This window comes from Pseudomonas sp. NPDC090201, assembly GCF_044746825.1.
Lineage (GTDB): Bacteria > Pseudomonadota > Gammaproteobacteria > Pseudomonadales > Pseudomonadaceae > Aquipseudomonas > Aquipseudomonas putida_AD.
This window is the reverse complement of record NZ_JBIVCX010000007.1, coordinates 1-49,768: the sequence shown is the minus strand read 5'-3', so window position 1 is coordinate 49,768 and position 49,768 is coordinate 1. Positions and strand designations below refer to the sequence as shown.

43 protein-coding genes and 3 pseudogenes are annotated in these 49,768 nt (G+C 59.3%); 18 read left to right on the top strand and 28 right to left on the bottom strand.

Features of this window, described 5'->3' with window-relative positions:
* The first annotated feature begins 218 nt into the window (after positions 1-218).
* Together dxs and ACIPOO_RS19065 are read left to right on the top strand one after the other, a co-directional pair.
* Positions 219-2,111: a 1-deoxy-D-xylulose-5-phosphate synthase gene (gene dxs / locus ACIPOO_RS19070; RefSeq protein WP_400609005.1), complete on the top strand. Its 1,893-nt coding sequence runs from the start codon at positions 219-221 to the stop codon at positions 2,109-2,111.
* A gap of 114 nt (positions 2,112-2,225) precedes the next feature.
* Positions 2,226-4,109: a TonB-dependent receptor domain-containing protein gene (locus tag ACIPOO_RS19065; RefSeq protein WP_400609003.1), complete on the top strand. Its 1,884-nt coding sequence runs from the start codon at positions 2,226-2,228 to the stop codon at positions 4,107-4,109.
* Positions 4,110-4,217: 108 nt separating this feature from the next.
* Here ACIPOO_RS19065 and ACIPOO_RS19060 read toward each other — a convergent pair whose 3' ends face one another.
* The 12 genes from ACIPOO_RS19060 to nrdR form a co-directional block, all read right to left on the bottom strand.
* Positions 4,218-5,003: a cobalamin-binding protein gene (locus tag ACIPOO_RS19060; protein WP_400609001.1), complete on the bottom strand. Its 786-nt coding sequence runs from the start codon at positions 5,001-5,003 to the stop codon at positions 4,218-4,220.
* A complete protein-coding gene (locus tag ACIPOO_RS19055; RefSeq protein ID WP_400608999.1) occupies positions 5,003-5,428 on the bottom strand; it encodes an MFS transporter in 426 nt (141 codons plus the stop codon). Before ACIPOO_RS19055 ends, ACIPOO_RS19060 begins: the two co-directional genes overlap by 1 nt.
* A complete protein-coding gene (gene ribA / locus ACIPOO_RS19050) occupies positions 5,425-6,042 on the bottom strand; it encodes a GTP cyclohydrolase II (RefSeq protein ID WP_274135997.1) in 618 nt (205 codons plus the stop codon). Before ribA ends, ACIPOO_RS19055 begins: the two co-directional genes overlap by 4 nt.
* Positions 6,043-6,153: 111 nt before the next feature.
* Complete coding sequence (locus ACIPOO_RS19045; RefSeq protein ID WP_400608997.1) at positions 6,154-6,945, bottom strand: substrate-binding periplasmic protein; 792 nt, start codon at positions 6,943-6,945, stop codon at positions 6,154-6,156.
* 10 nt (positions 6,946-6,955) lie between these two features.
* Positions 6,956-7,465: a phosphatidylglycerophosphatase A gene (locus tag ACIPOO_RS19040; RefSeq protein ID WP_108239527.1), complete on the bottom strand. Its 510-nt coding sequence runs from the start codon at positions 7,463-7,465 to the stop codon at positions 6,956-6,958.
* On the bottom strand, positions 7,462-8,427 hold the full coding sequence (thiL, locus tag ACIPOO_RS19035) for a thiamine-phosphate kinase (RefSeq protein WP_400609221.1): 966 nt from the start codon (positions 8,425-8,427) through the stop codon (positions 7,462-7,464). Before thiL ends, ACIPOO_RS19040 begins: the two co-directional genes overlap by 4 nt.
* 39 nt (positions 8,428-8,466) lie before the next feature.
* Complete coding sequence (gene nusB, locus ACIPOO_RS19030; RefSeq protein WP_400608994.1) at positions 8,467-8,967, bottom strand: transcription antitermination factor NusB; 501 nt, start codon at positions 8,965-8,967, stop codon at positions 8,467-8,469.
* A complete protein-coding gene (gene ribE / locus ACIPOO_RS19025; protein WP_074756916.1) occupies positions 8,964-9,440 on the bottom strand; it encodes a 6,7-dimethyl-8-ribityllumazine synthase in 477 nt (158 codons plus the stop codon). The genes nusB and ribE overlap by 4 nt, the downstream gene beginning before the upstream one ends.
* Positions 9,441-9,575: 135 nt before the next feature.
* Positions 9,576-10,667 carry a bifunctional 3,4-dihydroxy-2-butanone-4-phosphate synthase/GTP cyclohydrolase II gene (gene ribBA, locus ACIPOO_RS19020; RefSeq protein WP_400608992.1) on the bottom strand — a complete coding sequence of 364 codons (1,092 nt, stop codon included), beginning with the start codon at positions 10,665-10,667 and terminating at the stop codon, positions 9,576-9,578.
* A gap of 16 nt (positions 10,668-10,683) precedes the next feature.
* Complete coding sequence (locus tag ACIPOO_RS19015; RefSeq protein ID WP_274135986.1) at positions 10,684-11,355, bottom strand: riboflavin synthase; 672 nt, start codon at positions 11,353-11,355, stop codon at positions 10,684-10,686.
* A 190-nt stretch (positions 11,356-11,545) separates the two neighbouring features.
* Positions 11,546-12,679 (bottom strand): bifunctional diaminohydroxyphosphoribosylaminopyrimidine deaminase/5-amino-6-(5-phosphoribosylamino)uracil reductase RibD, encoded by a 1,134-nt coding sequence (gene ribD, locus ACIPOO_RS19010; protein ID WP_400608990.1) that lies wholly within the window; start codon positions 12,677-12,679, stop codon positions 11,546-11,548.
* A 2-nt stretch (positions 12,680-12,681) separates the two neighbouring features.
* Positions 12,682-13,146: a transcriptional regulator NrdR gene (gene nrdR / locus ACIPOO_RS19005; protein WP_274135983.1), complete on the bottom strand. Its 465-nt coding sequence runs from the start codon at positions 13,144-13,146 to the stop codon at positions 12,682-12,684.
* Between the two features lie 175 nt (positions 13,147-13,321).
* Here nrdR and ACIPOO_RS19000 point away from each other — a divergent pair, with 175 nt between their 5' ends.
* The 3 genes from ACIPOO_RS19000 (at position 13,322) to trxA (ending at position 15,459) form a co-directional block, all read left to right on the top strand.
* On the top strand, positions 13,322-13,774 hold the full coding sequence (locus ACIPOO_RS19000; RefSeq protein ID WP_274135982.1) for a YbaY family lipoprotein: 453 nt from the start codon (positions 13,322-13,324) through the stop codon (positions 13,772-13,774).
* Positions 13,771-14,424, top strand: coding sequence for a class I SAM-dependent methyltransferase (locus ACIPOO_RS18995; RefSeq protein WP_400608988.1), 654 nt, complete (start codon positions 13,771-13,773; stop codon positions 14,422-14,424). Before ACIPOO_RS19000 ends, ACIPOO_RS18995 begins: the two co-directional genes overlap by 4 nt.
* A 162-nt stretch (positions 14,425-14,586) precedes the next feature.
* Positions 14,587-15,459, top strand: a complete 873-nt coding sequence (trxA, locus tag ACIPOO_RS18990) for a thioredoxin (protein WP_400608986.1) — start codon at positions 14,587-14,589, stop codon at positions 15,457-15,459.
* A gap of 163 nt (positions 15,460-15,622) precedes the next feature.
* Here trxA and ACIPOO_RS18985 read toward each other — a convergent pair whose 3' ends face one another.
* Positions 15,623-15,976 (bottom strand): hypothetical protein, encoded by a 354-nt coding sequence (locus ACIPOO_RS18985; protein WP_400608984.1) that lies wholly within the window; start codon positions 15,974-15,976, stop codon positions 15,623-15,625.
* A 238-nt stretch (positions 15,977-16,214) separates the two neighbouring features.
* Between ACIPOO_RS18985 and ACIPOO_RS18980 the strand changes: the two genes are divergently transcribed.
* The 5 genes and pseudogenes from ACIPOO_RS18980 to ACIPOO_RS18960 all read left to right on the top strand — a co-directional run bounded on the left by ACIPOO_RS18980 (position 16,215) and on the right by ACIPOO_RS18960 (position 20,095).
* A complete protein-coding gene (locus ACIPOO_RS18980) occupies positions 16,215-16,781 on the top strand; it encodes a DUF2796 domain-containing protein (RefSeq protein WP_400608982.1) in 567 nt (188 codons plus the stop codon).
* A 2-nt stretch (positions 16,782-16,783) separates the two neighbouring features.
* Positions 16,784-17,493 (top strand): annotated as a pseudogene (locus ACIPOO_RS18975) (ABC transporter ATP-binding protein); the annotation flags it as partial.
* Positions 17,494-17,495: 2 nt separating this feature from the next.
* Positions 17,496-18,761 (top strand): ABC transporter permease, encoded by a 1,266-nt coding sequence (locus ACIPOO_RS18970; RefSeq protein ID WP_274134892.1) that lies wholly within the window; start codon positions 17,496-17,498, stop codon positions 18,759-18,761.
* A 10-nt stretch (positions 18,762-18,771) separates the two neighbouring features.
* A complete protein-coding gene (locus ACIPOO_RS18965) occupies positions 18,772-19,305 on the top strand; it encodes a DUF3299 domain-containing protein (protein ID WP_400608980.1) in 534 nt (177 codons plus the stop codon).
* 106 nt (positions 19,306-19,411) lie between these two features.
* Positions 19,412-20,095 carry an OmpW family protein gene (locus ACIPOO_RS18960; protein ID WP_400608978.1) on the top strand — a complete coding sequence of 228 codons (684 nt, stop codon included), beginning with the start codon at positions 19,412-19,414 and terminating at the stop codon, positions 20,093-20,095.
* Positions 20,096-20,213: 118 nt separating this feature from the next.
* Here the strand turns inward: ACIPOO_RS18960 and ACIPOO_RS18955 are convergent, their stop codons facing one another.
* Both ACIPOO_RS18955 and ACIPOO_RS18950 read right to left on the bottom strand, forming a co-directional pair.
* A complete protein-coding gene (locus tag ACIPOO_RS18955) occupies positions 20,214-21,143 on the bottom strand; it encodes an NAD-dependent epimerase/dehydratase family protein (RefSeq protein WP_400608976.1) in 930 nt (309 codons plus the stop codon).
* Positions 21,136-22,020 carry a sugar nucleotide-binding protein gene (locus ACIPOO_RS18950; RefSeq protein WP_274134899.1) on the bottom strand — a complete coding sequence of 295 codons (885 nt, stop codon included), beginning with the start codon at positions 22,018-22,020 and terminating at the stop codon, positions 21,136-21,138. The genes ACIPOO_RS18955 and ACIPOO_RS18950 overlap by 8 nt, the downstream gene beginning before the upstream one ends.
* Positions 22,021-22,283: 263 nt before the next feature.
* On the opposite strand from ACIPOO_RS18950, the gene ACIPOO_RS18945 reads away from it, so the two are divergent.
* A complete protein-coding gene (locus ACIPOO_RS18945; RefSeq protein ID WP_400608974.1) occupies positions 22,284-26,591 on the top strand; it encodes a DEAD/DEAH box helicase in 4,308 nt (1,435 codons plus the stop codon).
* A gap of 110 nt (positions 26,592-26,701) precedes the next feature.
* Here the strand turns inward: ACIPOO_RS18945 and ACIPOO_RS18940 are convergent, their stop codons facing one another.
* Positions 26,702-28,825 carry a mechanosensitive ion channel family protein gene (locus tag ACIPOO_RS18940; RefSeq protein ID WP_400609219.1) on the bottom strand — a complete coding sequence of 708 codons (2,124 nt, stop codon included), beginning with the start codon at positions 28,823-28,825 and terminating at the stop codon, positions 26,702-26,704.
* 237 nt (positions 28,826-29,062) lie between these two features.
* Between ACIPOO_RS18940 and ACIPOO_RS18935 the strand changes: the two genes are divergently transcribed.
* The 5 genes from ACIPOO_RS18935 to ACIPOO_RS18915 all read left to right on the top strand — a co-directional run bounded on the left by ACIPOO_RS18935 (position 29,063) and on the right by ACIPOO_RS18915 (position 33,037).
* Positions 29,063-29,641, top strand: coding sequence for a TetR/AcrR family transcriptional regulator (locus tag ACIPOO_RS18935; protein WP_274134902.1), 579 nt, complete (start codon positions 29,063-29,065; stop codon positions 29,639-29,641).
* A gap of 63 nt (positions 29,642-29,704) precedes the next feature.
* Positions 29,705-30,181: a DUF1348 family protein gene (locus tag ACIPOO_RS18930; protein WP_400608972.1), complete on the top strand. Its 477-nt coding sequence runs from the start codon at positions 29,705-29,707 to the stop codon at positions 30,179-30,181.
* A gap of 208 nt (positions 30,182-30,389) precedes the next feature.
* Positions 30,390-31,064 (top strand): glutathione S-transferase family protein, encoded by a 675-nt coding sequence (locus ACIPOO_RS18925; RefSeq protein ID WP_274134905.1) that lies wholly within the window; start codon positions 30,390-30,392, stop codon positions 31,062-31,064.
* A gap of 65 nt (positions 31,065-31,129) precedes the next feature.
* Positions 31,130-32,062, top strand: a complete 933-nt coding sequence (locus tag ACIPOO_RS18920) for an alpha/beta fold hydrolase (protein ID WP_400608970.1) — start codon at positions 31,130-31,132, stop codon at positions 32,060-32,062.
* Between the two features lie 60 nt (positions 32,063-32,122).
* Positions 32,123-33,037 (top strand): LysR family transcriptional regulator, encoded by a 915-nt coding sequence (locus tag ACIPOO_RS18915; protein WP_274134908.1) that lies wholly within the window; start codon positions 32,123-32,125, stop codon positions 33,035-33,037.
* A 346-nt stretch (positions 33,038-33,383) separates the two neighbouring features.
* Here the strand turns inward: ACIPOO_RS18915 and ACIPOO_RS18910 are convergent.
* The 6 genes and pseudogenes from ACIPOO_RS18910 to ACIPOO_RS18885 form a co-directional block, all read right to left on the bottom strand.
* A pseudogene (locus ACIPOO_RS18910) lies at positions 33,384-33,625 on the bottom strand (IS30 family transposase); the annotation flags it as partial.
* A gap of 311 nt (positions 33,626-33,936) precedes the next feature.
* Entirely contained in the window at positions 33,937-35,559 is a 1,623-nt protein-coding gene (locus ACIPOO_RS18905; protein ID WP_400608968.1) for a type I restriction-modification system subunit M, read from the bottom strand.
* Positions 35,560-35,574: 15 nt separating this feature from the next.
* Positions 35,575-36,708 carry an anticodon nuclease gene (locus ACIPOO_RS18900; RefSeq protein WP_400608966.1) on the bottom strand — a complete coding sequence of 378 codons (1,134 nt, stop codon included), beginning with the start codon at positions 36,706-36,708 and terminating at the stop codon, positions 35,575-35,577.
* Positions 36,698-37,963: a restriction endonuclease subunit S gene (locus ACIPOO_RS18895; RefSeq protein ID WP_400608964.1), complete on the bottom strand. Its 1,266-nt coding sequence runs from the start codon at positions 37,961-37,963 to the stop codon at positions 36,698-36,700. Before ACIPOO_RS18895 ends, ACIPOO_RS18900 begins: the two co-directional genes overlap by 11 nt.
* Positions 37,956-41,006 carry a type I restriction endonuclease subunit R gene (locus tag ACIPOO_RS18890; protein WP_400608962.1) on the bottom strand — a complete coding sequence of 1,017 codons (3,051 nt, stop codon included), beginning with the start codon at positions 41,004-41,006 and terminating at the stop codon, positions 37,956-37,958. The genes ACIPOO_RS18895 and ACIPOO_RS18890 overlap by 8 nt, the downstream gene beginning before the upstream one ends.
* Positions 40,999-41,229: a helix-turn-helix domain-containing protein gene (locus tag ACIPOO_RS18885; protein ID WP_400608960.1), complete on the bottom strand. Its 231-nt coding sequence runs from the start codon at positions 41,227-41,229 to the stop codon at positions 40,999-41,001. The genes ACIPOO_RS18890 and ACIPOO_RS18885 overlap by 8 nt, the downstream gene beginning before the upstream one ends.
* Positions 41,230-41,410: 181 nt before the next feature.
* Between ACIPOO_RS18885 and ACIPOO_RS18880 the strand changes: the two are divergent.
* Positions 41,411-41,793 (top strand): annotated as a pseudogene (locus tag ACIPOO_RS18880) (IS21 family transposase); the annotation flags it as partial.
* 118 nt (positions 41,794-41,911) lie between these two features.
* Here the strand turns inward: ACIPOO_RS18880 and ACIPOO_RS18875 are convergent.
* Together ACIPOO_RS18875 and ACIPOO_RS18870 are read right to left on the bottom strand one after the other, a co-directional pair.
* Complete coding sequence (locus ACIPOO_RS18875) at positions 41,912-42,433, bottom strand: single-stranded DNA-binding protein (protein WP_274134910.1); 522 nt, start codon at positions 42,431-42,433, stop codon at positions 41,912-41,914.
* A 9-nt stretch (positions 42,434-42,442) separates the two neighbouring features.
* Positions 42,443-43,837: an MFS transporter gene (locus ACIPOO_RS18870; protein ID WP_400608958.1), complete on the bottom strand. Its 1,395-nt coding sequence runs from the start codon at positions 43,835-43,837 to the stop codon at positions 42,443-42,445.
* 187 nt (positions 43,838-44,024) lie between these two features.
* Between ACIPOO_RS18870 and uvrA the strand changes: the two genes are divergently transcribed.
* Entirely contained in the window at positions 44,025-46,859 is a 2,835-nt protein-coding gene (gene uvrA, locus ACIPOO_RS18865) for an excinuclease ABC subunit UvrA (protein WP_400608956.1), read from the top strand.
* 74 nt (positions 46,860-46,933) lie between these two features.
* On the opposite strand, the gene bfr is transcribed toward uvrA, so the two are convergent.
* From bfr to rpsD, 4 genes are all read right to left on the bottom strand, one after another.
* Positions 46,934-47,398, bottom strand: a complete 465-nt coding sequence (bfr, locus tag ACIPOO_RS18860; RefSeq protein ID WP_274134915.1) for a bacterioferritin — start codon at positions 47,396-47,398, stop codon at positions 46,934-46,936.
* A 262-nt stretch (positions 47,399-47,660) separates the two neighbouring features.
* Positions 47,661-48,047, bottom strand: coding sequence for a 50S ribosomal protein L17 (gene rplQ / locus ACIPOO_RS18855; protein WP_062384499.1), 387 nt, complete (start codon positions 48,045-48,047; stop codon positions 47,661-47,663).
* Between the two features lie 42 nt (positions 48,048-48,089).
* Positions 48,090-49,091: a DNA-directed RNA polymerase subunit alpha gene (locus ACIPOO_RS18850; protein ID WP_007970428.1), complete on the bottom strand. Its 1,002-nt coding sequence runs from the start codon at positions 49,089-49,091 to the stop codon at positions 48,090-48,092.
* Positions 49,092-49,113: 22 nt separating this feature from the next.
* Positions 49,114-49,734 (bottom strand): 30S ribosomal protein S4, encoded by a 621-nt coding sequence (gene rpsD / locus ACIPOO_RS18845; RefSeq protein ID WP_274134916.1) that lies wholly within the window; start codon positions 49,732-49,734, stop codon positions 49,114-49,116.
* Between the last annotated feature and the right edge of the window lie 34 nt (positions 49,735-49,768).

Below are 49,768 nucleotides of genomic sequence, written 5' to 3'. Positions count from 1 at the left end.
ACTGAGCTGCGCCCCCGGACTCTATCTGTAGGAGCGCGCTTGCCCGCGATGGCGTTGGGCCTGTCACACATGTGCCGCCTGACTCCACGCAATCGCGGGCAAGCGCGCTCCTACAAGGTCAAACCTGACCAGCCTGAACATCGTATTGCTGTCTCGCGTGGGCAGCTTGCGATGCATCAGGTAAACTGCCGCGTCTTTTACTTATAACGATTCGCCTGATGCCCACGACGTTCAAAGAGATTCCCCGCGAGCGCCCGTCCACGCCACTGCTCGACAAGGCAGCGACGCCGGACGGCCTGCGCCGGTTAGGTGAAGCCGAGCTCGAAGCCCTGGCTGACGAACTGCGCCTGGAGCTGCTCTATACCGTTGGCCAGACCGGCGGACATTTCGGTGCCGGCCTTGGCGTCATCGAACTGACCGTTGCCCTGCACTACGTCTTCGACACCCCCGATGACCGGCTGGTCTGGGACGTCGGCCATCAGGCGTATCCGCACAAGATCCTCACGGGCCGCCGCGAGCAGATGGCGACCCTGCGGCAGAAAGGCGGCGTGGCAGCGTTTCCGCGCCGCAGCGAGAGCGAGTACGACACCTTTGGCGTCGGCCACTCCAGCACCTCGATCAGCGCCGCCCTGGGCATGGCCATCGCCAATCGCCTGCAGGGCAAGGACCGCAAGGCCATCGCCGTGATCGGTGACGGCGCGCTGACTGCCGGCATGGCGTTCGAGGCGTTGAACCACGCCCCTGAAGTCAATGCCGACATGCTGGTGATCCTCAACGACAACGACATGTCGATCTCGCGTAACGTCGGCGGGCTGTCGAATTATCTGGCGAAGATTCTTTCCAGCCGCACCTACGCCAGCATGCGCGAAGGCAGCAAGAAAGTGCTGTCGCGTCTGCCGGGCGCGTGGGAAATCGCCCGTCGTACCGAAGAATACGCCAAGGGCATGCTGGTCCCCGGTACCCTGTTCGAAGAGCTGGGCTGGAACTACATCGGCCCCATCGACGGCCACGACCTGCCAACCCTGATCGCCACCCTGCGCAACATGCGTGACCTCAAGGGCCCGCAGTTCCTGCACGTGGTGACCAAGAAGGGCAAGGGCTTCGCGCCGGCGGAGGTCGATCCGATCGGCTACCACGCCATCACCAAGCTCGACCCGCTCAACGCGCCCGCCGCCGCGCCGAAAAAGGCCAGCGGCCCGAAATATTCCGGCGTGTTCGGCCAGTGGCTGTGCGACATGGCACAAGCCGACGAACGGTTGGTGGGTATCACCCCGGCGATGAAAGAAGGCTCGGATCTGGTCGCGTTCAGCGAACGCTTCCCGGACCGTTACTTCGACGTCGCCATTGCCGAGCAGCACGCGGTCACGCTGGCCGCCGGCATGGCCTGCGAAGGCAGCAAGCCGGTGGTCGCGATCTACTCGACCTTCCTGCAGCGCGGCTACGACCAATTGATCCATGACGTCGCGGTGCAGAACCTCGACGTGCTGTTCGCCATCGACCGCGCAGGCCTGGTGGGCGAAGACGGCCCGACTCACGCCGGCAGCTTCGACCTGTCGTACCTGCGTTGCATCCCCGGCATGCTGGTGATGACGCCGAGCGACGAGAACGAACTGCGCAAGATGCTCAGCACCGGTCACCTGTTCAACGGCCCTGCTGCTGTGCGTTACCCGCGCGGCACCGGCCCGAACGCTGTGATCGACAGCAGCCTTGAGCCGCTGGAAATCGGCAAGGGCATCGTTCGTCGCCAGGGCAGCAAGGTTGCGATGCTGGTGTTCGGCGTGCAATTGGCCGATGCGCTGAAGGTGGCCGAGAAGATCGACGCTACTGTGGTCGACATGCGTTTCGTCAAGCCACTGGACGAAGCACTGGTCCGCGAAATGGCCGCCGGCCACGACCTGCTGGTGACCATCGAAGAAAACGCCATCATGGGTGGCGCGGGCGCGGCGGTCAGCGAGTTCCTGGCGCGGGAGAACATTCTCAAGTCCGTGCTGCACCTGGGCTTGCCGGATGTCTACGTCGAACACGCCAAACCTGCGCAGATGCTGGCCGAGTGCGGGCTGGATGCGGACGGGATTGAAGCGTCGATCAACGCGCGCCTGGCCCGAATCTGAAGTTGTACCCTTGTAGGAGCGCGCTTGCCCGCGATTGCATTCCGTCAGTTGACATGAATGCCACAGACATTTTGCCGTCGCGGGCAAGCGCGCTCCTACAGTCTTGCTGACCCTATGACCTTCTCCCGCCTTGCCCTCGCTCTATCCCTGCTGCCGTCCGCCCAAGCCTTCGCCGACCTGCCCGACCGCGAAAACGCCCTGAAGCTGCCTGACGTCCTGATCAGCGCCAACCGCCAGGTCGAGCAACGGGACGCCAGCACCGCCGCCAACACCGTTTTCATCCGAGCAGACATCGAACGCCTGCAACCCACCAGCGTCACCGACCTGCTCAACCGCGTGCCTGGCGTGCAGGTGGCGCCAAGTGGCGGGCGCGGCAGCCTGCCGGGAATCTATATCCGCGGGACCAAGGCCGCCCAGAGCCTGGTGTTGGTCGACGGCCAGCGGATCGCCAACGCCACCTCGGCCGACAGCGCCCTGCAATACCTCAACGTCGATCAGGTGGAGCGCGTCGAAGTGCTGCGCGGTTCGCGCTCAGTCGTTTACGGTGCGGACGCCATCGGCGGGGTGATCCAGATCTTCACCCGCCGAGGCGCCGAACAGGGCCTGCAAGCCCGGCTGCACACCGGTTTCGGCAATCGCGGCACCACACAGAACAGCCTTGGCCTGTCGGGGGGCGACGCCCGGACCCATTTCAACCTGAGCACCAGCCTGGAACAAACCGATGGCATCGACCGAACCGGTCCGTCCTTCGCCAGCGACGCCGATCACGACGCCTATCGAAACAAGTCGTACAGCCTGAACCTGAGCCACTGGTTGAGCGATGACGTGGAAATCGGCTTCAACGCGCTCGACAACAAGGGCAAGACCGAACTCGACAACCCGTTTGGCCTGTTCGACCCGGTCACGTTCAACACCGTCGGCCAGCAGCAATACAGCGACTTCGAGCTGAGCAGCCTGGGCACCTACCTGGACGCGCGAATCAACGAGCGCTGGAAAACCCGCCTGGAACTGGGCCACAGCGAGAACCGCGAAAAGACCGCCGACAAGCTCAGTGACGACCGCTACGTGTTCAACACCTACCGTGACTCGGTGAACTGGCAGAACGACCTGACGCTGGACGACCGCAACAGCCTGATGCTCGGCGCGGACGGGTACGAAGACCGGGTCAACAGCAGCACAACCTTCGACGAAGACAGCCGCTGGAACCGCGCAGCCTTCGTTCAGCATCGCTACAAGGGTGATGGCTTCTCGACGGAACTGGGCCTGCGCCACGATCAGAACCAGCAGTTCGGCAGCCAGAACACCTGGAGCGGCACGCTGACCGTCCCCCTCGACGACGCCAACGACGTGCTGCTTTCCTACAGTGAAGGCTTCCGTGCGCCGACATTCAACGATCTGTATTACCCAGGCTTCAGCAACCCGAATCTCAAACCCGAGCACTCGAAAAGCTACGAGGTGCAATGGCGCAGCCGTTTGAGCGAAACCAGCAAACTGGAGGCGTCGCTGTACCGAACCGACCTTGAAGACGCCATTGCGCTGGATGCCGATTTCAGCCCGCAGAACATCGGCTCCGCGCGGATCAACGGTTTTGAAGCATCGCTGGAACAGCAACTGTTCGGCTGGACCGGCAAACTCGGCGCCTCGATCATCGACCCGCGCGACCGCGACACCGGCCACACGCTGAATCGCCGTGCACGCCGGACCGTGAACCTGGACCTGGACCGCCAGTTCGACCGCCTCGGCGTCGGCGCCAGCTGGCAGGCGGTGAGCGACAGCTACAACGACGAGGCCAACACCCAGCACATCGGCGGCTATGGGCTGTTTGGCCTGCGCAGCAGCTGGAAGGCCAGCGACGAGCTGAGGCTGGAGTTCAAGCTGGATAACGCCTTGGACCAGCGTTACAGCCGCGCGCTGTACAGTTTCGATGGCAGCAACTACGGGTACCGCGAAGAGGGGCGGACGTGGATGTTTGGGGTGACCTGGACGCCGGAGTTGTAGGCTCCCCCCCTGTAGGAGCGCGCTTGCCCGCGACGGCGGTATCCCTGTGCCATCTGATGTGTCTGACCCACCGCAATCGCGGGCAAGCGCGCTCCTACAATCGTTCGTTCAGCGCTCGGGAGAGAGGGTTTCACACAACTTCGCCACCGCCCCCAGCATCTGCCCGCTTGGCCGCTCAATGCCTTTATCCGGTACCACCAGCAGCCGGGCCTTGAGCGACGGCCAGGCTTTCCAGATATCCAGCTGGGACGCCGAGCCGGCCACCACCACTTCGGGATTACGCTGCAGCACCGCTTCCAGACTGACCTGCGGCGCGGGCTGGGCGAGGTCGGAAAACAGGTTGCGCGCCCCGCACACCTTCAGCGCATCGCTGATGATCTGCCCGCCGCCCACGGTGTACAACGGCTGATCCCACACCTGATAGAACACACTGGTCGGCGTCTGCCGTCGATAGCGTGTTCTCAGATCAGCAAGCCGTTGACGAAAATCTCCTGCCACCTGCTGCCCCTGCTCGGCCCTGCCAAGGCGCTCGCCGATCCGCCCGATCTGCTCGGCCAGTTGATCCAGCGTATGCGGCTCGGCGGTAAAGGTGGGGATGTTCAGGCGCTGCAACTGGTCGCGCTGGGCCGCACTGACACTGCCCGGCCACAGCAGCAACAAATCGGGGCGCAGGGCGAGCAACTGTTCCATGTTCAACTGGCCGTAACGCCCCACCGAAGGCACACCCGCAACCTGGGCGGGGCGTTCGCCACCATCGAGCACGCCGACCAACCGATCGGCAGCGCCCAGTTCGATCACGATTTCCGTCAGAGAAGGCGCGAGGCTGACCACGCGCTCGGCGGCGTTGACCTGCCAGGCAGTCACCAGCAGCAGACAGCCAAGAACGCGGCGCATCAGGCCAACAGGCGAGGAATGCGGTACAGGGAAAGCAGAATGACGCTGGACAGCGCCAGGAGGGCCAGGGGAACGGCCTCAAGGTCCGCGAACACCGCCAGCGCGGCGATCCACGCAGGCAACCCGGCAAACAGGAACGCCATGCGTCGATCCGCCGCCAGCCGCAGCCAGGCGGCTGGCTCGTCCGGGGTGTCGAGGGCTTTCTGGGTTCTGATCAAGGCGCGCTTGTAGACACCAAACGGCTTGATGCTGAGGAACATCGAGGCCACGCCTGCGATGAACAGCGGCATGGCGAACACCGACGGGCTGACCGGCCCTTCATCGCTGCTCAGGAACAGGCACACCACCAGCAACGGCGCCAGCGTCAGCGCCAGTTGCCGCCACCACGCCAGCGCCAGACGACGGCGCACATTGCCCCGTGTCACGCGGGATCGACCTCGCTCTGATGCTCGTTGCCCATCATATGGCCGAGCTTGCCGGCCTTGGTGGCCAGGTACAGCTTGTTGTGCGGGTTGTGGCCGGTGTGCAGCGGAACGCGCTCGGCAACGTTGATGCCCATGTCGGTCAAGGCTTTGACCTTGCGCGGGTTGTTGGTCATCAGGCGCAGGGACTTCACGCCCAGATGCTCGAGCATCGGCAGGCAGATGGCGTAGTCGCGCTGATCGGCGGCGAAGCCCAGGCGTTCGTTCGCTTCGACGGTGTCGGCACCGCCGTCCTGCAATTCATAGGCACGGATCTTGTTCATCAGACCGATACCGCGCCCTTCCTGGCGCAGATACAACAGAACGCCGCGACCTTCGGCGGCAATGGCGCGCAAGGCGGCTTCAAGTTGCGAGCCGCAGTCGCAACGCTGGCTGAACAAGGCATCGCCTGTCAGGCATTCGGAATGCACGCGCCCCAGGACTGGAGCGCCATCCGATACATCACCCAGGCTGAGAACGACGTGTTCGCGACCGGTTTCCTCTTCGAGGAAGCCGTTCATTTTGAAAGTGGCAAAAGGGGTAGGCAGCTTGGAAGCCGCGACAAATACGACGGGCACCGTGTGCTCCTGATCAGTATGAGGACTGGAAATTAGCAAGGCCGCATTGTAACAGCAGGCTTCGACAGGCGCTTAGGCTGAATTGTCGGCCATTCAGATCAACATGTTCGATCATTGCTTGACCTTCGCCTTGACGCGGACTTCGTCGGCATCGAATGGATAAGGCTGTTTCCATTTCGCAAAGATCGGCCGCAGCTTGCCGGATTGCACCAGCCTGGCCATCCGTTCATCGAAGATGTCACGCAGCGCACGGCCCCGCTCGTTGTCTGCAAAGCTCAGGAACAGCGGAATGGCCGTAAGGTATGTCGTGCGAAAACGCTGCGGTTCCTTCGTCTGCCCGAGGATGAAGTCCACCTCGGGCCTGGCGTCGATGTACAGGTCTGCGCGGCCATGATCGAGCATCGAAAGGATATGGTCCCGCCGGGCCACTTCGTTGAAGTGCTGGACATTGGGCAGGTAGTGCTGGAATTCATAGCCCCGCACCCAGGCCAGGCGATAACTGCCCAGCGAAGCCAGGGTCGGCGCCGGATTGGACGCCAGGCCCAGGGCGTAGATTTCGTCAGTGTCGTAGTGCCACTTCGGATACAGCGTGCCTTCGACTTCATTCTCGTAGGCACCGACCCAGGCATCCGCCTCGCCCCGCTGCACCAGGCCAACGGCGCGGGTGTAGGGTTCGATGCGCGAGGCGACCTTGATCCCGGCGGGCTCGAACACCTCGCGCATCAGGTCCCAGCCCAGCCCGGTGCCGTCCGCCTCGGTGTAGGCATTCCACTGCTCGCTGACCAGCACGATGTCCTTGGGCTTGTCGGACGAAGCCTGGGCCGATACCAGCCCGGCAACCATCCAGCAACCCGCCACCAACGCCGAAAGGCCAGCCAGCCACTTCACACCCACGCGCCCCATGAGCCGTTTCCTATATGACGCCCCACACCCAGACTAGACCCTGCATCGCCAACCACGCAAAAACCCCGGCCAGTACATCGTCGAGCATGATGCCGACGCCGCCGTGAACATGCTTGTCGACCCAATGGATGGGCCAAGGTTTGAGAATGTCGAAGAAGCGGAACACCAGAAAGCCCACCAGCAGCCAGACCCAGCCTTCGGGCACCAGCCACAGGGTGATCCACATGCCGACCATCTCGTCCCAGACGATGCCTTCGTGATCGTGCACCCGCAGATCGTCCGCCACCTTGCCGCACAGCCAGAAGCCGAACAGCATGGTGATGCCCAGCATCAGCCAGTAGCCCCAGTCCGGCAGCATCTGCCACAGCGGAATGAATGGCACTGCAACCATCGAGCCCCAGGTGCCGGGCGCCTTGGGCAAGGTGCCGGAGCCGAAGCCGAAGGCCAGGAAATGCCAGGGGTTGGTCCATACCGACGGCGGAACGTTTTCCGCCGGGACCTGGTTAGGATGATCTGTCACCGTGTCTCCCGAAAATGTTGATAACCCCGAGTCAACGGAGTGACGTCCTGCCCATGCTCGTCGATCAGTGTGACGCCCTGCCCTTCGACCACCCGGCCGATCACGTGGACCGGCCAGCCAGCGGCGAGCAGGTCAGGCAGGCATGATGCCGGGAGCGTGAACGCGAGTCTGTAGTCATCGCCGCCACTGAGCGCAGCATTCAGCGCCTGGTCTGCGCCGAAAAATGCCAGCAGCGCGTCAGACATCGGCACTTTGTCCCGCTCTACCAGCAAGCGTACGCCCGATGCCAATGCGATATGCCCGCAATCGGCGAGCAGTCCGTCGGAGATGTCCAGCGCCGCGCTGGCCTTGCCACGCAGCGCCATGCCCAGTTCAAGCTGCGGCTGGGGGGACCAGTAGCGCGCCAGCAGCGCCTCTGCGGTAGACGCCTGTGTCGTGCGCTGGTTCAACACCAGCGGCAGTGCCCCGGCGCCGTCGCCCAAGGGCCCGCCGACGCACAGCAGGTCCCCCGGCCGCGCGCCACCGCGGGTCAGCGCCAGGCCTTTGGGCACCGAGCCGAACACCGTCACGGTCAGGCTCAGAGGCCCGCGCGTGGTGTCGCCGCCGATCAGCCGCATCGAGCAAGCCTGGGCCATCTCGTTCAAACCGCGGGCGAACGCTGAAAGCCAGGCAGCAGAAACGTCCGGCAGGGTCAGGGCAAGGGTGAATGCGAGGGGTTTGGCGCCCATGGCCGCCAGATCGCTGGCAGAGACGCCCAGGGCACGCTGGCCCAGCAGGAAAGGATCGCAGCCGTCGGGGAAATGCACCCCCGCCACCAGCGTGTCGGTGGACACCGCCAGCTGTTCGCCCGGCGGCACCGACAACAGGGCGCAGTCGTCGCCAATTCCCAATGCAACACCTTCGCCCGGCTGCGCGCAGGGCGCAGCGGCGAAGTAATTGCGGATCAGCTCGAACTCGCCCATGGCATCAAACACTCAAGGTTCTGGAGAGATCCAGACGCCTCAGCGCTTGTTGGCCTTGACTTCGACTTCGCGCAGACGCGGAGCCAGCTTGTCGAGCACGCCGTTGACGAACTTGTGGCCGTCGGTGGAACCGTAGACCTTCGCAAGCTCGATGCCTTCGTTGATGACCACGCGGTACGGCACGTCGATGCGTTCCATCAGTTCCCAGGTGGACAGGCGCAGAACGGCCAGTTCAACCGGGTCCAGCTCGTCGATGGTCAGGTCCAGGCACGGCGCCAGCGCGGTGTCGATCTGGTCTTTCCTGGTCGGTACACCGTGAAGAATTTCACGGAAATACGCGCCATCGACGTCGGTGAAATCGTTATCGACGCGAAACTGCGCTTCGATTTCGTTCAGCGATTGCCTGGCCATGTGCAGTTGATACAGGGCCTGGGTCGCCAACTGACGTGCAGCACGGCGCTTTTCACTTTTCGATGGCTTGCCGGCGTCCGCAGGGCGCGGATCGCGTGGGTTGAAGCGATCGCTTTCGTCGTTAATCACTTGGCCTCCAACTGCGCCAACAGGCTGACCATCTCGATGGCGGACAGGGCAGCTTCAGCGCCTTTGTTACCGGCCTTGGTGCCGGAACGTTCGATGGCTTGTTCGATGGAATCGACGGTCAGCACGCCAAAGGCGACCGGTACGCCGAACTCCATGGACACCTGGGCCAGGCCCTTGGTGCATTCGCCAGCCACGTATTCGAAGTGCGGAGTGCCGCCACGGATCACGGCGCCCAGGGCGATGATCGCGGAGAATTCGCTGCGCTGGGCGACTTTCTGCACCACCAGCGGAATTTCGAACGCGCCCGGGGCACGGATGATGGTGATGTCGCTTTCGCTCACGCCATGGCGAACCAGGGCATCAACGGCACCGCTCACCAGGCTTTCGACGACGAAGCTGTTGAAGCGGCCAACCACCAGGGCGTAGCGACCTTGTGGGGCGATGAAGGTACCTTCGATGGTCTTCAGGGTCATTCGGCTGAGTCTCATAATTAAAGAGCAAGCGCGCATCAGGCGCGCGCTTTCAGGGATTTTAGGCCACGAATCGGCGACCGCAGGGACAAAAGCCGTGAAATCCTGAGGTTTTCACGGCCGGTGACCTGCCGGTCTTTATTCGGAGGGCACGTATTCTACAACTTCCAGATCAAAACCGGATATCGCGTTGAACTTCATTGGCGAACTCATCAGGCGCATTTTGCGAACGCCCAGGTCGCGAAGGATCTGCGAACCCGCACCGACAGTGCTGTAGGTGGTCGGTGTCTTGACCGGCGCCGCACCTGCAGTTTCCCGCACATGGGCCAGCACCGCTTCGCCGTCGAGCGGGTGCCCGAGCAGCAGCACCACGCCGCTGCCTGCCTCGGCAACCGCCGCCATTGCAGCCCGCAGGCTCCAGCGGCCGGGCTGTTTGACCATCAGCAGGTCACGCAGCGGGTCCATGTTGTGCACGCGAACCAGGGTCGGTTCTTCCGCACAGACCTTGCCCAGGGTCAGGGCCAGGTGAACGTCGCCTTCGACCGAATCACGGTAGGTCACCAGGTTGAACTGGCCCTGTTCGGTGTCCAGCGGCTGCTCGGCAATCCGCTGAACGGTACGTTCGTGAATCATGCGGTAGTGAATCAGGTCGGCGATGGTGCCGATCTTGATGTTGTGCTCGGCGGCGAAGACTTCCAGTTCGGCGCGGCGGGACATGGTGCCGTCGTCGTTCATCACTTCGCAGATCACGCCGGTCGGCTCGAAACCGGCCATGCGCGCCAGGTCGCACGCAGCTTCGGTGTGGCCAGCGCGGGACAGCGTGCCGCCGGCCTGGGCCATCAGCGGGAAGATGTGGCCGGGGCTGACGATGTCTTCGGCCCTGGCGTCCTTGGCGGCGGCAGCCTGCACGGTGCGGGCGCGGTCGGCGGCGGAAATGCCGGTGGTCACGCCTTCGGCGGCCTCGATGGAAACGGTGAACTTGGTGCCGAAGCCCGAACCGTTGCGCGGCGCCATCAGCGGCAGCTTCAGGGCTTCGCAGCGCTCACGGGTCATGGGCATGCAGATCAGGCCACGGGCGTAACGCGCCATGAAGTTGATGTGCTCGGGCTTGACGCACTCGGAGGCCATGATCAGATCGCCTTCGTTTTCGCGATCTTCGTCATCCATCAGGATGACCATCTTGCCTTGGCGAATGTCTTCAACCAGTTCTTCGATGCTATTGAGCGCCACGCGGCACCCCCTTCATTCAGGATTTGAGGTAGCCGTTGGCGGCCAGAAAGCTTTCAGTGATGTTGCCGCCCTGGGCTGGCGTCGGGTCGGCGGCCTTGTCACCGAGCAGCAGGCGCTCCAGGTAACGCGCCAGCAGATCCACCTCAAGGTTGATCTTACGGCCCGGGCGGTAGTCGCCCATGATGGTTTCGGCCAGCGTGTGCGGGACGATGGTCAGTTCGAACTCGGCGCCATTGACCGCGTTCACGGTCAGGCTGGTGCCGTCGACGGTGATCGAACCCTTGTGCGAGATGTACTTGGCCAGCTCACGAGGGGCGCGCATGCGGAACTGGATCGCGCGGGCGTTTTCCTCGCGGGACAGCACCTCGCCGACGCCGTCGACGTGGCCGCTGACCAGGTGGCCGCCCAGACGGGTGGTCGGGGTCAGGGCCTTTTCAAGGTTCACGCGGCTGCCGGTCTTCAGATCGACGAACGCGGTCACGTCGAGGGTTTCGCGGCTGACATCAGCCCAGAAACCGTCGCCCGGCAGTTCCACGGCGGTCAGGCACACGCCGTTGACTGCGATGCTGTCGCCGAGCTTGACGTCGGAGAGGTCGAGTTTGCCGGTCTCTACATAAACGCGGACATCGCCGCCTTTGGGAGTGATGGCGCGGATGCTGCCGATGGATTCGATGATGCCGGTAAACATGGGTCCTCCAGGAGAACGGGGCCTGCGCATTAAGCGAAAGCCGGAATTATACTTCAGCTCCCAATACCGCGTGAAAACGTCGCGAGCGAAGGTAAGACAAGGCAAAAACAGGCGAGGACGCGGAGTTTAGGGCTTCTAAATGAGCAGTCCGAGCCTGTTTTTAACGCCGTATTACCGAGCGCAGCAGTTTTCATGGGGTATTCGCAGGTATTGCGATGACTCGCCAATCACTTCCAACGGCGCGCATTTCGACGATTTTCAGCTCCAGCGACTCGCTCATTTGCGCCAGCGGCAGGTCCAGCAACGGACGCGCAGAAGAGCCCATGAACTTGCCGGCGACGAAAATCTGGAATTCATCCACCAACCCCAGGCGGGTAAAAGCGCCCGCAAGCTTGGGCCCGGCTTCGACCAGTACGTCGTTGACGCCCCGGTTCGCCAGTTCGACCAGCAGCTTGCGCAGGTCCACATGCCCGCCGCTGCTGGGCAGCGCCAGTAATTCATGGCCTTCGTCGCTGTAGCGTTCCCGGGCCGATGCCGCAGCGCAGGTTGCGACCAGCGCGTTGCCCGCCTTGAAGAACGGTGCATCGAGGGGCACGCGCAAACGGCCGTCGATCAACACCCGCAGCGGCGGGCGCGTCACGGCCAGTGCCGTCAGTTCGGCGTTCAGGCCCAATTCGTCAGGGCGCACGGTCAGCCGCGCGTTGTCGGCCAGCACGGTATCGGCGCCGGTCAGCACCACGCTGGCCTGAGCGCGCAGACGCTGCACCGCAGAGCGCGCTTCTGGGCCGGTGATCCACTGGCTCTCGCCGCTGGCCATGGCGGTGCGACCGTCCAGGCTCATCGCCAGCTTCACGCGCACGTACGGCAGGCCGTGTTCCATGCGCTTGAGAAAGCCTTTGTTCAGCGCTCGAGCTTCGCCTTCGAGCACGCCACTCTGCACGGCGATACCGGCGCTCATCAGGCGTAACAGGCCGCGTCCGGCGACATTGGGGTTGGGGTCCTGCATGGCGGCGACGACCCGCGCCACGCCCGCGTTGACCAACGCATCGGCGCAGGGCGGCGTGCGACCATGATGGCTGCAGGGTTCGAGGGTGACGTAGGCGGTGGCGCCACGGGCCTTGTCGCCCGCCTGACGCAGCGCGTGGACTTCAGCGTGGGGCTCGCCTGCGCGTACGTGCCAGCCTTCGCCGACGACTTCGCCATCACGCACGATCACGCAACCCACCCGGGGGTTGGGATGGGTGGAATACACACCCTTGCGCGCCAGTTCCAGCGCTCGCGCCATGTAGGAGGCGTCGAGCACGCTTTGCTCTGCGTTGGACATGCTCACTCTTTAACCGGCTCGCGGGCCAGTCGGTCGATTTCTTCGCGGAATTCGTTGAGGTCCTGGAACCGCCGATACACCGAAGCAAAGCGGATGTAGGCCACTTCGTCGAGCTTCTGCAGCTCGCTCATCACCAGCTCCCCGACGATCAACGACTTGACCTCGCGCTCGCCGGTCGCCCGCAGCTTGCTCTTGATGTGGGCCAGGGCTGCTTCAAGGCGCTCGACGCTGACCGGGCGCTTCTCCAGCGCACGCTGCATGCCGGCTCGCAGCTTCTCTTCGTCGAAGGGCTGGCGGCTGCCGTCCTGCTTGATCAGCCTTGGCAGCACCAGCTCGGCGGTTTCAAAGGTGGTGAAACGTTCGCCACAGGCCACGCACTCGCGGCGACGGCGGACCTGATCACCTTCGGCGACCAGACGGGAATCGATGACTTTGGTGTCGTTGGCACCGCAGAAGGGACAGTGCATGGTGGCAGGCAACAAAAAAAGGGAGGGCCATGGTAGCGCATCCCGCCGGCAAGACAAGTGCGGTTCTTTGAGGTATACAGACGCCCATCCGTGTGGGGCAAAAGCCGCCACCCTCGGCGATACTGCGTCATAGCTCGCATATCCCGTTCGTTTATCGTTTTAGCTGGAGCTGTTCATGACGCTACGTACGCTCGCTGCAATTTGCCTGGCCGGCCTGCTCGCTGCCTGTAGCACCGCCGAGGCGCCCAAACCTGCGGAACCGGCCAAGCCTGCCCCCAATGCGATCAAGCTGCCTGAAGGCCCGGGCCCGCTGCTGCCGTATCAGCGCGAACTGAGCGGCCAGTTGCTGGGCGTGCCGGCGGGCGCCGAGGTGGAACTGGCGCTGATGGTCATCGACGATCGCAATCGCCCGCAAAAACTGCTGAGCAGCACCAAGCTGACCGGCAACAATCAGTCGCTGCCGTTCCAGTTGCGCTTCAACCCCGAAGCCTTCCCCGTGGGTGCGCGGGTCGAGCTGCGCGGGCGCGCCAGCCAGTCCGGCCAGTTGATCCTGCATCTGCCGTCGGTACTGATCGCCAGGCCTGAGACCCAATCGCTGGGCCAACTGCAATTCTTCAAGATGCCATGACCCCGCCGTCGCACCTTCAGGCGCAACTGAGCCAACTGCTGGGCGATGCCCGGCTGGTGGCCGAGGCACTGCCGGGCACTGACCTCAAGTTATGGCTGATCGACGCGGACAACATGGACCGCGCCTTCAACCCTGAAGAAACCCGACGCATCCTCGAAGACCCGCCCTACTGGAGTTTCTGCTGGGCCAGCGGTCTTGCCTTGGCACGGTTTCTGGCCGAGCACCGGCATTGGGTCGAGGGCAAGCGCGTGCTGGATTTCGGCGCGGGCTCAGGGGTTGCCGGGATTGCCGCGATGAAAGCCGGGGCCCTGGAGGTGGTGGCCTGTGATCTCGATCCGGTGGCGATCGAGGCGTGCAGGGCCAACGCTGAACTCAATGGCGTGACGCTGGGTTATTCGGCGGACTTCTTCGCCGAGGCGGACCGTTTCGATCTGATCCTGGTGGCCGACGTGCTCTACGACCGCGCCAACCTGCCGCTGCTCGATCAGTTTCTGACGCGTGGCCAGCAGGCGCTGGTGGCAGATTCGCGGGTCAAGGATTTCCAGCACCCGGCCTATAGCCGCCTGGGCATTCTCGACGCCCTGACCCTGCCGGATCTGGCCGAGCCGTGGGAGTTTCGCAAGGTCAGCCTGTATCACGCCACCCGCTGATACCCCCCGTAGGAGCGCGCTTGCCCGCGACGGCGGCGTGTCAGACACCCTCGCAACGCCTGACACGCCGCCGTCGCGGGCAAGCGCGCTCCTACAGGTTTGGTGGAATACGCGACAGCCCTTTATAGTTGCCGCCATTGAGCCTTTTTTTCGAGACTTGCGATGAGCCAGGAAACGCCGTACATCTTCGATGCGACCACCGCCACTTTCGATCAGTTGGTCATCGAAAACTCCTTTCACAAACCCGTGCTGGTGGATTTCTGGGCCGAGTGGTGCGCGCCGTGCAAGGTGCTGATGCCACTGCTGCAACAGATCGCCGAGAGCTACCAGGGCGAGCTGCTGCTGGCAAAGGTCGACTGCGATGCCGAGCAGAACATCGTCGGCCGCTTCGGCATTCGCAGCCTGCCAACCGTGGTGCTGTTCAAGGACGGCCAGCCGGTTGACGGCTTTGCCGGTGCGCAGCCTGAATCGGAAATCCGCAAACTGCTCGAACCCCACCTGCCGGAGCCGGTGCCGGCCACCATCGATCCCTTGCAGACCGCCCAGGAGATGTTCGCCGAGAGCCATTTCGCGGAAGCGGAAGCGGTGCTGCAGACCATCCTCGCCGAAGACAACACCAACGCTGCTGCGCTGATTCTGTATGCGCGCTGCCTGGCCGAGCGTGGCGAACTGGCTGAAGCGCGCACGGTGCTGGATGCGGTCAAGGGCGACGAGCATAAGGCAGCGCTGGCCGGTGCCAAGGCGCAACTGACCTTCCTGGGTGAAGCGAAAGTCCTGCCGGACGCTGCGGACCTCAAGACCCGCCTTGCGCAAAACCCGCAGGACGATGAAGCCGTGTACCAGTTGGCGATTCACCAGCTTTCGCGCCAGCAGTACGAAGCTGCGCTGGACGGCCTGTTGAAGCTGTTCATCCGCAACCGCAACTACAACGAAGGCCAGCCGCACAAGACGTTGCTGCAGGTGTTCGATCTGCTGGGCAACGACCACCCGCTGGTCACCACCTACCGCCGCAAGCTGTTTGCTGCGCTGTACTGACGGCGAGCATCAGGCATGAGGGGACACACCTGTGGGAGCGAGCTTGCTCGCGAAGGCGGTTTTTCAGACACTGATCGGTCGCCTGACACTACGCTTTCGCGAGCAAGCTCGCTCCCACAAGGATCCGGATGCCCGCCAGATATCACGGCGTGACGCACAGGCTTCAGGATTCAACCCAGTAATACTCCGGCGCATCGCCATGGCTCTCGACCCTGACGTTGGTGCTGTGGCGCATGCGCACCATCAGGCGTTTGCCCGCCGCCGTACTGCCCGCCAACCCCTCAAGCTGCCCTAGCAGATCAGGCCCACTCAAATGCCCGGCCTTGCGCAGCAGATCCTGGGCGATGTCCCACGCGGCGTCGTTGCGGCTGGCCGGTGGCTTGGCGACAGGATCAGCCGCAGGTTTGTTCTGCGCCTGGACGCCGAACTGCGCGCCCAGTCTGGCCCAGTCGCTGTCGTCCATTTCCACAGTCAGATCCACCGGCACATCGCCAACGGTTCCACGGATTCGCAACATTTTGTGTGTCCTCTGATTGGCCGTGTGGCATGGTCCCACAGGATCCGCGCCAGACGCCATTACCCGTAGGAGCGCGCTTGCCCGCGATTGCGGTGGGTCAGCAACACAGATGTGGATGAAAGAACGCCGTCGCGGGCAAGCGCGCTCCTACAAGTGCCTATCGAAAAAGTTAAGAAACGCCAACAAATATTGTTATAAGATTACATAACAATTTTCTAACACTTCTCCGGAGCCCTCCATGCGTCGTCTGTTACTCGCCCTGCCCTTCGCGTTGCTGCCGCTGACCTTCGCCCACGCCGCTGACGAACATGACCACGATCATGAGCATGGCAGCCTCGGTGCGCACGTGCACGGCGTTGCGCGTCTGGACCTGGCGCTCGATGGCCGGACGCTGGAGCTGGAACTGGATACCCCGGCCATGAACATCGTCGGCTTCGAGCACGCAGCAACCACCGACGCCGACAAGATGAAACTGGCGCTGGCCCGGGAAACCCTGCTCAAGCCACATGGCCTGTTCAGCATCCCGGAAGCCGCAGGTTGCACTGTGGTCAAGGCGAAGCTGGAAAGCCCGCTGTTCGGTGACAAGGACGACGACGGCGATGCCGACGAACATGAGCACGAGCACAGCGAAATCCACGGTCACTACCAGTTCAACTGCAGCGTGCCTGCGGTGTTGAACAAGCTGGACCTTACCCAGCTGTTCACCAGCTTCCCGGCGACCCAGACCATCCAGGTTCAACTGGTCACGCCAAAACGCCAGATGGGCGCCGAGGTGCGTCCGAGCAATCCAGTGGTCAAGTTCTGAACATGACGCAGGCGCTTATCGAACTGTCCGATCTGGGCTTTGCCTGGCCAGGCCATGAGCCGTTGCTGGACATTCCGGCGTTTCGCCTGGAACCGGGCGAAACCCTGTTCCTCAAGGGCCCCAGCGGCAGTGGCAAAACCACGTTGCTGGGCCTGTTGGGCGGTGTGCAGAAACCTGATCGTGGCAGCATCCGCCTGCTCGGTCAGGACCTGGCGCAGTTGTCTGCGGGCGCTCGCGACCGCTTTCGCGTCGATCACACCGGTTACATTTTCCAGCAATTCAATTTGCTGCCGTTTCTGTCGGTGCGGGAAAACGTCGAGCTGCCCTGCCACTTCTCAAAGCTGCGTGCGCAGCGGGCGACCCAGCGTCACGGCAGTGTCGATCAGGCCGCCGCGACCCTGCTCGCTCACCTGGGTCTGAAAGATCCGGCGTTGCTGGGTCGTCGTGCCGATTCGCTGTCCATCGGCCAGCAGCAGCGTGTCGCTGCAGCCCGTGCGCTGATCGGCCAGCCGGAACTGGTGATCGCCGACGAGCCCACCTCGGCACTGGACGCTGACGCCCGCGAGGCCTTCATTCAGCTCTTGTTCGCCGAATGTCGCGAGGCCGGTGCCAGCCTGTTGTTCGTCAGCCACGATCAGAGCCTGGCGCCGCTGTTCGACCGTAACCTGTCGCTCGCCGAACTCAATCGCGCCGCCGTCGCCCCAGAGGTTTGAGATGTATCTTCTTCGCCTGGCGCTGGCCAGCCTCGCCAACCGCCGCTTCACCGCCTTTCTCACCGCATTCGCCATTGCCCTGTCGGTCTGCCTGCTGCTGGCAGTGGAACGGGTGCGCACCGAAGCCCGTGCCAGCTTCGCCAGCACCATCAGCGGCACGGACCTGATCGTCGGCGCCCGTTCCGGCTCGGTGAACCTGCTGCTGTATTCGGTGTTCCGCATCGGCAACGCCACCAACAACATTCGTTGGGACAGCTTCGAACACTTTGCGGGCAGCAAGCAGGTGAAGTGGGCGATCCCGATTTCCCTGGGCGACAGCCATCGCGGCTATCGCGTCATGGGCACCACCGAAGCCTATTTCGAGCATTACCAATATGGCCGCCAGCAGCATCTGGAGCTGGCCGATGGGCGCCCGTTCGCCACTGATCCGTTCGAAGTGGTGCTCGGTGCCGAAGTCGCCGAGGCCCTGCACTACAAACTCGGCGACAAGCTGGTGCTGGCCCACGGCGTGGCGACGGTGAGCCTGGTCAAGCATGACGACAAGCCTTTCACCGTGGTCGGGATCCTCAAGCGCACCGGTACACCGGTGGACCGCACGCTGCACATCAGCCTGGGCGGCATGGAAGCGATTCACATCGACTGGCACAACGGCGTTCCCGCCCAGGGTGCCGGGCGTATCAGCGCCGATCAGGCGCGCAACATGGACCTGACGCCCACGGCCATCACCGCGTTCATGCTCGGCTTGAACAGCAAGATTTCAACCTTCGCCCTGCAGCGCGAGATCAACGAATTTCGTGGCGAACCGATGCTGGCGATCCTGCCCGGGGTGGCGCTGCAAGAGTTGTGGAGCCTGATGGGCACGGCGGAAAAAGCCCTGTTCGTGATCTCCCTGTTCGTGGTGCTGACCGGCCTGATCGGCATGCTCACGGCCATCCTCACCAGCCTCAACGAGCGCCGGCGCGAGATGGCGATCCTGCGGTCAGTGGGTGCAAGGCCCTGGCATGTCGCAAGCCTGCTGGTTCTGGAAGCCTTCGCCCTGGCGCTGGCAGGCTCGGTGAGCGGGCTGGCGCTGCTGTACATCGGCATCGCGGCGGCGCAGGGTTACGTGCAGGCCAACTATGGTCTGTACTTGCCGCTGTCGCTGCCGAGCACCTATGAATGGACGCTGTTGGGCGGCATTCTCTGCGCGGCGCTGTTGATGGGCACCGTGCCTGCGTGGCGCGCCTATCGCCAGTCGTTGTCCGACGGTTTGTCGATTCGTCTGTGAGGGTATGTTGATGCGCAGGTGCTGGATGCTGATGGGCGCGGTTCTGTCGATGCTGGTCGCGACCTTGGCGTGGGCGCAGGACGTGCGGGTGCTGACCTGGCAGGAGATGATCCCGCCCGACGCGCCGCCGGTGAAGCTCATCACCGCGCCGATCCACGACCTGTCGAAAATGGCCGACACCCTGTCAGTCGAATCCGCGCCCGCCGCGCACCAGTTGGCGCCCCACGCGCCGGTGGTCAAGGCGCTGGACGGCCAGATGGTGCGGCTGCCGGGGTACATCGTGCCGCTGGAAGTCAGTGAAGAAGGCCGCGTGATCGAGTTTCTGCTGGTGCCCTACTTCGGCGCCTGCATTCACGTCCCGCCACCGCCACCGAACCAGATCGTGCACGTCACCAGTGAGCTGGGGGTGAAGGTGGACGAGCTGTACCAGCCGTACTGGATCGAAGGGCCGATGCAGGTCAAGGCGTCCAGCAGCGAACTGGCCGAGGCCGGGTATCAGATGGAAGCTGACAAGATTCTGGTGTACGAGCTTCCGGATCAGTGAACCCCACGTCCCGTCTGATCGCGCTTTCGTTGAGCCAGGTCAAAACCCTTGTTCCAGACGCTTCGTAACATAAGGCATCCCTTTTTAATGCCTTTACGGAGCCCCCATGAACAAGTCTTTCCTCGGCGCGCCGCTCGTTGCGCTCGCTCTACTTGCCCCTGTCGCCGAGGCGCACCAGACCGGCGACATCATCGTGCGCGCCGGTGCCGCGCGTGTCGTTCCCAACGAAGACAGCGGCAACCTGAAACTGGACGGCACCAAGGTCGCCGGCACCAAAGCCACCGCTGACAACTCGACACAACTGGGCCTGACCTTCGCCTACATGCTCACCGACCACGTGGGTCTGGAACTGCTCGCCGCGACCCCGTTCAGCCACACCATCGGCGTCAAAGGCCTGGGCCCGGGGCTGGACGGCAAGCTGGCGGACGTCAAGCAACTGCCGCCGACCCTGTCGCTGCAGTACTACCCGATGGACAGTTCGTCGAAGTTTCAGCCCTACGCCGGTATCGGCCTGAACTACACCAGATTCTTCAACAACGACCTCACTGGCGAGCGCAAGCAGCAGGGCTTCAGCAACCTGAAGCTCAAGGACTCGGTAGGCCTGGCGGGGCAGATCGGCATGGACTACATGCTCACCGACCGCATCATGCTCAACGCCTCGATCTGGTACATCGACATCGACACCAAGGCCACAGTGGACGGCCCGTCCGCCTTGAGCGTGGGCAAGACCAAGGTGGACGTGGACATCGACCCGTGGGTGTACATGGTGGGGTTGGGTTACAAGTTTTGACGCCACACAAACGTTGTAGGAGCGCGCTTGCCCGCGATGGCGTAGTGTCAGACGATTCAACTCGAACTGACACACCACTGTCGCGGGCAAGCGCGCTCCTACAAGGATAAAACCAGATTCAGCGCCCCAACAGCCGCGCCAAGCCGACTTTCAAAGGCGTAGGCGTGGCAACCGTGAACCGCTCCAGCAACCTCTGGTTATCCGCCCGGGAATGCTTGATGTCCCCCGAACGCGCCGGCAGGTAGGTCACCGCAGGCAGATCGCCCACCACCTCGCCAAAGGCCGCCAGCAACTGGTTCAGCGACGTGGTGGCGTTGAGCCCGACGTTGACCGCGCCCTCTTCCACCGAATCCTTCTCGAACCCCTGCACCACCAGGTCCACCAGGTCTTCAACGTAGAAGAAATCCCGGGTCTGTTCGCCATCGCCAAATACCGAAATCGGCAGCCCCTTCTCGGCGCGCTCGGCGAAGATGCTGATCACGCCCGAGTAGGGCGAGGAAGGATCCTGACGCGGTCCGAAGATGTTGAAGAAGCGAAACACCACCGGTTCCAGCCCGTGCTGACGACGGTAGAAGTCGAAGTAGTACTCACTGGCCAGCTTGTCCGACGCGTAAGGCGTCAGCGGCGCCTTTGGGGTGTCCTCGGTGATGGCCTGGCCTTCGCCATTGTTGCCGTACACCGCCGCACTGGAGGCAAACACCACGCGCTTGATGCCCACCTGGCGCATGGCCTCGCAGACATTCAGCGTGCCGATGAAATTGCTCTGGTGCGTCTTGACCGGGTCATCCACCGAGGCCTGCACCGAAGCCACTGCGGCCAGATGCGCCACTGCCTGGCAGCCCACAGCCGCGCGAGCCACCAGCGCGGCATCGGCGACGTCGCCCTCGATCAGCTCGACTCGCGGGTTGTCCAGCGGCAGGTTGCTGCGCTTGCCGGTGGACAGGTCGTCGAGCACTCGCACCGCGTATCCCTTGGCCAGCAGGGCGTCGACCAGATGCGAGCCGATGAACCCGGCACCACCGGTGATGAGAACAGGTGCATCAGACATGACGGTAGTAGCGATCCAGTAGGCTGGGCAAACCGGCACGCCAGGCGCGGGGTTTGATACCAAAGGTATGAAGGATTTTCTTGCAGGCCAGCACTGCGTTCTGCGGCTCGTCGGTCACGTCGGGGCTGGCGGCGTGGGCCTGGGCGGTGGGTGCCTCGACCTTCAGCTCACGCAGCAGGCGGGCTTCGGTGAGCACCGCCTGGCCCAGCGCCAGCGGCGTCGTGGCTTCGTGACCGGCGTAGTGATAGGTGCCCCACAGCGGCGCGGCACAATCGAGCTGCTTGAGCACTGAAATGATGACGCGTGCGGCGTCGTCCACCGGCGTCGGGTTACCCCGGCGGTCGTCGGCCATCAGGATTTCATCAAGCCGCTCGGCGCGCTCCAGAAAGCGCCCCAGCACGCCATCGGCGCTGTCATCGAGCAGCCAGCCGAAACGCAGCAGCACATGTTGCGGACAAGTGGCGCGAACGCTCTGCTCGATCCGCCACAACGCCTGGCCACGGGCGCCCAAAGGCACGGGTTCGTCTTTTTCGCTGTAGGCGGTCGCGCGCGAGCCATCGAACACTCGGTAGCTGGATGGCTGGAGCAGAACGATATTGTGATGCTGGCACAGTTCGGCAAGACGCTCGACGGAGCGCTCCTGGTTGTCCAGCCTCTCGCTGCTCACATCCTGCGCCTGAAACCAGTCGAAGTAGTAAGCCAGATTGATCAAGGCATCCGGGCGGGTGTCATCGAGCAGTTGCGTCAGGCTTGCCGCATCCCAACCGTCTTGCGGTGGACGCGGCGCGAGGAAGCCAATGTCCTCCTCGGCACCCAGACGGATCAACGCCTGCCCGAGGGCATTCCCACCGCCCAACAGCATAAGGCGCATTCGCATAGAGTCAGCAGGCTCGGTCCTGGAAATCAATTAGAAAAATAGGTGAAAAACGGCCGCAAACATAGCACGTTGTAGCAGTTTCGCCCAACAACCGGACCTTCGCCTCATGGACTGTAGGAGCCCGCTTGCCCGCGACTGCGTTTCTCCAGCCATCAATACATTGACTGATACAACGCCGTCGCGGGCAAGCGCTCTCCTACAGAAGGCGTGACACCGATCACAGGGACTTGCATCTGTCGCCCGGTGCCCGCATAAACTCATTCATGAACCTTCTCAAGCCCCTGGACCCTGTGCTCGCAGCCTTCCACCCGGCGGTCAGCGCATGGTTCACCAGCCGATTTGCCGCTGTCACGCCGGCTCAGGCCCAGGCGTGGCCGTTGATAAAGCAGCGCCAGTCCACGCTGATCGCCGCACCCACCGGCTCCGGCAAGACCCTGACTGCATTTCTGGCGGTGATCGATGACCTGGTCCATCAGGGCCTTGAAGCAGGCGGCGAACTGCCCGAGCAGACCTTCGTGGTCTACGTCTCGCCCCTCAAGGCGCTGTCCAACGACATCCAGATCAACCTAGCGCAACCGTTGGCGGGCATTACCGAACAGCTCGAACAGCAAGGCCTGCCGGGGCTGCGTATCAGCACCGCGGTGCGCACCGGCGACACCCCGCAGAAAGAGCGTTCGGCGATGCGCAAGCGGGCGCCGCATATTCTGGTGACCACGCCCGAATCGCTCTACGTGCTGCTCGGTTCGGATTCAGGCCGGCGCATGTTGTCGAGCACGCAAACCGTGATCGTCGACGAGATCCACGCCATCGCCGCCAGCAAGCGTGGCAGCCATCTGGCGTTGAGTCTTGAACGCTTGCAGGCGTTGTGTGACAGGCCGTTGCTGCGGATCGGCCTGTCGGCCACGCAAAAGCCCATCGAGCGAGTGTCACGCTTTCTGGTGGGCAGCGATCCGGTCAGCCGGCCATGCGCCATTGTCGATATCGGCCACGCCCGGCCTCGCGACCTGGCCATCGAAGTGCCGCCCGTGCCGCTGACGGCGGTGATGGCCAACGATGTCTGGGAACGGGTCTACGACAGGCTCGCCGACCTTGCCCGCGAACACCGCACCACGCTGATTTTCGTCAATACCCGGCGCCTCGCCGAGCGCATGGCCCGGCATTTGAGCGAGCGCCTGGGCAAAGACGCGGTAGCGGCTCATCACGGCAGCCTCGCCAAGGAGCAGCGCCTCGATGCCGAGCAACGGCTCAAGCGCGGCGATCTGCAGGTGCTGATCGCCACCGCCTCGTTGGAGTTGGGCATCGACATCGGTGATGTGGACCTGGTCTGCCAGATCAGTTCGCCGCGCTCCATCGCAGCCTTTCTGCAGCGGGTCGGCCGCTCCGGGCACCACGTCGGCGGCACGCCCAAAGGCCGCCTGTTCGCCATTTCCCGCGACGATCTGATCGAATGCGCCGCGTTGCTGGACTGCGTACGCCGTGGCGAACTGGACACCCTGCTGATTCCCCAGGCGCCACTGGACGTGCTGGCGCAACAGATCATCGCCGAGGTCAGTTGCCAGGAATGGCAAGAGCAGGCCCTGCTGGCAATGTTTCGCAAGGCCTCGCCTTACGCCGAGGTCGATGAAGGTCACTATCAGGCGCTGCTCGCCATGCTGGCCGAGGGCTACAGCGGGCGTCAGGGCGTGCGCGGCGCTTATCTGCACCGTGACGCCGTGAGCCAGACGCTGCGCGGGCGACGGGGCAGCAAACTCACCGCCGTCACCAGCGGCGGGACCATTCCGGACAACGCCGACTACAGCGTGATCCTCGAACCCCAGGCGCTGAACATCGGCAAGGTCAACGAGGATTTCGCGGTGGAAAGCATCGCCGGCGATATCTTCCAGTTGGGCAATACTTCGTACCGCATCCTGCGCATCGAGGCAGGCCGGGTGCGGGTTGAAGATGCCCAAGGCATGCCGCCCAACATCCCGTTCTGGCTGGGAGAGGCGCCCGGGCGCAGCGATGAACTGTCCTTTGCCGTCGCCCGCTTGCAGGCCGGGATCGACCAACAGTTGAGCGAGCATCCTGGCAACCTCAGGCCCTGCATCGACTGGCTCATGAACACCCTGGGCCTCAACGCCGACAGCGCCGGACAACTGGTTGAGTACCTGGCGCGCGCCCACGCGGCCCTTGGCGCCTTGCCGTCCCAGGACACGCTGGTAATGGAGCGCTTCTTCGACGAATCCGGTGGCACCCAACTGGTGATACACACGCCGTTCGGCAGCCGCATCAACCGGGCCTGGGGGTTGGCGCTGCGCAAGCGTTTCTGCCGCACCTTCAATTTCGAATTGCAGGCCGCCGCCAGCGAAGACGCCATCGTGCTGTCGCTGTCCACCAGCCACAGTTTTGCCCTGGATGAAGTCTGGCGCTATCTGAACGCCAACACGGCCGAGCACCTGCTGATTCAAGCGGTACTGGATGCGCCTTTGTTCGGTGTGCGCTGGCGCTGGAACGCCGGTGTGGCGCTGGCCCTGCCGCGTTATGCAGGAGGCCGCAAAGTCGCGCCGCAACTTCAGCGCATGAAAAGTGAAGATTTGATCGCCACGGTGTTTCCCGACCAGATCGCCTGCCTCGAAAACCTGGTCGGAGAGCGCGAAGTGCCCGATCACCCGCTGGTCGAACAGACCCTTGATGACTGCCTGCACGAAGCGATGGACGCCGATGGCTGGCTGGCGCTGCTGCGGCGCATGGAAAGCGGCGATGTGCGCCTGATCAGCCGCGACCTGCCAGCCCCCTCGCCACTGGCTGCGGAAATACTCAGCGCCAAACCCTACAGCTTTCTCGACGACGCGCCGCTGGAAGAGCGGCGCACCCAGGCGGTGCTCAACCGGCGCTGGAGCGACCCTGAATCAAGCGACGATCTGGGCGCCCTCGACGCAGATGCCATCACCGCAGTGGGTCAGGAAGCCTGGCCGCAACCGCAGAACGCCGATGAAATCCATGAAGCGCTGATGAGCCTGGGCTGCATCAGTGGCGCCGAGGCTCGGGCAAACCAGGGCTGGATGACGTGGCTGGAAAGCCTGGCACGCTGCGGCCGTGCGACCCGTCTGCAAATCACGCCGGAAAATGCCCTGTGGATTCCCCTTGAGCGCCTGACCTGTTTGCAGGCGCTGTATCCGACGGCGGAAATGCATCCGCCACTGGCCGCGCTCGCCGGTTTCGATGAAGCCTGGAATGAAGACGATGCCCGGGTCGAGCTACTGCGCGCACGCCTGAGCGGCTTTGGCCCGCTGCCCATTACCGCCATCGCCGGGCCGCTGGCCATGGCCCGGGGCGATGTCGCCCAGGCACTGGCCCAACTGGAAAACCAGGGCTACGTGTTGCGCGGCCGCTTCAGTCCTGGCGCCAGCGAAGAACAGTGGTGCGAGCGGCATCTGCTGTCGCGCATCCATCGCTACACGGTCAAACGCCTGCGCCGGGAGATCGAGCCGGTATCGCTGCAGGACTTCACCCGTTTTCTGTTCGACTGGCAGCACCTGTCCACTTCGACCCTCAGCCAGGGCAAGGCGGCCTTGCCGGAAGTGGTGGATCAACTGGAAGGATTTTCCGCAGCCGCCGGCGCCTGGGACAGCGACATTCTTCCTGCACGCTTGAAGGATTATTCCCCGAGCTGGCTGGATGACCTGTGTCGGTCCGGCAAAGTGGTGTGGATGCGTCTGACCAGCCGCAACAAGGTTGCCAGCGCTGCATTGCGCAGTACGCCGATTGTGTTGCTGCCCCGTCCACAGGTGCGCTTGTGGAGCGGCCTGACTGAACAGCCCGCGCCCACCGAACTGTCGTTGCGCGCCCAGCGGGTGCATGAGGTGCTTTCGACCCAGGGCGCGATGTTCTTCGATGAGCTGACCAGCGAAGCGCATTTGCTGCGCACCGAACTGGAAAACGCCTTGCAGGAGCTGGTTGGCGCCGGGCTGGTCAACGCCGACAGTTTCGCCGGGCTGCGCGCACTCATCACCCCCGCCAGCAAGCGCGCGGCGCACACCAGCCGGCGCAATCGTGGGGCGTTCATCGGCGGCATGGATGACGCCGGACGCTGGGCCCTGTTGCGCCGGGCGCCCGCGGCGGCATCCGCTCAAAGCCTGGACAGCGATACCCTCGAGCACATCGCCATGACCTTGCTGCGGCGGTACGGCGTGGTGTTCTGGCGCTTGCTGGAGCGTGAAGCAGACTGGCTGCCCACCTGGCGCGAGCTGCTGCGTACCTTCCACCGGTTGGAAGCCCGGGGCGACATTCGCGGCGGGCGTTTCATCGCCGGGCTTGCGGGCGAACAATTTGCCTTGCCCGAAGCGATTCCACTGCTGCGCGAAGTCCGCAAGCGGCCACTGGACGGCAGCCTGATCGGCGTCAGCGGCGTCGATCCACTGAATCTGGCAGGCACTTTGTTGCCCGGCGCCAAGGTGCCCGCCGTGGTGGGCAATCGCCTGGTTTACCGCGACGGCATCCCCATCGCCGCCATCATCGCCGGCAAGCCGCAGTATTGGGGCGAACTGGAGCAGCAGGTCATGCTCCAGGTACGGAACCGTTTGTTCAGATAATCCCATTCGCCCCGTAGGAGCGCGCTTGCCCGCGACCGCGGTGTGCCAGACCCTGAATTTGTGCCTGACACACCGCCGTCGCGGGCAAGCGCGCTCCTACAAGGGCTCACTTACACCGGGGTTTCGGAACCGTCCTTGTTCACCACCGACGTCTTGCCCGGTAACGCCTGCTGCTCATCGCCCTCGTCCATCTGCGAGAACTGGCCGTTGTGCGGGCTCATCACCAGTTGTGGATAAGTCTGCGCGAAACGCACGTCAGTGGACTTATCCACAAGGCGTTTGAGTTTGTCGTTGAATGCGCGGCTCACCGCATACTGCCCGCCCGACGAGGTGCGGAATTGCGCAGTGATCACAATGCCGTTCATGTCCATGCGATCAAGCCCGAACACCTCGAGCGGCCCTTGCAGCTTGCTGGCCAGCAGGAAGTCGTCGGACACCGCCTGCCCCGCCTCGCGAATCAGCGAGGTCGCCGAATCCACATCCGAATCGTAGGTGAACTGGAACGAGAAGAACGCATAGGCGAACTGGCGGGACTGGTTGGTCACGGCCTTGATCTGCCCGAACGGCACCGAATGCACGAAGCCCTTGCCGTCGCGCAGGCGCAGGGTGCGGATGGTCAGGCTCTCCACGGTGCCCGCATGGCCGGAATCCAGCACCACCCAGTCGCCGATGGAGATGGTGTCCTCGATAATGATGAACAGGCCGGTAATGACGTCCTGCACCAATTGTTGCGAACCGAAACCGATGGCTAGGCCGACCACCCCGGCACCGGCCAGGAGCGGCGCGACGTTGATCCCCAGGTTAGCCATGGTGGTGATGGTGCAGATTACCACCAAGATGATTTTGATCGCGTTGCGCAACAGCGGCAGGATGGTCTTGACCCGGGTGCTGGGCTGGCGAGAGGACCGGCTGTTGGTCGGCGGCTTCAGCGCTTCCTGGATCGCGGTGTCCATCACCACCCAGAGCAGCCAGGTGACGAGAAAGATCAGCCCGATGCTGCTCAACGAGTCGCTGATGACCTTGCCCAGCGCATTGCGTTGGGCGAACTCGAACAGCGAGAAGCCCCAGATCCGCCCCAGTATCTCGATGAACCCGATTGCCAGCGCAATGCGCAGTACCGCGTGCAACAGGCTCAGCAATCGTTCTTTGTAGACCCGTTCGGTGCGCGCCTCTGCCGGTTTGAACATGTGCTGGAACAGGGTGCTGAGAAACACCGTCCCGATCAGCAGCACGGTGGTCAACAATGCGCAGCGCAGGGCCTCCTGGCTATCCTCGCCAGCACCGATCAGGTTGACCGCCGACACCAGAATCATCAGCAGGATCGGCAAATGCCACAGGCTCGAGAAAATCTTCAAGGTCTGCTGCAGCGCCGGTCGGGCCAGGCGCGCGCTCAGAGGCCGATTGCGGATCAGGTGCGCCACCGGTCTGCGCATGCGAATGACGACAATGCAGAACATCACCGACGCCATGAGCCCGGTGAACGCCGCGATGCTGGTGGTCACGTTGCCGCCGAACTGCCGGGAAATCTGCGGGCTGGTCAGGGCGTCGCTCAAGGCGGCGAGAAATCCGATGATGAACAGTGGGTGTGGCGCATAGCCGCGAATGATCTTCACCGCCGGGCGTTTGTGCCCGGAGTTGAACAGCACGATCACCGACATCAGCACCGACGTGGAGAAAATGCCGCTGCTGGTCGCATAAGCGAAGCACAGCGCCAGCGCCCGGCCAATGGAAGGTGACATGAAATGACTGACGTACAGCGTCAGCGGCAGGCACACCAGCGCCGGCAGCGTGAACGGCAGCACGTAGCCCAGCACACCCACCGTGCGCTCCCGTTTTATCAGCAACCGATGCCGCGACAGGCGCCCGACGACAAACATGGCAATGCGGTTTATCAACAGGAAGGTGCCGATCCACACCACCGACAGAATGAGGAAGTCCCCCAGGATGCTCCAGGGTGACCGGGTCAGCGGCTTGCTGACCAGCGTATCGATTTCATCGGCTGCGCGGTCGGCACGCAGGCGCCAGGAGTCGATCAGGTTGCCATCCAGGTCGAGCTTGTCCTGGACGCTGTCGATGCTGGAACTGATGGCACCCAGCAATCCGCCCTTGACCAGCAACTCCGGTTTGGCGGGCTCCGCCGCAGGCGCAGGGTCTGCCGACGCGGTGGACTGGGCGGTGCTGGCCGCAGGTGCAGGGTCGGCGGCCGATACGTGAAAACTGCTGACGCAAAGCATCAGGCACAGGACAAGGACGGATTTGAAGTTCGACAAAACGCAGGTCACTCCTTGTGTGTTGAGGAACGCGGGCTTGGGCTGAGGGAAATCAGTGCCCCAAAGAACTGATCGAATTTCATCCAGCAAGTTCGCTTCGAGGGCAAAACCTTCATCTGCGTCGCCAGCCATCGATCGCGTCGGCAGGAATTTTTCTTAAACCATCTTGACCAGGGAGAACGATCGTTCTACCTTAAAAACATGAACACACCGACGACAGACACACGGGAAAAAATCCTCGCCACCGCCGAGCGGCTGATCTACGAGAACGGCATCCACGCCACCGGCATGGACCTTCTGGTGAAGACCTCGGGCGTGGCCAGAAAAAGCATCTACCGTTACTTCGCCACCAAGGACGAAGTCGCCGCCGCCGCGCTCAACGCCCGCGACGTGCGCTGGATGCAGTGGTTCAGGACCGAGTCCGACAAGGCGCAAACGCCCCAGGGGCGCATCCTCAACATGTTCACGGTGCTCAAGGGCTGGTTCGAATCCGAAGGGTTTCACGGCTGTGCCTTCATCAACACCGCAGGCGAAGTGGGCGATCCGAACGACCCGATCCGGCTGATCGCCAGGCTGCACAAACAGAAGCTGCTCGATTACACACAGGAGTTGTGCGAGCAACTGAACATCGAACATCCGTCAGCACTGGCCACCCAGTTGCTGATCCTGATGGAAGGCGCCATCACCATGGCTCGTGTCATGGGGGACTACCGGGCCGCCGACAGCGCAAGGGACGTTGCGCAGCTGTTGCTGAAACAGGCCTTGCCTCACGCGCGCTGAAGGCCTGCGCTTCAAGAACGCTCCACTAAACGCCGTATCCACTGACCGTCTGGAGGCTCTGCCATGTCCACTCCCCAAACTCGTCCGCCACTTCCCCCTTTTACCCGTGAGTCAGCCATCGAAAAGATTCGTCTGGCCGAAGATGGCTGGAACAGCCGCGATCCCGAGAAAGTCTCGCTGGCCTACACCCTGGACACCCAGTGGCGTAACCGCGCCGAATTCGCCACAAATCGCCAGGAAGCCAAGGATTTCCTCACCCGTAAATGGAAGAAGGAGCTGGATTACCGGCTGATCAAGGAGCTGTGGGCTTTCACCGACAACCGCATCGCCGTGCGTTACGCCTACGAATGGCACGATGATTCGGGGAACTGGTTCCGCTCCTACGGCAACGAGAACTGGGAGTTCAACGAAGACGGCCTGATGCACCGCCGCTTTGCCTGCATCAACGACATGCCGATCAAGGAATCGGAGCGCAAGTTCCACTGGCCGCTGGGCCGCCGCCCGGATGATCATCCGGGGTTGTCGGACCTTGGGCTGTAACCACCCCATCCCGTAGCAGCACGGCTTGCCGACGGGGGCGTCAGATCAATCGCCCCCGCCGGCAAGCCGTGCTGCTACACGTTCTACTTTTACGAACGTTTTCACGCAATAACCCGTAAGTCATTCGAACGACATCCGCGCAACATGGCCCTCAGATTCAGCCGCACCCACGCGACTGACCCACTTGCCAATCATCTGAGGCCACACCATGAAATTCTATTTCCACCCTTCGCCGAACCCGATGAAAGTCGCCCTGCTGCTCGAAGAGTTGCAAGTGCCTTACGAGCTGATCGGCGTGGACACCTTCAAGGGCGAACAGCACCTGCCCGCCTTCCTCAAGATCAACCCGAACGCCAAGGTGCCAGCCCTGGTCGATGGCGACGCGACCGTGTTCGATTCCCACGCCATCCAGTTGTACCTGGCGCAGAAACACCAACGCTTCCTGCCGACCACTGCTGCAGGCAATGCCGAGCTGCTGTCCTGGCTGCTGTTCATCGCCACCGGTCTGTCACCCTTCTCGGGCCAAGCCGTGCACTTCCTGCACCACGCCCCGGAAGCCCTGCCGTACGCCCGCAATCGCTACTTCAAGGAAGTCGAACGTCACTACAAAGTGCTCGACAACAAGCTCGCCACTTCGCGCTACCTGGCCGGTGACCAATACAGCATCGCCGACATGGCGCTGTGGGGCTGGGCCAACTACGCCGGTTACATCCTCGGCGAAGCGGGCCTGAGCGGCTACCCGAACGTCAAACGCCTGGTCGATGAAATCAGCGCACGCCCTGCCGCGCAACGTGCCCTGGGCCTGAAAGAGAAACTGGTGCTCAAGGCCGAGTTCGACGAAGAAACCCGTCGCGCCCTGTTCCCGCAAAACGAAGCGCAGTAACGCGCAGGTTCTGGCCGGTCCCTCGACCGGCCGGAGCACAACATCATCTTCCTCCAGAGGTCATCATGTTCAAGATCAGCTTATCGCTCGCCCTTGCTTCAATTGTTTCGGCCCTGTCCTCCGTTTCCGCCATGGCCGATGTCAAACCCTTCCCTGCCAGCTTTACGGAAAAGGAAATCGCCACCAACGGCACGACCCTGCATGTACGGGTCGGCGGTAACGGCCCGGCGGTGGTGTTGCTGCACGGCTTCGCCGACACCGGCGACATGTGGCAGCCTCTGGCGGTGGAACTTGCGAAAAACCATCGGGTGATCGTGCCGGACCTGCGTGGCATGGGCCTTTCCGCCCACCCTGACGACGGCTACGACAAACAGAATCAGGCCAAAGACATCGCCGGCGTGCTGGATTCACTCAAGGTCGGCCCGACCGAAGTGGTCGCCCACGACATCGGCAACATGGTCGCCTACGCCTTCACCTCGCAGTACCCGGAGCGCGTCAGCCGCCTGGTGCTGATGGACGCGCCACTGCCAGGCCTGGGCCAATGGCAGGCGTTTCTGCTGAATCAGGGCGTCTGGCACTTCAACTTCCGCGGGTCGGATGTCGAGCGCCTGGTGGCCGGTCGCGAACGCATCTATCTGGATCGCTTCTACAACGAGATGTCCTACGATCCATCGAAGATCGACGAACAGACCCGCGACCACTACGCCGCGCTTTACGCTCGCCCCGGCGCCATTCACTCGGCGTTCAATCAATTCGCCGCGTTCTCCCAGGACGCAATCGACAATCAGGCGCGCTTCGCCAAAATCGGCAAGCTGAACATGCCAGTGCTGGCCATCGGCGGTGAGAAGTCCTTCGGCGCCAGCATGCAGACCTACGCAGCATCAGCCTTCAATCATGTAGATGGCCTGGTCGTGCCCAAGGCCGGTCACTGGATCATGGAAGAACAGCCTGAGTTCGTGGTGCCGAAGATCCAGGCCTTCCTCGACAGCAAGAACTAAGCGCCAGAACGTTGCACCTGATCTATGCTTGCGCGGCACTTTCGTTCGAAGGATCGGAACATGTTGTCCACTGACGACTTCGCCCTGCTCGACGCCATCCGCGAAACCGGCAGCCTTTCCCGGGCTGCCGCTCGCTTGGGCAAGGCCCCCTCCAGCGTGTCTTATGCCGCCCGGCAACTGGAAGAACGCTTTGACGCCCTGCTCTTCGACCGCCGTCGTTATCGCCTGCAACTGACGCCTGCCGGTGAGCTGCTGGTCGAGGAAGCTGCACGCCTGATGCACGAACTGGGGCGACTCACCCAGCGCGTGCAGCAAGTGGCCAACGGTTGGGAAAGCCGTCTGCGCATCGTCACCGACGAGCTGCTGGAGTTCGAAACCCTGCTGCCAGTGATCCAGGAGTTCGACGCGCTCGAGTCCGGCGTGCCGTTACGCTTCACCCACGAAGTACTCAAGGGTGTGTGGGAAGTGCTGCAAAACGGCCAGGCCGACCTGGTCATTGGTGCCACCAACGAGCCGCCCAAGATCGCGTCGCTGCGCTGGATGCAACTGGGCCAGTTGGACTGGGTGTTCGCCGTCTCACCCAGACACCCCTTGGCGAAGGTTACCGGCAGTATCGATCGGGCCACGATCCTGAAACATCGCGCAATCGTCGTCGCCGACTCCTCGCGCACCAGCGAGGGCCGCACCTACGGTGTTTCCGGCGGCCAACAGACCCTGGCCGTTCCCACCATGCAATCGAAGATCCGAGCCCAGCTTCAGGGCCTTGGCGTCGGCTGGCTGCCGCGTCATCGGGTCAGCTCATTGCTGGAAAGCGGCCAGTTGCTGGAAAAACAGATGGCCGACCCGCGAGAGCCAAACATCCTCTACGTGGGCTGGCGCGGCGATGAAGAAGGCCGCGCACTTGGATGGTGGCTGGAAAAACTCAAACAGCCGTGGCTGGCGAAACGCTTGGTGGATGGCGTGCGGTTTGGCTGATCGATGCACCTGACCGAAATGAAAAGCCCCCGGAAGCTGAGCTTGCCGGGGGCTTTTTTCATGGCGTTACCGCGGTTGATCCGGTGGGATCAGAACGGTAGTAGCTACCTAGATGGTAGCGCATAAGGAAAAACCTAGTAAAAACATAGTCAAAATAAGTATTCAGATATTTATGTAAGGTTAAACGTAAAGTTTCTGACCAAAGTGAAGGATAAATTTTACGTTTTGTGGAATAGTTGCCTAAGGTCCCAAGTGCACCGTTCAGCAACTCCATCCAGCCGCTCTCTAGTGACCTAAAACGAATCAGTGCCTTTGGGCTAGTACTGAAATAAGTCCGTTTGAATGCTCGCTGCCGAGGGCTGTGCGGGTTCACGACGTAAAACTTCATTACCGTACAAGCCGTCACCTCGGCATGGTTTGCCGTATCGCAGCGCTGATCGTGGACATAGTTCTCAAAAGCGCCGGAGCTCTTTACAGCCTTATGGTGATGGTCTCTAGCGCAACGTCTAGCGTACGTATCGTGCTTGGCCAGGATTCCAAACCGGCTGGAGCCTCCACCATCGTCGCCACCGAAAAGCGATTATTTGCGCGGTGATCAAGTCTTTTAATCAACGGACGGGCTACGAAAGCCTCCAGCCAGTTGCGGCTCGGTCTGGCCATCACAAATGGTTGGCCACTGAAAGCAAACGGGAGCGAACATCCATCCCGAGCCGTTACGCCCAACTCTATCTAAAATATCAGTATATGAGGCTGTTGCTAGCTTTCGGTTGGTAAGAGCTATACATAAGAGGGCACGAAAAACATAACGGCCCCCTTATTTACGTTTGGCAGACACCTACGTGGATTACGCATCACACGCATGAGATCAGAGATGGTATTGAAAAAGCCAAAAAATGTAGTTAATTTTTCTCCGAGAGCGGCAAAACCGGCAGGCCCAGTTCCTCTAGGAATTTATTATGTCTGAGGGTCGCACTTTTGATTTGATTTTCTAACAAAACCAGATCGTTGTAGACCACACTCAAATCTACCGGCTTTTCGGATTGTGCCGTACTCACATAACGAGAAATATTTAGGTTGTAATCATTTTTTTCAATTTCCTCCATTGGCACACGACGGGAAAATCTATCTTCTTCCTTACGAAATTGGTAGCTCTCGATAATTTTTTCAATATGCTCGGGCAACAGATAATTCAAGCGTTTACCCTTCTCATAATGCTCCGCAGCATTAATGAAAAGTACATCATCAGACTTTTTGCAGCGCTTGAGCACCAAAATGCAGACAGGTATTCCTGTTGAAAAGAATAGATTGGCAGGAAGACCAATGATCGTATCGATATGGCTATCCTTCAGGAGCTTAGTTCGAATACGCTCTTCTGCACCACCACGAAACAACACGCCGTGTGGGAGGATGATCGCCATGACTCCATCGTCAGTGAGAAAATGGAAACCATGGAGCAGAAAAGCAAAATCAGCTGCCGACTTAGGCGCCAAGCCGTAGTTTTTGAAGCGAAAATCTTCACCTAATGCGTCAGTCGGCTCCCAGCGCAAACTGAATGGGGGGTTGGCGACAACTGCGTCGAATTGCATTTTTTTGGCGGGATTCATCTCATTGAGAGTTTCCCAATCGTTGTCTAATGTATCACCGTGGTGAATTTCAAATTCGGTATCTTTCACACCATGCAATAACATGTTCATACGGGCAAGGTTATAGGTGGTTATATTTTTTTCCTGGCCGTAAATCTTCCCGATACCGTTAGGACCAAGCTGCTTGCGAACATTTAACAGGAGTGAACCTGAACCACAGGCAAAATCTAGAACCTGCTTGATCTTTTTCTTTTTGCCGGTGGCTGGTGCCTGGCTATCAAGTGTAACAATCTCAGAAAGAATTTGTGAGATCGGTTGAGGTGTATAAAACTCCCCGGCTTTTTTGCCCGAGCCCGCAGCAAACTGGCCAATAAGATACTCGTAAGCATCGCCTAAAATGTCGGTATCAGTACTAAACTGAGAAATACCCTCAGCGATTTTTTGAATAATTGTACAGAGCTTCGCATTACGCTCACTTGGCTTCTTACCGAGCTTTTCAGAATGCAGATTGATTTCTGAGAACAACCCCTGAAAGGTGCTATTGAAAGACTTTTCTTCAATATACTTAAAGCCTTTCCATAAAGTATCCAACAGATCGGGGTTCTGAGTACGCGCCATCTCGGCGACACTGCTCCACAGAAACGCAGGTTCAATGACATAGTGGGTTTTAAGCCGCATCTGCTTTTCAAAATCTGCGATGTCAGCGGGATTATTTTGATACCAGATTGTTAGAGGTGCGCGACGATCGTTTTTTGCCGCTTCAATATAATCACGGCCCAGCTCTTTCTTAGCCGCCTGCTCGTAATTATCAGAGAGATAGCGCAGGAACAGCAAAGATAGCATATAGTCGCGAAAGTCATCGGCATTCATAGCGCCGCGTAATTGATCAGCGATGTCCCATAGGGTCTTACCGAGCTGACTAAGTTGTTCATTGGTCATAATTTACATCTACCATTATGCATGAATGTCGGGCAGATCGAACGTGTAGCGCTCAAGAAACCCATTCAAAATACTATTAAAAAGTTTCTTGTTATCTTCGGTTAGTTCTTTCGGATCAAACAACGAGTAGTCCCCATGACTCAAAAGATTTAAGGCACGAGAAAAAAGCACATCATCCTCAATGCCATGAATACAGCCTGAAAAATCCTTGAAGCCAAAATAGGCGGATGTTTTCTCCAGCACTCCGCGCAACACGTTAAAGTGGCTGGCATATAGTCTACCTGCGCCAGCCGCTTTCTTGAGTTCACTAAGCATAGCCACATGATGGAAAAAAGGGGTGTCAGTCGTGGATTGAAGACTGTATCCGTCACTATCACGACTGTATACGAAATAGGATTTATGCGGGCATCTTTTCAACTCATTACACATGACGTTAAAAAATAGACTATGGTGTGACGACATAACCGTCTTCACCTTTCCAATTGAGCGCCTTAACAGCTTAGCCAGATCAGATGCCACGGAAATGGCGTTATTGTCATCTAACGACGAAATCGGATCATCGATATAGAAATATCTTACCCAGCTATAGGAGTCCGCTCCATCTATTACCAATTCGCAGATCGCTAGAAAAACACACCATATGAATATGTTTTCCTCACCGCGCGAGATTTTTATGTTGTCCTGCATCATTGTTTCTGGTTCTTCGGAGCCTGGGCGAAATCGTGGATTCCTAACTAGTTTGCTAAAGCTAACGTTCCAACCATCATAATCGATCTTGAAATTAAAGCTACTGTAGCGCGCCAGATATGCAAAAATCTTCTCTTCAAGAGCAAGCTCCTTGAAGCCTTCAAAAAAACGAGAGTCTGAGTTAATCTGCAACACTCGACTTGCGTCACCCACAAGGTCGTTATCCCAGTGAAACAAATCTTCAGTAAACGCATTAAAGTAAAGGGTATCCCGTTCTTGCCCTCGTTTACGTTTACCAGCCTGTTTAAACTCCATTGATAATCGGGTCTTGCCTGTGCCATTGTACGCATATAACAGCACAAAATCGACGCCACCATTGTCGTTATGCCGTAGGTCATCCCTGACAACCTCAACCACTTTACGAAGGGTTTTGCAATTTCGAATTTTTGGTTTATTGCTCATCAGAAACCTCGTCCATAACTGGAAAAAGCTTCTGCATTAAACCTTTTTTATATTCTTTTAGCGATTCAACTTTTTGAAGCTGCTGATCTATCACCCTGTCGAGTTCACTAAAGAATTGTGCGATTTTCCGCTGCTCATCAAACTCTGGAAACAGAAACTCTTCTTTGAACCAATCATTGAGTTTAAAAAGCATTTTTTCAATTACAATTCCAATGCTACACCGCACGAAGGATAGACTTACAGCGGGCTGCTGCGCAAAATACTCAAGAAAATGGACACAATTATCTTTCTTTGGCACCAAAACAGAATACTCATTGGAAACAATAGATCCATCCAATTCTTTTGGAACAACTCCACAAGCACAGTGAACAATTTGCCGTTTAGATATCAGAAAGTCATTCTCATAAACTTTAAACTGCGATTTGACTTTGATAGAGCGTCCTCTAAAGACTCCTCGGGAAATCAATCCGCCATAGCGGCGCTTGACAGTCACCAACGAATACTCCGCATCGTCTTCCATACTTATTCGTCTTTGCTTTTCACCCAGAACCTTCCCCATTGGTTTTAGTTTCCAAGGCTCTGAGTTGCGAAATTCAGGAAACCTAAGCCTAGGTACAACTTCACCTTCCACGGGAAAGAGTTGTTGCATCATACCTTTTCTATAATGTTTAAGGGCTTCAAGTTTTTGGGAGTGGAGGATGACTAAGGCGTCGATAGACCCCAAGAAATCAGCAATTTTTTTCTGTTCCAAATTGGAATACGGGATCAAGAATTCATATTTCTTGAGTTGCTTCCCATTTATAGAGTTAATCGTCGCACCTAGATCCGCAGCCACCTGAACCTGGTATGCATGCGTTTGCAAAAGCTGGAAAACAAATTCTGGAAAGTCCGCTCGAAATACTGTCATGAAAGCCCCAGGCGTACACATGGGCGTATCATTTGATATCAATGCACTCTTACCGATTAGCGGCTTAGAGCCATTCCTGACACATATCAATATATCGCCAGCCCTACAAAGGTTAGCGCCCCTAATGTCAGGTCGAACAAAAACATTATCATTTAATGAGATTTGTCCGCTTTGAACGTTGGAAGATCTGAGGACGAGTAAACCATTGTGCCTGACATCTTCCGGTGTATAGGTCAGCCCTGATACTAATTTTCCCATAGTACCGAGTTCAGCTCTAACCCACTCTACCGAACCATCGAAATCAGGAAAGCGTAGCTCAGGAACCAGCATTTTTACTTGCTCACTCATACGCATCCAACCCCGATATTTTACGACCCTCTGCCTGCTTTTGGAGGTAGGGAACCAAATCAACCATTAAAGAAAGCTCCGCAGCGCGGCGTGCTTTCCAACCAAGTTCTAAGGGAGCAAGCAGGTCTGTCAGACTCTCACCATCAAAGATCATTCGATCCAGGATATTCTCTACAAAAGCGAGAAGTGATTGTGTTTGCAGCCCGTGCTTGACGGCAATCTGCATTAATACTTGCGCCGCCTTTTGGACTTTAAAAGCTTGATAGCCGTCACGTATTTGCTTCTCATCTAAAGCTTCACCAACCTTCAAGCTATTGATGTATGAAATTATGTCTTCGCGCTCTTCGATCAGATTGGAATTAGCACTGATCAAGTCTATAAGTTGCTCGCGCGTCATCTTATGCTTGCCATTTTTTTGAGTAGATTTGGCAATCAGCCCCATGATGTAATCGTAGTCGATAATGCTCGAGGCGAACAAAACCAGATCAAATTCCAGTTGCTCAATTGCCTCTTCGCTATCACTCTTTCCTTGCTTGCGCTTTAATTCAATAGCCGTGTCGAGATATATGGCTTTAAAGCCACGCAGAGAATCAGTGGGCAGCTTCCGCTCAATATCTACCTTACTTTCCTCATCTAAATCGGTATATTGATCTAGCTGGGTTTTAAGTTTTTGCACTTCTTTGAAGTGGTTGATAAACTCAGCCTTGGCCGCATCTCCCTTTAGGTTGTGGACCTGAGATGGTTCGCAGGTTAAGCCCTTGGACTCCATAAAGTATTGGAGCTCATCCACCTTTTTCTGGAAAGCCTCAATCACCTTAAAAGCTGGATCGACCAGCCAAATCTCACGCGCCTTGTCTTCTGTACCTCCGCAAAACAATTCTATTGCGGCATTCACATCGTTTTCCTGATAGCGGAAGTCTAGGATATTTCCCCACGGCTTAGTGTCGTTCAGCACACGGTTAGTTCGCGAAAACGCTTGAACAAGGCCATGATATCTAAGGTTTTTATCCACATATAGAGTATTTAGATATTTAGAATCAAATCCGGTTAACAACATGTCTACCACAATAGTGATATCGATCTTGTTCTTGCGCGAATAATCCGCATTGCTGTATCTTTGGTCTTTAATACGTTGCTGCACGTCCTGATAGTAATGGTCAAATTCATTAATGGAGTGGTCGGTGCCATACTGCTCGTTGTAGTCAGCAATAATTGCCATGAGCGCTGTCTTTTTCGTTTCGGGTTCTACTTGGTTGTCGGCGCGCTCCTGCGGCAAGTCATCCTGAAGCTGTTTGATGTCTGCTGCATTTTTGCTGCTGTTTCCGCCGCCTGCGCTGTTTATATCGCTCTCTTTGGCGATCTGTGCCGGGGGTGAAAACACACAGGCGACATTCAGAGTCTCAAAATTTTGATCCTCTAACTTTTTTTGTGCTTGAAGCGTACTAAAAAGCTCATAGTACTCAATGGCATGATTGATAGATGCTGTCGCTAATATGGCATTAAAGCGGCGCCGATGCGTGGCGCTGTCGTGTTTGTCTAGAATAGCTTTCACAACCGCACCGGGTGGTGGAAGCTCATTTTTCTTTAGTTTGCTCTGGCCGCCCTTGCCATCGCTTTTCCCGTAATAGTCTATATGGAAGCTCAGTACGTTTTTGTCTTCTACTGCGTGGGTGATCGTGTAGGCGTGCAGCTGTTTCTCAAAAATGTCTTCTGTCGTCTTGAATGAGGCTAGGTAGCCATCGACCTGCTGATAGTTAGAATTGGCATCGAATATAGGCGTACCCGTAAAGCCAAACAGCTGTGCTTTGGGAAAGAACTCCTTGATGGCTTTATGGTTTTCACCAAATTGGGATCGGTGGCATTCGTCGAAGATGAAAACAACGCGCTTATCACGCAGCGGTTCCAAGCGCTCTTTGTAAGTTTTCTTACCGTGTTTCTGTTGCACTTTGTTGTGCTTGCTGTTTTCATCCAATGCTAGGCCTAGCTTTTGAATGGTGCTCACAATCACTTTGTCGGCATAATCTTCAGACAGCATCCGGCGTACCAGCGTTTCGGTATTGGTGTTCTGCTCAACACAGCCTTCCTGAAACTTATTAAACTCTTCGCGCGTTTGACGGTCGAGGTCCTTGCGATCGACCACGAACAGACACTTTTCTATATCGGGGTCGTCCTTAAGCAACGTGGAAGCCTTGAACGAAGTTAGCGTTTTACCTGATCCGGTTGTATGCCAGATATAACCATTACCACGGTTTTGATGGATCGCGTCCACAATTGCTTTAACGGCATAGATTTGGTAGGGTCGCATAATAAGCATTCTCTGCTCGCTTTGTACCAATACCATATAGCGACTGATCAGCTGACCCAAGGTGCATTTTGCTAGGAAGTCATGTGCGAAGTCATGCAAGTGAGCAATTTTCTTATTGCTCTTATCCGCAAGTTGATAAATTGGCAAAAACCGTTCATCGGCGTTGAAACTAAAATGCTCCTTACGGTTATTCGCGAAATAACGGGTATCATTACCATTACTGACGATAAATAACTGCATGAAACATAGCAACGTGTTCGTATAGCCGTTGCCAATCTCGTTTTTATACTCAACGATTTGCTCCATCGCCCTGCGGGGGCTGATCTGGAATGACTTAAGCTCAACCTGTACCAGCGGTAGGCCATTTATCAGTAGGATAATGTCATAGCGGTGGTGGCTGTTATCTGTGTTAATGCGCAGCTGGTTGATAACTTCAAAGTCGTTTTTGCACCATTCACGGATATTAACTAGTGTATATTCCAGCGGCGTACCGTCTTCACGGGTAAACTTACCCTTTTCACGTAACGCCTGAGCGGCCTGAAAGACATCCGCCGTGATGATCTCGTCACGCAGCCGATTAAACTCTGGCTCAGACAAATTGACGCGATTCAGGGCTTCAAATTTTTCGCGAAAATTTTGATCAAGGCTCGCCTTGTCGCGAATGTCATCACGATACGTATATTTAAGATCTTTTAATTCTGCGATTAAGCTTTGTTCCAGGTGTTGTTCTTTAGTCATGGGTTACGCCTAATGTTTTAGACTCTTCAACGTACTCCAGCATGTCAGCCACTTCGCAGTCAAACAGAAGACAAAGCCGATCCAAAGCCTCGATGTCGATCTTTTGCGCTATCTCTTTGTACATCAGGGTCACTGTATTTCGACGAAGGCCAGTTTCACGCAAAACGTCGGAGATTTTCATTTTCCGCTCCCCCATCAGGCGGGCTAGATGGCAACGTATCATGGCTATGCCCTACAGCTCTTCAGTAAGGCAATATTATATCTTTCAAACAGAAAAAATTGAAGATTAACTGAAATATTTCTCCTTGGACACGTCAACTAATGCTTTGACGCTTATCTATGGCGTCTTGATTTTCGCAACGAAAACGTCGTGTGTTTGTCTCTTGCCACTGACCGAACGCAAGGGGCTCACAGGGGCAGATGTAGTGGAGCTGGAGCGGGTGGAAATGATGCCAATGGCCTGCGCTTTCGAGGGCTAGATTGAATGCACGGTGCGGGTCCCGAGTCGAGCGCGTCGATCAATGGGTCAGTAGCCGTTTATACCCGTCGTGGGGTGTGGTCGCTGCTGATGAAACGACGATTGCCAGCCACGGGGGGGGGGGGAATTTGATCCAGACTAGGTCATCGACGACTGGCAGCGCTACATCCCGCTGATCGAGCGCAAGCTTGGCGCATTTCGCAATGGAGCGCTGTTCACCGGTTCACCCAACCACTGCGTCTGCTCAAGCGTAGCCTGTGGCGCTACGCTAACGACGATCGCGTCATGATCCATGTGCTGACTGCGGTTTTACATGGTTTCAGACTAGCAAAAAAACGTCTCTATGAAATTTTACACCCCAAACAAAAAAACCCCCGCAATGCGGGGGCTCTATGCCTAAATTTTACAGAAAAGTCTCAAGTACCTGCTAGAACGGGATATCGTCATCGAAGCTGTCGAAATCAGGAGCCGGCTGCGGCGCCTGTTGCGGAGCCGGGCGCGACTCGCGCTGTGGCTGAGGAGCAGGCTGCGGACGCGATTGCTGTGGGCGAGGAGCGGAGTTCTGGTAACCGCCGCCACCCTGGCCTTGTTGAGCGTCGCCCTGTGGACGGCCGCCCAGCAACTGCATGGTGCCTTGCATGTCGACGACGATTTCAGTGGTGTAGCGCTTGATGCCGTCTTTTTCCCACTCGCGGGTCTGCAGCTTGCCTTCGATGTAGACTTGCGAACCTTTGCGCAGGTACTCGCCGGCGATCTCTGCGACCTTGCCGAACATCGAAACACGGTGCCATTCGGTCTTCTCGACTTTCTGGCCGGTTTGCTTGTCGGTCCACTGTTCGCTGGTCGCCAGACTCAGGTTGGTCACGGCGTTACCGTTAGGCAAGTAGCGAACTTCGGGATCCTGGCCGCATGTGCCGACCAATATGACTTTGTTAACCCCACGGGCCATAACGTTCTCCTAGGCTTCAACCGTTTCCGACGCTGGATTGACCACGTCGTCGAAAGACGCCCGATCCAACAGTTCTTTGTCAAATTTGATATAGATGGCGGCCTCGTCGGCCACCACTACTGCATCTGTTACTCCACGTACAGCCAACACGCGATCGGCAAGGCCTGTGTCGCGCTGGGCTTCGGGCGACAATGGCAAGCGAAGGCTGGTCACGTACGGAGGTTCGCGCATGGTAACAGCAAACGCCAGCCAGATGGCGGCCAGACCGGCGCCGCCGAGGAACACAACACCGAGCCCGCCATGCTGGAACAGCCACCCGCCAAGGATGCCGCCCGCCGCCGAACCGAGGAACTGGCTGGTGGAATAGATCCCCATGGCCGTGCCCTTCCCGCCTGCCGGAGACACCTTGCTGATGAGCGAAGGCAGCGATGCTTCTAGCAGGTTGAACGCCGTGAAAAAGACCACCGTGCCGATGACAAGTGCCCGAAGCGTGTTGCCGAACTCCCAGAAGAATAGCTCAGTGAGCATCAGCACCGTCACGGCGCCGAGGAGAATCCGCTTCATCTGACGCTTCTTTTCCCCGTAGATGATGAACGGGATCATCGCGAAGAAGGAAATCAGCAGCGCAGTGAGGTAGACCCACCAGTGCTGCTCCTTGGGCAGGCCGGCTTTTTCCACCAGTGCCAGCGGCAACGCGACGAAACTGGACATGAGCATCGCGTGCAACGCAAAGATACCCAAATCCAGGCGCAGCAGGTCCGGATGGCGAAGCGTCGCTCCCAGCGCCTGTCGGGCAAGCCCCGATTCGCGGTGCTGCAACGTGACCGTCGACTTGGGAACGGCGAACGCAACGATCAGGATGCCGAGCAGGGCCATCGCGCCAGTCGCCAGGAACAGCCCCTTGAGACCGAAAGCGCTGGTCAGGATCGGGCCGACGACCATGGCGATGGCGAACGACACGCCGATGGTCATACCGATCATGGCCATGGCCTTGGTGCGGTGCTGTTCGCGTGTCAGGTCCGAGAGCAATGCCATCACGGCTGCGGAAATCGCGCCCGCGCCTTGCAGGATGCGGCCGGCGATGACGCCCCAGATGGAGGTCGACTGCGCGGCCAGCACGCTGCCCAGTGCAAAGACGATCAAGCCCAGGTAAATCACCGGGCGACGGCCGATGCGGTCGGAGACGATGCCGAACGGGATTTGCAGCACGGCCTGGGTCAGGCCATAGGCGCCAATCGCCAGACCAATGAGTGCCGGGCTTGCGCCTGCCAGGTCCATGCCATAGGTGGCCAGAACTGGCAGCACCATGAACATGCCAAGCATACGGAACGCGAACACCAGCGCCAGACCGCCCGCCGCGCGGGTTTCGCTGCCACTCATGCGCTCGCTGTGAGAATCGTGCATGGAAGAACCTCATGTGAACCGGCGGCGATTCTACCAGTCCCATCGATGTACAGCACATACGACGCTTTGCCGCGCATCGCAGGAAAATTCTTTTTCTTACGTACGGCGCAAGCCAGCGCAACAGTGTGCATCCATCCAGTATTTGGCCGTATACTCCAGTGTTTTACGCCCGCCGTGCGAGGCCGCCTTGGACAAGATCCTGATTCGTGGGGCTCGAACCCACAACCTGAAAAACATCGACCTGACCCTGCCCCGCGACAAGCTGATCGTCATCACCGGGCTCTCGGGCTCCGGGAAGTCGTCGCTGGCGTTCGATACGCTCTACGCCGAAGGTCAGCGCCGCTACGTCGAATCGCTCTCTGCGTACGCCCGCCAGTTCCTGTCGATGATGGAAAAGCCGGACGTGGACACCATCGAAGGCCTCTCTCCGGCCATTTCGATCGAACAGAAGTCCACGTCGCACAACCCGCGTTCCACCGTGGGCACCATCACTGAAATCTACGACTACCTGCGCCTGTTGTATGCGCGGGTAGGCACGCCCCGTTGCCCGGACCACGACATCCCGCTGGAGGCGCAAACCGTCAGCCAGATGGTCGACCTGGTGCTGGCCCAGCCTGAAGGCAGCAAGCTGATGCTGCTGGCGCCGGTGGTGCGCGAGCGCAAGGGCGAGCACCTGGCGGTGTTCGATGAGCTGCGCGCCCAGGGCTTCGTCCGTGCGCGGGTGAACGGCAAGCTGTGCGAGCTCGACGAGCTGCCCAAGCTGGACAAACAGAAGAAGCATTCCATCGACGTGGTCGTGGACCGTTTCAAGGTTCGCGCCGACCTGCAGCAACGCCTGGCAGAATCCTTCGAAACCGCGCTGAAACTGGCGGACGGCATCGCACTGGTTGCGCCGATGGACGACGAGCCTGGTGAAGAGGTCATCTTCTCGGCCCGCTTCGCGTGCCCGATCTGCGGCCACGCCATCAGCGAACTGGAACCCAAGCTGTTCTCCTTCAACAACCCGGCCGGCGCCTGCCCGACCTGCGACGGCCTGGGTGTGAAGCAGTTCTTCGACACCAAGCGGCTGGTCAACGGCGACCTGACACTGGCCGAAGGGGCTATACGTGGGTGGGACAGGCGTAACGTCTATTACTTCCAGATGCTCGGCTCACTGGCCAAACACTACGGTTTCAGCCTGGAAGTGCCGTTCAAGGAGCTGCCGGCCGACCAGCAGAAGATCCTGCTCAACGGCAGCGGCACCCAGAACGTCGACTTCCGCTATCTGAATGACCGGGGCGATATCGTCAAACGCGCACACCCGTTCGAAGGGATCGTGCCAAACCTGGAGCGCCGCTACCGGGAAACCGAATCGGCGACCGTGCGCGAAGAACTGGCCAAGTTCCTCAGCACCCAGCCTTGTCCTGACTGCCGCGGCACCCGCCTGCGTCGTGAGGCGCGTCACGTGTGGGTCGGCGAGAAGACCCTGCCTGCCGTGACCAACCTGCCCATCGGCGACGCTACCGATTACTTCGGCGGACTGAAGCTGACCGGCCGTCGCGGCGAAATCGCTGACAAGATCCTCAAGGAAATCCGCGAGCGTCTGCAATTTCTGGTCAACGTCGGCCTGGATTACCTGACCCTGGATCGCAGCGCAGATACCCTTTCTGGCGGTGAAGCCCAGCGTATCCGTCTGGCCAGCCAGATCGGCGCGGGGCTGGTGGGCGTCATGTACATCCTCGACGAGCCGTCCATCGGCCTGCATCAACGGGATAACGACCGGCTGCTCGACACCCTGCGCCACCTGCGGGACATCGGCAACACGGTGATCGTGGTCGAGCACGATGAAGACGCCATCCGCCTGGCGGACTACGTGGTCGATATCGGCCCGGGTGCCGGCGTTCACGGCGGATCGATCGTCGCAGAAGGCACGCCGCAGGATGTGATGTCTCACCCTGACTCGCTGACCGGCAAGTACCTGTCCGGGCGGGTGAAGATCGAGGTGCCAGCCAAGCGCACTCCGCGCAACAAGAAGCTGTCGCTGAAGCTCAAGGGCGCCCGCGGCAACAACCTGCGCAATGTCGATCTGGAAATTCCGATTGGCTTGCTGACCTGCGTGACCGGCGTATCGGGCTCAGGCAAGTCGACGCTCATCAATAACACCCTGTTCCCGCTCAGCGCCACGGCCCTCAATGGCGCCACGACGCTGGAGGCCGCCACCCACGACAGCATCGACGGCCTGCAACACCTGGACAAAGTGGTGGACATCGACCAGAGCCCCATCGGGCGCACCCCACGCTCCAACCCGGCTACTTACACCGGGCTGTTCACGCCGATCCGCGAGCTGTTTTCCGGCGTGCCCGAGTCGCGCTCCCGGGGTTACGGCCCGGGGCGCTTCTCGTTCAACGTCAAGGGCGGCCGCTGCGAGTCTTGCCAGGGCGACGGCCTGATCAAGGTCGAGATGCACTTCCTGCCGGATATCTACGTGCCGTGCGACGTGTGCAAGAGCAAGCGCTACAACCGCGAAACCCTTGAGATCAAATACAAGGGCAAGAGCATCCACGAAGTGCTGGAGATGACCATCGAGGAAGCGCGAGCGTTCTTCGACGCCGTACCGGCACTGGCGCGTAAGCTCCAGACCCTGATGGACGTGGGCCTGTCCTATATCAAGCTCGGGCAATCGGCGACCACGCTGTCTGGTGGCGAAGCGCAGCGCGTGAAGCTGTCCCGCGAGTTGTCCAAGCGCGACACCGGCAAGACGCTGTACATCCTCGACGAGCCTACGACCGGCCTGCACTTCGCGGACATCCAGCAATTGCTGGACGTGCTGCACCGCCTGCGGGACCACGGCAACACCGTGGTGGTCATCGAGCACAACCTGGATGTCATCAAGACCGCTGACTGGCTGGTGGACCTGGGCCCTGAAGGCGGCTCTAAAGGCGGCCAGATCATCGCCACCGGCACGCCGGAACAGGTGGCCGAGATGAAGCAGTCCTACACCGGGCACTACCTCAAGCCACTGCTGGAACGCGATCGCGCCTGATAGCCTGAAGGCAGCAGTAACGAAAAAGCCCCTGGCACGAAGATCGCGCCAGGGGCTTTTTTATGGGACCGGAATCAGAGCTGCGATTGCAGGTAGTTTTCCAGGCCGATGGATTTGATCAGGCCCATCTGCTTTTCCAGCCAGTAGGTGTGATCTTCTTCGGTGTCTGCCAGTTGCAGGCGCAGGATGTCACGGCTGATGTAGTCCTTGTGCTGCTCACAGAGGGCGATGCCTTTGCACAGTGCGGCACGGACCTTGTATTCCAGGCGAAGGTCGCTGGCGAGCATCTCAGGGACTGTGGTGCCTACATCCAGGTCATCCGGGCGCATGCGCGGCGTACCTTCGAGCATCAGAATCCGGCGCATCAACGCATCAGCGTGCCCTGCCTCTTCTTCCATCTCGTGGTTGATACGCTCGTAGAGCTTGCTGAAACCCCAATCCTCATACATCCGCGAGTGGATGAAATATTGGTCGCGCGCAGCCAATTCGCCGGTCAGCAGCGTGTTGAGGTAATCGATGACGTCCGGGTGGCCTTGCATCGCCGTGAATCTCCTTCTTGAAAGACGATAGTTTGAACCAACATCTGCTCAAGGTCATCTTTTCAAAGGCAGAAAAACGAAGAAAAGCAGTGATTTTCTGACATTTGGTGTCGAAAACACGAGTAAATGAGGAGAGTTCTCTTTATCACTAGCGATCAGCGCAATAATCGCTCATTTCAACTGATAACGCGTTGTATTCCCATGAATCGCGGGCAACAAAAAACCGGGCACTGGGCCCGGTTCTTTGTAACGACTTGACGTCTTATTCAGCGGCTTCTACGGAGCCACCGACAGGACGGTCAACCAGTTCGACGTACGCCATAGGAGCGTTGTCGCCAGCGCGGAAACCGCACTTCAGGATGCGCAGGTAGCCACCCTCACGGGTTGCATAACGCTTGCCCAGGTCGTTGAACAGCTTACCAACCATTTCTTTCGAACGAGTACGGTCGAAAGCAAGACGGCGGTTTGCAACGCTGTCTACCTTGGCCAGGGTGATCAGCGGCTCGGCAACGCGGCGCAGTTCCTTGGCTTTTGGCAGGGTAGTTTTGATCAGCTCGTGCTCGAACAGCGACACCGCCATGTTCTGGAACATGGCCTTGCGGTGAGAGCTGGTACGGCTCAGGTGACGTCCACTTTTACGATGACGCATGGTTCATTCCTTACCAAACACAACGTTCGGTGATTACGACGATCAGGCAGTCGCCTTGTCGTCCTTCTTAAGACTTGCAGGCGGCCAGTTGTCGAGGCGCATGCCGAGGGAGAGACCACGAGAAGCCAGAACGTCCTTGATTTCGGTCAAGGATTTCTTGCCCAGGTTCGGAGTCTTCAACAGTTCTACTTCGGTGCGCTGAATCAGATCGCCGATGTAGTAAATGTTCTCCGCCTTAAGGCAGTTGGCCGAACGTACGGTCAGTTCCAAATCGTCAACCGGACGAAGCAGGATCGGATCAATCTCGTCTTCCTGTTCGACTACGACCGGCTCACTGTCACCTTTGAGGTCGACGAACGCAGCCAACTGCTGTTGCAGGATGGTTGCAGCACGACGGATAGCCTCTTCAGGATCCAGAGTACCGTTGGTTTCCAGATCGATAACCAGTTTGTCCAGGTTGGTACGCTGTTCGACACGGGCGTTTTCCACCACGTATGCGATACGGCGAACCGGGCTGAACGAAGAGTCGAGCTGCAAGCGACCGATGCTGCGGCTTTCGTCTTCATCGCTCTGACGCGAGTCTGCTGGTTCATAACCGCGACCACGAGCTACAACGAGCTTCATGTTCAGGGCGCCGTTAGACGCCAGGTTAGCGATTACGTGATCGGGGTTAACGATCTCGACATCATGATCCAGCTGAATATCGGCAGCGGTCACCACCCCCGAACCCTTCTTCGACAAGGTCAGCGTAACTTCGTCTCGACCGTGCAGCTTGATAGCCAGACCTTTCAGGTTCAACAGGATTTCAATGACGTCTTCCTGTACACCTTCGATTGCGCTGTACTCATGGAGTACACCGTCAATCTCGGCCTCGACTACTGCACAGCCGGGCATGGAGGACAACAGGATGCGGCGCAGCGCGTTGCCCAGGGTATGGCCGAAACCACGCTCGAGAGGCTCGAGAGTGATTTTGGCGCGGGTTGGACTGACAACCTGCACGTCGATGTGACGAGGTGTCAGAAACTCATTTACCGAAATCTGCATGGATGCACCTATTTTCTAGCCCTTACTTGGAGTAGAGCTCGACAATCAGGCTTTCGTTGATGTCGGCGGACAGATCACTGCGAGCTGGGACGCTTTTGAAAACGCCAGATTTCTTCTCAGTGTCTACTTCTACCCATTCTACGCGGCCACGTTGGGCACACAGATCGAGAGCCTGGACGATACGCAGTTGGTTTTTCGCTTTTTCGCGAATAGCAACGACGTCACCAGCACGAACCTGGAAGGACGGAACGTTAACGGTTTTGCCGTTTACGCTAACCGACTTGTGCGATACCAGCTGACGCGATTCGGCACGAGTCGAACCGAAGCCCATACGGTATACAACGTTGTCCAGACGGCATTCGAGCAGTTGCAGCAGGTTCTCACCAGTAGCGCCTTTCTTGCCGGCAGCTTGCTTGTAGTAACCGCTGAACTGACGCTCGAGAACGCCGTAGATACGACGGACTTTTTGCTTTTCACGCAGCTGGGTGCCGTAGTCGGACTGACGACCGCGGCGCTGGCCGTGGATGCCTGGGGCTGCTTCGATGTTGCACTTCGATTCGATAGCGCGCACGCCGCTCTTCAGGAAGAGATCGGTGCCTTCGCGACGAGCGAGTTTGCATTTTGGACCAATGTAACGAGCCATTCTTTAAAATCTCCTGGATTACACGCGGCGATTC

What these genes read in the sequence shown, in the direction of transcription:
- dxs (WP_400609005.1), top strand. Translation starts at nt 219, where the DNA reads ATGCCCACGACGTTCAAAGAGATTCCCCGCGAGCGCCCGTCCACGCCA.
- ACIPOO_RS19065 (WP_400609003.1), top strand. Translation starts at nt 2,226, where the DNA reads ATGACCTTCTCCCGCCTTGCCCTCGCTCTATCCCTGCTGCCGTCCGCC.
- ACIPOO_RS19060 (WP_400609001.1), bottom strand. Translation starts at nt 5,003, where the DNA reads ATGCGCCGCGTTCTTGGCTGTCTGCTGCTGGTGACTGCCTGGCAGGTC.
- ACIPOO_RS19045 (WP_400608997.1), bottom strand. Translation starts at nt 6,945, where the DNA reads ATGGGGCGCGTGGGTGTGAAGTGGCTGGCTGGCCTTTCGGCGTTGGTG.
- thiL (WP_400609221.1), bottom strand. Translation starts at nt 8,427, where the DNA reads ATGGGCGAGTTCGAGCTGATCCGCAATTACTTCGCCGCTGCGCCCTGC.
- ribE (WP_074756916.1), bottom strand. Translation starts at nt 9,440, where the DNA reads ATGACCCTGAAGACCATCGAAGGTACCTTCATCGCCCCACAAGGTCGC.
- ACIPOO_RS19015 (WP_274135986.1), bottom strand. Translation starts at nt 11,355, where the DNA reads ATGTTTACCGGCATCATCGAATCCATCGGCAGCATCCGCGCCATCACT.
- ribD (WP_400608990.1), bottom strand. Translation starts at nt 12,679, where the DNA reads ATGTCCAACGCAGAGCAAAGCGTGCTCGACGCCTCCTACATGGCGCGA.
- nrdR (WP_274135983.1), bottom strand. Translation starts at nt 13,146, where the DNA reads ATGCACTGTCCCTTCTGCGGTGCCAACGACACCAAAGTCATCGATTCC.
- ACIPOO_RS19000 (WP_274135982.1), top strand. Translation starts at nt 13,322, where the DNA reads ATGACGCTACGTACGCTCGCTGCAATTTGCCTGGCCGGCCTGCTCGCT.
- ACIPOO_RS18995 (WP_400608988.1), top strand. Translation starts at nt 13,771, where the DNA reads ATGACCCCGCCGTCGCACCTTCAGGCGCAACTGAGCCAACTGCTGGGC.
- trxA (WP_400608986.1), top strand. Translation starts at nt 14,587, where the DNA reads ATGAGCCAGGAAACGCCGTACATCTTCGATGCGACCACCGCCACTTTC.
- ACIPOO_RS18985 (WP_400608984.1), bottom strand. Translation starts at nt 15,976, where the DNA reads ATGTTGCGAATCCGTGGAACCGTTGGCGATGTGCCGGTGGATCTGACT.
- ACIPOO_RS18980 (WP_400608982.1), top strand. Translation starts at nt 16,215, where the DNA reads ATGCGTCGTCTGTTACTCGCCCTGCCCTTCGCGTTGCTGCCGCTGACC.
- ACIPOO_RS18970 (WP_274134892.1), top strand. Translation starts at nt 17,496, where the DNA reads ATGTATCTTCTTCGCCTGGCGCTGGCCAGCCTCGCCAACCGCCGCTTC.
- ACIPOO_RS18965 (WP_400608980.1), top strand. Translation starts at nt 18,772, where the DNA reads ATGCGCAGGTGCTGGATGCTGATGGGCGCGGTTCTGTCGATGCTGGTC.
- ACIPOO_RS18960 (WP_400608978.1), top strand. Translation starts at nt 19,412, where the DNA reads ATGAACAAGTCTTTCCTCGGCGCGCCGCTCGTTGCGCTCGCTCTACTT.
- ACIPOO_RS18955 (WP_400608976.1), bottom strand. Translation starts at nt 21,143, where the DNA reads ATGTCTGATGCACCTGTTCTCATCACCGGTGGTGCCGGGTTCATCGGC.
- ACIPOO_RS18950 (WP_274134899.1), bottom strand. Translation starts at nt 22,020, where the DNA reads ATGCGAATGCGCCTTATGCTGTTGGGCGGTGGGAATGCCCTCGGGCAG.
- ACIPOO_RS18945 (WP_400608974.1), top strand. Translation starts at nt 22,284, where the DNA reads ATGAACCTTCTCAAGCCCCTGGACCCTGTGCTCGCAGCCTTCCACCCG.
- ACIPOO_RS18940 (WP_400609219.1), bottom strand. Translation starts at nt 28,825, where the DNA reads ATGCTTTGCGTCAGCAGTTTTCACGTATCGGCCGCCGACCCTGCACCT.
- ACIPOO_RS18935 (WP_274134902.1), top strand. Translation starts at nt 29,063, where the DNA reads ATGAACACACCGACGACAGACACACGGGAAAAAATCCTCGCCACCGCC.
- ACIPOO_RS18930 (WP_400608972.1), top strand. Translation starts at nt 29,705, where the DNA reads ATGTCCACTCCCCAAACTCGTCCGCCACTTCCCCCTTTTACCCGTGAG.
- ACIPOO_RS18925 (WP_274134905.1), top strand. Translation starts at nt 30,390, where the DNA reads ATGAAATTCTATTTCCACCCTTCGCCGAACCCGATGAAAGTCGCCCTG.
- ACIPOO_RS18920 (WP_400608970.1), top strand. Translation starts at nt 31,130, where the DNA reads ATGTTCAAGATCAGCTTATCGCTCGCCCTTGCTTCAATTGTTTCGGCC.
- ACIPOO_RS18915 (WP_274134908.1), top strand. Translation starts at nt 32,123, where the DNA reads ATGTTGTCCACTGACGACTTCGCCCTGCTCGACGCCATCCGCGAAACC.
- ACIPOO_RS18905 (WP_400608968.1), bottom strand. Translation starts at nt 35,559, where the DNA reads ATGACCAATGAACAACTTAGTCAGCTCGGTAAGACCCTATGGGACATC.
- ACIPOO_RS18900 (WP_400608966.1), bottom strand. Translation starts at nt 36,708, where the DNA reads ATGAGCAATAAACCAAAAATTCGAAATTGCAAAACCCTTCGTAAAGTG.
- ACIPOO_RS18895 (WP_400608964.1), bottom strand. Translation starts at nt 37,963, where the DNA reads ATGAGTGAGCAAGTAAAAATGCTGGTTCCTGAGCTACGCTTTCCTGAT.
- ACIPOO_RS18890 (WP_400608962.1), bottom strand. Translation starts at nt 41,006, where the DNA reads ATGACTAAAGAACAACACCTGGAACAAAGCTTAATCGCAGAATTAAAA.
- ACIPOO_RS18885 (WP_400608960.1), bottom strand. Translation starts at nt 41,229, where the DNA reads ATGATACGTTGCCATCTAGCCCGCCTGATGGGGGAGCGGAAAATGAAA.
- ACIPOO_RS18875 (WP_274134910.1), bottom strand. Translation starts at nt 42,433, where the DNA reads ATGGCCCGTGGGGTTAACAAAGTCATATTGGTCGGCACATGCGGCCAG.
- ACIPOO_RS18870 (WP_400608958.1), bottom strand. Translation starts at nt 43,837, where the DNA reads ATGCACGATTCTCACAGCGAGCGCATGAGTGGCAGCGAAACCCGCGCG.
- bfr (WP_274134915.1), bottom strand. Translation starts at nt 47,398, where the DNA reads ATGCAAGGCCACCCGGACGTCATCGATTACCTCAACACGCTGCTGACC.
- rplQ (WP_062384499.1), bottom strand. Translation starts at nt 48,047, where the DNA reads ATGCGTCATCGTAAAAGTGGACGTCACCTGAGCCGTACCAGCTCTCAC.
- ACIPOO_RS18850 (WP_007970428.1), bottom strand. Translation starts at nt 49,091, where the DNA reads ATGCAGATTTCGGTAAATGAGTTTCTGACACCTCGTCACATCGACGTG.
- rpsD (WP_274134916.1), bottom strand. Translation starts at nt 49,734, where the DNA reads ATGGCTCGTTACATTGGTCCAAAATGCAAACTCGCTCGTCGCGAAGGC.